The organism is Bradyrhizobium sp. CCGUVB23 (genome assembly GCF_024199885.1).
Classification (GTDB): domain Bacteria; phylum Pseudomonadota; class Alphaproteobacteria; order Rhizobiales; family Xanthobacteraceae; genus Bradyrhizobium.
Genome location: NZ_JANADQ010000001.1, coordinates 3,431,319 through 3,488,407 on the forward strand (window position 1 = coordinate 3,431,319; position 57,089 = coordinate 3,488,407).

Below are 57,089 nucleotides of genomic sequence, written 5' to 3' on the forward strand. Positions count from 1 at the left end.
TCAGCGTGCCCACCACCATCGCCGGCGGCGAGTTCAGCGCTATCGCGGGGGTCACCGACCGCAGCACCCATGTGAAGCAGATGCTGCGCCATCCGCTGATGGTGCCGCGCGCAACGATCCTTGATCCTGCGATCACCGTGCACACGCCGGAATGGCTGTTCCTCTCGACCGGCATCCGTGCTGTCGACCATTGCGTCGAGGCGATCTGCTCGGGCGAGACACATCCTTATGCCGACGCGCAATCGGTAAAGGGTCTTGCGATGCTCGCCGATGCGCTACCGCGGGTGAAGGCCAACCCTTCAGATCTCGACGCACGGATGAATGCGCAGCTCGGCACCTGGCTGTCGATGGGCGCGCTTGCGGCCGGCGTTCCCATGGGCGCGAGCCATGGCATCGGCTATGTGCTGGGCGCGGCCTTCGACGTGCCGCACGGCTATACCTCCTGCATCATGCTGCCGGCGGTGATGCGCTGGAACGAGCGTGAAAATGCCGACCGCCAGATGATCGTCGCGGCCGCGATGGGCTTCCCCGGCAAGGATGCCGCCGACGTGCTCGATGCCTTCATCCGCTCGCTCGGCATGCCGCGCAGTCTCGCTGAGATGCGCGTCTCGCCAGAGCATTTCGACGCCATCGCCGAGCAGGCGATGCGCACGCCCTGGGTGCCGCGCAACCCGCGCAAGATCGACGGCCCGGCGCAGGTGCGCGAAATCCTGCTTCTCGCCGCATAACGCAACCCGGAGGACCGATGTACACAGGTACGCATGCCCGTCTGCGCCCGCTGCAGCCCGCCTTCATCATGGCCGGCACGGGCGAGACCGTCACCTATCGCGAGCTCGATGCGCGCAGCAACCGGCTGGCGCATCTGTTTCGCAAGCAGGGCTTGAGGCGGCTCGACCACTATTCGATCTTCATGGAGAACAATTCGCGCTATCTCGAAGCCTGCGGCGCGGGCGAGCGGTCCGGGCTCTACTATACCTGCGTCAACTCGTTCCTCACGTCGGCCGAGCTCGCCTACATCCTGACCAACAGCCAGTCGCGTATCCTGATCACCTCGGTTGCAAAGCTCGACATCGCGCGCGAAGCGCTGAAGGAATGTCCGAAAGTCGAGCTCTGCGTCGTCGTCGATGGGACCGGTGAGAGCGACCGTATCGTTGGGCTGGAGCAGGCGACGACAGGCCTGCCGAAGACGCCGATCGCCGACGAATGGCTGGGCACGGCGATGCTCTATTCGTCAGGCACGACGGGACGGCCGAAGGGCATCTTGCGGCCGCTGTCGGAGCAGCCGCCGCGGCACAACATGCCGCTGTTCGATTTCCTCACGAAACTTTGGCACTACCGCGAGGGCATGGTCTATCTGTCGCCGGCGCCGCTCTATCACTCGGCTCCGCAGGCCGCGGTCAATCTGACGATCCGCATGGGCGGCACCGTGATCATCATGGAGAGCTTTGACCCCGAGCGTTACCTCCAGCTCGTGGAGCAATGGGGCATCACCCATACCCAGCTCGTGCCGACGATGTTCTCGCGCATGCTGAAGCTGCCGGAGGAGGTGCGCGCCCGCCACGACCTGTCCTCGCTCGAGATCGCGATCCATGCCGCCGCGCCCTGCCCGGCGCTGGTGAAGGACGACATCATCAAATGGTGGGGGCCGATCATCCACGAATATTACGGCGCGACCGAAGGGCTCGGCTTCACCGCCTGCAACACCGAGGAATGGCTCGCCCATCGCGGCACCGTCGGCAAGGTGCTTTTCGGCGACCTGCACATTCTCGACGAGAACATGAAGGAGTGCCCGATCGGCACTGCGGGCACGGTGTGGTTCAAGACCGCCTCGGCGTTCGAATATTTCAATGATCCGGAGAAGACAAAGGAAGCGCGCTCGGCCGATGGCAGCATGAGCACGGTCGGCGACGTCGGCTATGTCGACGCAGACCGCTTCCTCTATCTCACCGACCGCGCCACCTTCATGATCATCTCGGGCGGCGTGAACATCTATCCGCAGGAATGCGAGAATCTGCTGATCACGCATCCGAAGGTCGCCGATGCTGCGGTGTTCGGCGTGCCCAATACCGATCTCGGTGAAGAGGTGAAGGCGGTGGTGCAGCCGATGGCGGGCGTGGTGCCGGGGCCCGGGCTCGCCGAGGAGCTGATCGCGTTCTGCGGGGCGTCGCTGTCGCGGCAAAAGGTGCCGCGCTCGGTCGATTTCGAAAAGGAATTGCCGCGCCTGCCGACGGGGAAACTGTACAAGCGCCTGCTGCGGGACCGCTATTGGGGGAACAAGACGTCGCGGATTGTGTGACGGCTCTCGCGCCTACGCGAGTAGGTGAGATTGATGCAAGCGCGCGCCAACATCTCGGTGTCGTCCCGGCGAAGGCCGGGACCCATACCCCCAGGGAGAAGTTGTAGCGCGAGTTGGCAACCACGAGTCTTCGCCAGACTTGATCCTGTGGCTATGGGTCCCGGATCTGCGCTCGCTCTGCTCGCTTGTCCGGGACGACGGCGGGGTTTGGGGCGACCGGCAATCTCACCCCAACATCTGCGTATCGCCGCAGATCGAGATCGCCTGGCCGGAGACGGTGCGGCCGCGAGGGCTCGCCATGAACAAAATCTGGTCGGCGATCTGCTCCGGCGTCACGTAGTCCTTGATCGAGGTGTAGGAGAATGCGATGCGCTCCATCTCGGCGTAGGAGATGCCACGCTGCTGTGCCTTCGCTTCCAGCACGCGGCGCTGGCGTTCGCCGGCGACGAGACCGGGCAAAATGGCGTTGACGCGGATCTTGTCGGGGCCGAGCTCGATCGCCAGCGACTTGGTCAGGCCGATGACGCCCCATTTCGCCGCCGCATAAGGCGTGCGCATGGCGAAGCCAACCTTCCCCGCAGCGGACGAGATGTTGACGATCGAAGCGTTCTTGCTCTCGCGCAGCAGCGGCACCGCGAGCCGCGTGCAGTTGAACTGGCCGGTGAGGCAGACCTCGACGCAGCGGTCCCAGTCCTCCGGGTTCATCTCCTCGACCTTCGCGGTCGGGCCGGCGATGCCGGCGTTGTTGACGAGCACGTCCAGCCCGCCGAGCGCGCGGACCGCCTCGTCAAACATCGTCTTCACGGCGGTGCGATCAGAGACGTCGCATTGCGAGCGCGTGATGGCGGGATCGCTGTTCGCAAGCGCGGCAAGCGCCATCTCGTCGACATCGCAGACATGCACCTTTGCGCCCTCGGCAATGAAGCGGCGGGCGATTGCAAGCCCTATGCCGCCCGCTCCCGCGGTCACCAATACGCGCAACCCCTTGATGTCGAGATCCATGATGGCTCCGATCGTGCCTTGATGCTAAGCGTGACGGTAGATCACAGCCGCCTCGGAGTTGCAAACCCATGGTTAGCAAAGTATTGGCCCGCAAAGTCATCATCACCTGCGCCGTCACCGGCGCGATCCACACGCCGTCGATGTCCCCTGCCCTGCCGGTGACGCCGCAGGAGATCGCGGACGCGGCGGTGGAGGCCGCCGAAGCGGGCGCGGCGATCGTGCACCTGCACGCGCGCAACCCCGAAACCGGCCAGCCGGATCAATCGCCGGAGGCCTTTGCGCCGTTCCTCAAGATCATCAAGCAGCGTTCCAACGCCGTGATCAACCTCACCACGGGCGGCTCGCCGACCATGACGGTGGACGAGCGCGTGCGGCCGGCCGCGGTGTACAAGCCCGAGGTGGCCTCGCTGAACATGGGCTCGATGAATTTCGGCTTCTTCGGCATGCTCAACCGTTTCAGGACCTTCAAGCATGATTGGGAACGCAAGCATGTCGAGAACAAGGACATCGTGTTCCGCAACACCTTCCAGGACATCGAGTTCGTGCTGAAGACCCTGTCGGAGACCGGAACCCGCTTCGAGTTCGAATGCTACGACACAGCGCACCTTTATAATCTCCAGTACTTCCTCGATCAGGGCCTGGTGAAGCCGCCGCTGTTCGTGCAGACCGTGTTCGGCCTGCAAGGCGGCATCGGACCGCACCCCGAGGACGTGCTGCACATGAAACGCACCGCGGAGCGGCTATTCGGCGACAAGTTCATCTGGTCGGTGCTGGGCGCCGGGCGGCATCAGCTTCCGATCGCGGCGATGGCCGCCGCAATGGGCGGCAATATCCGCGTCGGCCTGGAAGACTCGCTCTGGGCCGCGCCGGGCCGCATGGCCTCGTCGAACGCCGAGCAGGTGCGTCTCGCCCGGAAGATCATCGAGGGCCTCGGCCTCGAGGTCGCCAGCTCCGACGAGGCGCGCGAGATGCTGCATCTGAAGGGCGGCGACACGCTGCAGGTGTAGTCCACCGCTCTCCGGATTTTGATTTCGCTAGGATGTCGTCGTCCGTCGTCCCCGCGACCGCGATCCTGTATGCTCAGCAGGCATTGACAGGAGCCCCCATGCTCGCCGCGTTTCTCTTCGTTGCCGGCCTTCTTGCCATCTTGATCCTCTGCGGGCGCTGCACTGCGAAATTCGCGGCGGAGAAGGGACGTTCGCGGAGTGTCTGGTTCGTCCTGGGCGCCCTGTTCTTTCCGTTGCCCTCGATCGTCCTGGCGCTGCTGCCACCCCGCGCGCAGGCGCAACGCTAAAGACGATCTGGTTCCAATCGAAATGATGACATCAGCTTCTCTCACATTGTGAGAGAGGGGCGTGCGGCTTTACGTCATCCGAATTGTCAAGGCCGCAACGGGCCTTGGCCGTTGCCTGGCCTCGCGCGCATGGCTATCGTCGTGATCAAACAGGCCGCACAAGGCCTTGAGGCTCGAGGGAGAGAAGCATGCGGAGCGTGAGGGCGCTCGCCGCGATGGCGGCGCTATCGGTGCTGACGGTCTCAACCACCACGCTCGCCGATGAGGGCAAGCAAGGCGGCATCTTGCGGATGTACCACCGCGACAGCCCCGCAAATGCTTCGATTCACGAAGGAGCGACCTATTCGGTCAACATTCCCTTCATGCCCGTCTTCAACAATCTCGTCATCTACAAGCAGGACGAGCCGCAGAACAGGATGGACGACATCGTCCCCGAGCTCGCCGAAAGCTGGGCCTGGGTCAATGACAACAAGACGCTGACCTTCAAGCTGCGCCAGGGCGTGAAATGGCACGACGGCAAGCCGTTCACCTCGGCCGACGTTAAATGCACCTTCGACATGCTGATGGGCAAGTCGCAGCAAAAGTTCCGGCAGAACCCGCGCAAGGCCTGGTACAATGAGGTCAATGACATCTCGACGAATGGCGATTTCGAGGTCTCGTTCAATCTGAAGCGGCCGCAGCCCTCGCTGCTGGCGCTTCTCGCCTCGGGCTATACGCCGGTTTATCCCTGCCACGTCTCGCCCGGCGACATGCGCACGCATCCAATCGGCACCGGTCCCTTCAAGTTCGTCGAGTTCAAGGCCAATGAATCGATCAAGCTGACCCGCAATCCCGACTACTGGAAGAAGAGCCGGCCCTATCTCGACGGCATCGAGTTCACCATCATTCCGAACCGCTCGACTGCGATCCTCGCCTTCGTCGCCGGAAAGTTCGACATGACGTTTCCGACCGAGGTGACGATCCCGCTGGTGAAGGACGTCAAGTCGCAGGCACCGAGCGCGATCTGCGAGATCGCGCCGACCAACGTCTCGACCAACATCATCGTCAATTCGTCGGCGCCGCCGTTCGACAATGTCGACATCCGCCGCGCCATGGCGCTGGCGCTCGACCGCAAGGCGTTCATCTCGATCATGTTCGAGGGCCAGGGTGACATCGGCGGCACCATGCTGCCGCCGCCGAACGGCCTGTGGGGGCTGCCCAAGGAGATGCTGGAGACCATTCCAGGCTACGGCCCGGACGTGAGCGCCAACCGCGAGGAGGCGAAGAAGCTGATGCAGAAGGCGGGCTATGGGCCGGATAAGCATCTCGCCGTGAAGGTCTCCACGCGCAACATTCCGGTCTATCGCGACCCCGCGGTGATCCTGATCGACCAGCTCAAGAGCATCTATATCGACGGCGAGCTCGATGTGGTGGAGACCGCGAACTGGTTCCCCAAGGTCGCGCGGAAGGACTACATGATCGGACTCAACCTCACCGGCAATGCGGTGGATGATCCCGACCAGTCCTTCTACGAGAACTATTCCTGCGGCTCGGAGCGCAACTACACCAACTATTGCAACAAGGAGATCGAAAAGCTGTTCGACGTGCAGTCGCAGGAGACCGACGCTGGCAAGCGCAAGAAGCTCGTCTGGGAGATCGACAAGAGGCTGCAGGAGGACGTCGCTCGCCCGATCATCTTCCACAGCCGGATGGGCACCTGCTGGCAGCCCTACGTCAAGGGCGTGACGATCATGACCAACTCCTCCTATAATGGCTATCGCTACGAGGATCTGTGGCTGGACAAGTAATGCGGCGGGCAGGCAGCTGAAGGCTCGGCAGGAGGCGTTGGGATGTTTGCCTATCTGGTGCGCCGCCTGTTCCTGATGCTCGTGACCCTGTTCGGGATCTCGGTCGTCATCTTCTTCCTGCTGCGCATCGTGCCCGGCAACATCGTCGACATCCTGTTCGCCGCGGCCGGTTATGTCGACCCCGCCGACAAGGCCAATCTGGAAAAGGAGCTCGGCATCGACCAGCCGCTGGTGATGCAATATCTGCACTGGATCGGCGGTCTTCTGCGCGGCGATTTTGGTTACTCCTATGTCTCGGAAAAGCCGGCGCTCCAGGAGATATTGCCACGGATCCCGATCACGGCGCGGCTTGCCGGGCTGGCGCTGCTGTTCTCCGCCTCGATCGGCATTCCCTTGGGCGTGATAAGCGCGGTGAAGCAGGGAACAAAGCTCGACTATGCACTACGTGTCGTCAGCCTCAGCGGCCTGTCGCTGCCCTCGTTCTGGCTCGGGCTCTTGATCCTGACCGCGTCGGTCGCGATGTTCGGCCAGATGCCGATCTTCAATCCCAATCCGCAGACTTGGCTGGAAGCGTTTGCGACCTATGCGGTGCCGGCTGCCGCGGTCGGCTTCCGCAGCGCCGCGCTCACCATGCGCATCACGCGCTCCTCGATGCTGGAGGTGTTGCGGCAGGACTACATCCGCACCGCGCGCGCCAAGGGTGCCTCCGACGCTGCCGTGAATTATCAGCATGCGCTGAAGAACGCGATGTTGCCCGTGATCACCGTGATCGGCATCGAGGCCGCGTTCCTGATCGGCGGCCTCATCGTCACCGAAACCGTATTCAACATCCCCGGCGTCGCGCGCTTCCTGGTCGAGGCGATCCGCTGGCGGGATTATCCGATCGTGCAGAACCTCGTGATGTTCATTGCGGTCGTGGTGGTGTTCGCGAACTTCACCGTCGACATGCTCTACGCCGTGTTCGACCCGCGCATCCGGTTTACGGACTAGGAGATTCGCTTGGCCGCGATCGACTATGATCTCGAACTAAGGCGCGCCGGCGCCGGCGCGACCGGGGGCTGGCGGCGCGTGCTGTTCCTGGCGCAGCGGCATGTGCTGGGCGCGGCCGGGTTGATCATCATGACGCTGTTCGTGTTCACGGCGATCTTCGCCAACGTCCTCGCGCGCTTCGATCCGCTCACGGTCGATGCCGCGCATGCGCTGGCGCGCCCGAGCGCGCTACACTGGATGGGCACGGACTCCTTCGGCCGCGACGTGTTCAGCCGCATCATCCATGGCGCGCGGATCTCGCTCGCGGTCGGGCTTGGCTCGACCGCGCTCGGCGCCTCCATTGGCGTCATCGTCGGCCTGACGTCGGGCTATCTCTCCGGCTGGGTTGATCTCGTGTTCCAGCGCGTCTCCGACATCCTCCAGGCGCTGCCGCTTCTGGTGCTCGCGCTGGTGATGACGGCCGCGCTCGGGCCGTCGCTGCCGAACGTCATCATTGCGATCGCCATTCCGCTGATCCCGACGGTCGCGCGCGTGATCCGCGCCAACACGCTGGCGCTGCGCGAGCAGCCGTTCGTCGAAGCCGCCAAATCGATCGGCATGAGCGAGGTGCGGATCGCGCTCCGTCACGTGCTGCCGAACACGCTGGCGCCGCTGATCGTGCTCGCCACCGCACAGCTCGGCTCGACCATCTTGACCGAGGCCTCGCTCTCCTTCCTCGGCCTCGGCATTCCCGAGCCCTACCCATCCTGGGGCCGCATGCTGTCGGAATCCGCGGCCGAATATGTCCGCACCGCACCGTGGCTCGTCGTCTTCCCAGGCATTGCGATCAGCCTTGCTGTGTTCGGCACCAATTTGTTCGGCGACGCGCTTCGCGACATTCTCGATCCGAGGCAGCGCGGCTGATGAGTGATGCGTCCGATCTCGTGCTCGATGTCAAGAACCTGAAAACGGTGTTCTTCACCAATTCGGGTCTCTTCAAGGCGGTCGACGACGTCTCGTTCAGCGTGAGGCGCGGCGAGACGCTGGCGATCGTGGGCGAATCCGGCTGCGGCAAGAGCGTCACCGCGCTCTCCTTGATGCGGCTGGTGCCGGATCCGCCCGGACGCATTGTCGGCGGTTCCGTCATGCTCGAAGGCACCGACCTGCTCGCACTCGATGAAGCCAGGATGCGCGCGATCCGGGGCAACCGCATCTCCATGATCTTCCAGGAGCCGATGACCTCGCTCAATCCGGTGATGCGGATCGGCGACCAGATCACGGAGGCGGTGCGGCTGCACAGGGACATCTCGACCAGGGAGGCCCACGACATCGCGGTCGAGATGCTGCGGCTGGTGCGTATTCCAGAACCGGCACGGCGGGCAAAGGAATATCCGCACCAGCTTTCCGGCGGCATGCGCCAGCGTGCAATGATCGCGATGGCGCTGGCCTGCCGGCCGGCGCTGCTGATCGCGGACGAGCCGACCACCGCGCTCGACGTCACCATCCAGGCGCAGATTTTGGCGCTGATCCTCGATCTCCAGAAGGAGCTTGGCACCGGGCTCGTGCTGATCACGCATGATCTCGGCGTCGTCGCGCAGACCGCGCAGCGCGTGATCGTGATGTATGCAGGGAAGAAGGTCGAGGAAGCGAGTGTCGAGGCGCTGTTCGCCGCGCCGAAACATCCCTATACGCGCGGGCTGATGGCCTCGATCCCGGCCGTGCCGGCCTCGGGTGTCGCGTCGCAGGCGCGGCTGAACGAAATTCCCGGCACCGTGCCGTCGCTGGTGCGGCTGCCAAAAGGCTGCGCCTTTGCGCCGCGCTGCAAGCTCGCCGTAAAACGCTGCGAGGAATACCCACCGCTGATGGACTGGGGCAGCGGTCACCTCGCCGCCTGCTGGCGCGCGGCCGAGGTTGAGGAGGAGGTGGCATGAGCGAGGCGCTGCTCGAGGTCACCGATCTGATGAAGCATTATCCGGTGCGGGCCGGCGTACTGCGGCGGCAGGTCGGGACCGTGCATGCGGTCGATGGTGTCAGCTTCTCGCTTGGCACGGGCGAAACGCTGGGCCTCGTCGGCGAATCCGGTTGCGGCAAGTCGACGGTGGCGCGCAGCGTGCTGCGGCTGATCGAGCCGACCTCGGGCCAGATTCGGCTCGACGGCGAGGACATCACGCATCTCTCCAAGACCGAGCTGCGGCCGCATCGCCGTTCGATGCAGATCGTGTTCCAGGACCCGTTTGCATCGCTCAATCCGCGCATGACCGCGGGCGACATCGTCGGCGAGCCGCTCGCGGTACATGGCCTCGCGAGCGGCAAGGCGCTGGAGACGCGCGTCGCACAACTGTTCGAGCAGGTGGGCCTGCGGCCGGACCAGATGCGCAACTTTCCGCACCAGTTCTCCGGCGGCCAGCGCCAGCGCATCTGCATCGCGCGGGCGCTCGCGCTTCAGCCACGGCTGATCGTCTGCGACGAGCCGGTCTCGGCGCTCGACGTCTCGATCCAGGCGCAGGTGATCAACCTCCTGATCGACCTGCAGCGGCAGCACGGCTTCTCCTATCTCTTCATCGCGCATGATCTGGCGGTGGTCGCCCATATCAGCCACCGCGTCGCGGTGATGTATCTCGGCCGCATCGTCGAGGTCGCGGGCAAGGACGAGCTATTCAGGAATCCGCGCCATCCCTACACGCAAGCCCTGCTCGCCTCGGTCCCGATCGCCAACCCGCACGCGAAGCGGCTCGCGCCGCTGGTCGACGGCGATGTGCCAAGCCCCGTCAATCCGCCATCAGGCTGCGCGTTCCACACCCGCTGCCGCTTTGCGATGGAGCGATGCAAGACGGAACGGCCGGCGCTGATGGAGGCCGGCGACGGGCATCAGGTGGCGTGCTTGCTGAATGAAGGGACGGGGCGGAGCCCTGTAGACTTGTAGAATGGGTTAGCGAAGCGTAACCCACCGCTTCTCTGTCAGCGCGGAAGGTAGAGAGGTGGGTTACGCCTTCGGCACCCTACGATTGCGGTACTTGCGGCACTATCTCGCCTCGATCTCCACCACGATCTTCCCCGTCGTCACCTGCTCGCCCTCCGCGACGTCGATCGCCGCGACCACGCCGTCGATGCCGGCCTTGTGGACGTGCTCCATCTTCATCGCTTCCAGTGTCATGACCGGCTGGCCGGTGGTGACGCGATCACCGGGCTTGACCAGCACCGCGACGACGCGGCCGTTCATGGCGGCGCGGACCTTGCCGTCGCCGCCATTGGTTGCGGCGGCCTTCGGCGGGGCGAGGGTGAGATCGGTGACCGCAAACGGGACGCCGCGGTGCTGGAGATAGAGCCGGTCGCCGTCGCGCAGGAATTTTGCGGCGTCCATGAGACCGTTGTGGCGGAAGCGAATGGCGTCGGGATCGAGCTGATCGATCTCGAACTTGTGGCTTTGGCTATCGAGCACCACCATGTACCCGCCATCGCGCTCGCGCGTGATTTCGAGCTCGTGCATGTGACCGTCCAACTCAATCTTCGCAGGGAGCGGAAACGTTGCCGCCAGACTCCGTCCGGCCCGCCATGGCGGGGCATGGGGGTTGGTGACGTAGAACAACAAGCCCGCCAGCGCCGTGTCGAACGCACCGTTCTTGCGCGGCGCCAGCAATTCGTGGCAATGGGCGCCGATGAACGCCGTCGTCGCCTCAGCCCCGGCAAAGCCGGGATGCCGCAGGCACGACATCAGGAACGCCTGGTTGGTGGTGACGCCGAAAGCGGTGAGCTGTTCCAGGCCGCAGATAAGGCGGCTGCGTGCTTCCTCGCGGCTCGCGCCGTGGCTGATGACCTTGGCGATCATGGAATCGTAGAACGGCGGGATCTCCGTGCCGGATTGCAACGCGTGCTCGACGCGCACGCCCTCCGGAACCTGCCAGCGCGCGATGCGGCCGGACTGCGGCATGAAATCGTGTGCAGCGTCCTCCGAGCACAGCCGCACCTCGATGGCGTGGCCGAAGAACCTGATGTCCTGCTGCTTCACCGGCAGCAGCTCGCCGCGAGCGACGCGCAGTTGCAACTCGACGAGGTCCAGGCCGGTGATCGCTTCGGTGACGGGATGCTCGACCTGGAGGCGCGTGTTCATCTCCATGAAGTAGAACGCGCCGCTTTCGTCGAGCAGGAACTCCAGCGTGCCGGCTCCCTCATAACGCAGCGCCTTCACCGCTGCGACGGCGACCTCGCCCATCTTCGCACGCAACTCCGGAGTTACGGCCGGCGATGGTGCCTCCTCGATCAGCTTCTGGTGGCGCCGCTGCACCGAGCAATCGCGCTCGCCGAGATGGATGGCGTTGCCATGGGCATCACCGAACACCTGGATCTCGATGTGCCGCGGGTTTTGGATCGCCCGTTCGAGGATGACAGTGGGATCGCCAAATGCCGCCTTGGCTTCGGACCGCGCGCTGCGCAGCGCATCCGGAAACGACACGGCATTAGTGACGAGCCGCATGCCGCGGCCGCCGCCACCGGCCACCGCCTTGATCATCACGGGAAAGCCGATCTTGTTGGCCTCCGCGAGCATCACCTCGTCGCTCTGGTCGACACCCTGATAGCCTGGCACGATAGGTACGCCGGCCTTCTTCATGATCTCCTTGGCGCCGGCCTTGTTACCCATCGCCTCGATTGCCTGCGGCGACGGGCCGATGAAGACGAGACCCGCATCCTTGCAAGCCTGCGCAAACGCCTCATTCTCGGCAAGGAAGCCATAGCCGGGATGCACAGCATCCGCGCCGCTCGCTTTCGCAGCTGCAATGATGGCTGGTATGTTCAGATAGGATTGCGCCGGCAAGGCTTCGCCGATCCGCACGGCCTGGTCGGCCTGCCGCACATGCAAGGCGTCGCGATCCGCATCCGAATAGACCGCGACGACGCCGAGGCCGAGCCGCCGCGCGCTCCGCATCACCCGCAGCGCGATCTCGCCGCGATTGGCGACCAACACCTTGAAGAACGGCCGGTGCTGCACTGATCCGTTCCTCATGGGCGGGCCACCGAGAATTGCATGCGCTGGGGAGTCCGTGCGTCGCCCTCGCGGCAGATCGCGAGAACCTCGGACAGAATTGCGCGGGTGTCGCGAGGATCGATCACGCCGTCGTCGAGCACGCGGGCGCTGGTCGAGAACACATCCATCTGGCCATCGAACACTCCGATGATCTGCGCTTTCATGGCCTCGAGCTTGTCCTGCTCGATCGGCTTGCCGCGTCGCGCAGCGGCAGCCTCCGTCACGATCGCCATGGTCTCGGCGGCCTGCTCGCCGCCCATCACAGCGGTCTTGGCATTGGGCCAGGAGAAGCAGAAGCGTGGGTGGAAGCCGCGGCCGCACATGCCGTAATTGCCTGCGCCGAAGGAGGCGCCACAATAGATCGTGATCTGCGGCACGGTCGCCGACGTCACCGCCTGGATCATCTTCGAGCCGTGCTTGATCATGCCGGCTTCCTCGTAGGCCTTGCCGACCATGTAGCCAGTGGTGTTGTTGAGATACAGCAACGGCGTGCGGGTCTGGCAGCAGGCCTGGATGAAGTGCGTCGCCTTGTTGGCGCCGGCCGGATCGAGCGGACCGTTGTTGGTGACAATGCCGATCGCCTGGCCCTCGATACGGGCATGGCCGCAGACCGTGGCGGGGCCATAGTTCGGCGCCATCTCGGTGAAATCGGAATCGTCGACGATGCGGGCGATCACCTGCTTCATGTCGACTGGGCGCTTATGGTCCATCGGCATGATGCCGAGCAACTCGTCCTGGTCGTAGCGCGGCGGCTTACATTGCGCGCTCGCCCGGCCCGGCCGTTCCCATTCCAGCGCCGCCATGATCTCACGTGCGATGCGCAGGGCATCGCGATCATCCTCGGCGAGATAGTCGCCGAGACCGGAGGTCTGCGTATGCATCTCGGCGCCGCCGAGCTCTTCTTCGGTCGCGATCTCGCCGGTTGCAGCCTTGAGCAGCGGCGGCCCCGCGAGGAATGCGCGCGTGCGGCCGCGCACCATGACGATATAATCGGACAGACCCGTCTGATAGGCCCCACCCGCGGTCGATGAGCCATGCGTCACGGTGACGACGGGAAGGCCCGCCGCCGAGAGCCGCGCGAGGTTGCGAAAGATGTTGCCGCCGCGAACGAAGTCCTCGACGCGATAGCGCAAGAGGTTGGCGCCGGCGCTTTCGACCAGCTGCACGTAGGGCAGCTTGTTCTCCAGCGCGAGCTCCTGCACGCGCAGCGTCTTGTCGAGGCCGTAAGGTTGCAGCGCGCCGGCATCGATGCCGGCGTCGCTGGCGCTGACCATGCATCGAATGCCCGAGACGAAGCCGATGCCTGCGATGACGCCGCCGCCGGGCACGCTCTTGTTGGCATCGGGAACATCGAACATGTAGCCGGCAAGCGTCGAGAGCTCGATGAAGGGCGCGCCGGGATCGAGCACCAGCGCGACGCGCTCGCGCGGCAAGAGCTGGCTGCGCTTGTGGAAGCGGTCCTTCGCAGCGGCGGACGCCGCGCGCGTGCGCTCTTCCAGCGCGCGCATCCGTTCGATCAGCGCGAGCATGCCGTCACGATTGGCGTGGTAGGTCGCGCTGCCGGGGGAGATGGTGTTTTCGATGATGGACATAGCTCTTTCCTACCCGTCATTGCGAGGAGCGAAGCGACGAAGCAATCCAGGCTGTTTCCGCGGATACATTCTGGATTGCCTCGCTTCGCTCGCAATGACGGTGGGGGGAATACCTACCGATTCGTCCCAAAAATCCTCCGCGCCTCGGCCGGGCTCGCGATCTCGCGGCCGGCACGCCGCGCGCAGGCCGCCACCGCTTCGATCAACTGACCGTTCGACGTCACCTTCCTGCCGTCGGCGAGATAGAAGGTATCTTCAAGACCAGTGCGGAGATGACCGCCGAGATCGGCGCAGCGCTGGTGCAGCGGCCAGATGTCTTCGCGGCCGATTGCCGTGACCTGCCAATGCGCCTCGGGACGCTTCAGCTTGAGCAGGATCGGCAGCAGCTCGGGATCGGCGGGCATGCCGGAGGCAACACCCATGACGAAATTGTATTCGAGCGGTCCCTTGTACATGCCGACTTGAGTGTACATGCCGACACAGCGGACGATGCCGACGTCGAAACATTCGAACTCGGGGATGGTGCCGACCGCATTCATGACGTCGAGATAGTCCTTCACCTTCTCGACCGCGTTGTCGAACATCATCGGCGGCCAGGCCCAGCTGTTGTCAGCCTTCACCTTCAGATAGTTCAGCGAGCCGGCGTTGCAGGCGGCGATCTCCGGCTTGGTCTCGCGGATGCAATCGAGCGCGCCGCTGTAGTTCGGCCCCGACACGCCCGAGGTGTGATTGATGATCACACCGGGGCAGGCTTCGCGGATCGCCTGCTGGATCTCGCGCGAAACGCTGACCTCCCAGGACGGCAAGTGCCCCTTGTTCGGCGCCTGCTGACGCAGATGAATGTGCATGATGCTGGCGCCGGCATCGAATGCTGCCTTGGCCTCACGCGCCATCTCTTCGGGCGTCACCGGCACGTTGTGCTGCCGGGGATCGGTGAGAACGCCATTCAGCGCGCAGGTGATGACGGCCTTGTCGCTCATGCCTTGGATGTCTCGCAGGTTGAGAATGCAACGCTTGCGATCATGTGACGAGGGGGCTGCGGCTTCTTGCGCGGAGAAGCTAGAGCAGCCGAAGCTACCGTAGGGTGGGCAAAGGCGCTCTTGCGCCGCGCCCACCATCTCTCCAGACTTCAGCTGAAGCGGTGGGCACGCTTCGCTTTGCCCATCCTACAAGGTCCCTCGGCTAGCTTGCTTCCGCAAGCTTCACCGTCTCGCCGCTGCGATAGATCGCAAGATCGCGCGAGCCGACGAAGATCGCGCGCGGCTTCAGGCCATAGAAGCGGCGGATCGAGTGGCTGAAATGCGTGCTGTCGGGATAGCCGATGTCCTGCGCGAGATGGGCGAGGTTGAGGTCCTGGTTGGCGAAATTTAGGAGATACCGCGCGCGCTTCCAGGCGCGGAAGGAGCGGAAGGAGATGCCGGTCTCTTCCTTGAACAGGTGCAGGAAGCGCGAAGCCGAGAGGCCCGCTTCCGCCGCGCATGCTTCCGCCGTCACCGGCTCGCCGGAGAAGCGTTCGATGCGCGCGATCGCCCGCGTCACGCGAGGATCGAGCACGCGGCGCGGCAGCGCTTCGCCAAAACACGTCCCGTCGAATTCGGCGGTGGTGACGTCGCCATAGCGGCGCTGGCGCAGCAACGCGTAAGCCGCGAGGATCTTTCGCGCATAGGCCGCCTTGTCGGGCCCGGTGAGCCGCTCGGCCAGTGCCTCGATCACGCCGTCCGGCATGCTCTCCGGCTCGAGCGTCACGCTGATGACGGTGCGATAGTCGCTCGCGATGGTGTGCCGCTGGTTCGGCAGGGTCACGACAAGGATATCGGTGGTATGGACATCGTCGATGGTCAGATGCAGGCTGCCCTTCACCGCGACATAGACGTGGCAGCAGCCGGCGGTCCGCCGGCGCGGCCGGCCGAGCAACCCCGCATAGAACACGCGCTCCGGCGTGATCAGCATCAAATGGTCGGATTCGCGACCCTTATCTTCCATTGGCGTCTTCCATCGGCGGTCCTCCTCGCGCGGCTCTTCGGGCCGCTGCGGACGGGGCCACCTTAGCGGAATTTTGGGCGGTGTCACGACGGGATAGCGCTGTCATAAAACACGCTGCGTCGTTCCGGGGCGGTCCGCAGGACCGAGTCCGGAACCTGGAAATTGCAGCGCGAGATTCCGGGGTCGATGCTTCGCATCGCCCCGCAATGACGGCTTCGTTACGCCCTCAGCCTCGGCGCGACCTTCTGCTCGATGCCGGCCTTCTGTTCCGCCGCCACCGCGCGTTTGAAACCCTCGCGCCGTTGCAGCCGCGCCCAATAGGCTGCGACATTTGGCCCGAAATCCCGCGAAAGGCCGATGCTTTCTGCAAGCCGCAGGGCATAGCCGATCACGATGTCGGCGGCGGTGAAACGGCCGGCGCACAAGGCCTCGGTATTGGCAGTCGCTGCCTCGACCGCGCGCAGGCGCCCGAGGAACCATTTTGCATAGTCGCCGGCGACCTGCGGATTGCGCCGTTCCTCCGGCTCGAGCTGGGCGTAACGGAGCACCAGCGTCTGTGGGAAGGTTAACGTCGCATCGCTGAAATACATCCAGTTCAGGAAGGCGCCGAAATCGGGATCATTGGCATCGACCATCAGCGGCGTCGGCCCGTATCGGGTGCCGAGATAGTGGCAGATGCCGGACGATTCCGTCATCCGCGTCTCGCCATCGATCAGATAGGGAATCGTGCCCAGCGGATTGATCGCGAGGTACTCCCTGGCAAAGACGCGCGGCGGGAACGGCAGCATCTTCAGCTCATAGGGCAGGCCCATCTCCTCCAGCATCCAGAGCGGGCGGAAGGAGCGCGCAGCGTCGCAGTGGTAGAGCGTGATCATCAGGCGTTTCCCCTAGAGCATGATCCGGAAAAGTGTGCAGCGGTTTTCCGAAAAGATCATGCTCAAACCTTAAAGCTGCCGGGCAGCGTTCCCATCATCTTGCACAAGACCATCAGCATGACCTCATCGGCGCCGCCGCCGATCGAGGTCAGGCGGCTGTCACGATAGGCGCGGCTGACCGGCGTCTCGTTGGTAAAGCCCATTCCGCCCCAATATTGCAGGCAGGCATCGGTGAGTTCACGTCCCAAGCGGCCGGCCTTCAGCTTGGCCATGGTTGCAAGCTTCGTCACGTCCTCGCCCGCCACCAGCGCCTCGCCCGCACGATAGACCAGCGCGCGCAACAGCTCGACCTCGGTCTGCATCTCCGCAAGCTTGAAGTGCACGATCTGGTTGTCAAGGATGCTCTGGCCGAAGGCCTTGCGGTTGCGGGTATATTCGATCGTCTCGTTGATGATGTATTCGTGCGCCTTTAGGCAGGCGGCCGCGCCCCACAGCCGCTCCTCCTGGAACTGGATCATCTGGTAGGTAAATCCCTTGCCCTCCTCGCCGATCCGGTTGCGCCTGGGCACTCGGACATTGTCGAAGAAGATCTGCGCGGTGTCGGAGGAGCGCATGCCCATCTTGTCGAGCTTACGGGCCACCGTGACGCCCCTGCTCTTCATGGGGACGCAGATCAGCGACTTGTTGCGGTGAACGGGCCCGTCGCCGGTGTTGGCGAGCAGGCAGATCCAATCGGCCTGGGCGCCGTTGGTGATCCACATCTTGCCGCCGTTGATGACATAGTCATCACCGTCCGAGCGCGCATTGGTCTTGATCGAGGCGACGTCAGAGCCTGCGCCGGGTTCGGAGACGCCGATGCAGGCGACATAGTCGCCAGCGATCGACGGCGCGAGGAACTCGCGCCGCACCTCGTCGGAGCCGAAGCGAGCCAGCGCCGGCGTCGCCATATCGGTCTGTACCCCGATCGCCATCGGCACCCCGCCGCAGGTGATGGCCCCCAGTTCCTCCGCCATCATCAGCGCGTAGGAGTAATCGAGGCCCGAGCCGCCGAACTCGACCGGCTTGTTCAGCCCGAGGAAGCCGAGGCTGCCCATCTTCTTGAACAACTCGTGCGCCGGGAAGATGTCGGCCTTCTCCCATTCATCGACATGAGGATTGATCTCGTTGGCGATGAATTTTTGCAAGGAGCGGCGGATGTCGTCGTGGTCGGCGGTGAACAGCATTTCTTTCCCTTCGTCATTCCGGGGCGCGCGAAGTGCGAACCCGGAATCCAGAGATGAGTCCAAAATATCGAGATTCCGGGTTCGACGCTTCGCGTCGCCCCGGAAGGACGGTGAAGATCACAACCCCATCTGCCGCGACGCCAGATCCTTCATGATCTCCTCAGTGCCGCCGCCGATGGCGTTGACCTTGACCTCGCGGTAGATGCGCTCGGCCTTGATGCCGCGCATGAAGCCGGCACCGCCAAAGATCTGCACTGCTTCCGAGGCGCAGAACGCCATGGTCTGCGTGGCCTGGTTCTTCATCATGCAGATTTCGGCCACCGGGCTCTCGCCCTGCTCGAGCCGCCAGGCCAGCATTTCCAGCATCGCCTGGCTGGCTGCGACCTTCTGCGCCATGTCGACGATCTTGTGGCGGATCACCTGGTGCTGGGCAAGCGGCTTGCCGAACGTCTTTCGTTCCTTCGCATAGGCGATCGCCTCATCGAGGCAGACGCGGGCAAAGGCCGTGCAGCCGGCCGCCATGCCCATGCGCTCGCTGTTGAAGTTTTGCATGATGATCTTGAAGCCCTGCCCTTCTTCGCCGATCAGGTTCTCGGCCGGCACGCGGCACTCGTCGAAATGCAGCGTCGCGGTGTCCGACGCCCACCAGCCCATCTTCTTCAGCTTGGTGCGCGACAGGCCGGGCGTATCGCCCTCAATCAGCAGCAGGCTGACGCCGCCGGCGCCCTCGCCGCCCGTGCGCACGGCAACGGTCAGATAGTCGGCGCGCATGCCTGAGGTGATGAACGTCTTCTCACCGCTCACGACGTAGTGATCGCCATCACGCCGCGCTCTGGTGCGGAGGTTCGCGACGTCGGAGCCGCCGCTCGGCTCGGTGATCCCGAGCGCGGAGATCTTTTCGCCGGCAAGGATCGGCGGCAGCACCCTGGCCTTGATCTCGGCACGGCCCGCGCGCGCAATCGGCGGCGCGCCGATAGTGTGGCTCATCAGCGACGCACTGATGCCGCCGGCACCGGCCCGCGCCAGCTCCTGGCTCGCCACGATCCTCATGAACTGGTCGGCGGGGACGCCGCCAAATTCCTCGGGGAACCCAAGCCCCAAGAGGCCGATCGCGGCGGCCTTGCGATACAGCGCGCGCGGGAATTCGCCGGCCTCGTCCCATTCATGGGCATGAGGCTCGATCTCCTTTTCAACGAAGCGGCGCATCACGGCGCGGAAGGCGTCGTGCTCAGCGGTATAGAACGGGCTCGTCATCGCGTGGTCGCTTTCGCTGGCGGCGATTCTTGTTGCCACCATGGCCGGAACACCACCCGCCCACTTGCGTCGAGTGGCTGGCTTGGGACACCCGACTTCGGTCGGGCCACGCTCCAGCAACTCAACGCAAGACAGTTTAGCCCCTCGCGGACCAACTCCGAACCAAAAAAGAAACTTGCACAAAACTCCGGCCGGCCCCTCGGGGCTGGCCTGGGCATGTTTCACGGCATGACGGGCAGGCAGCGCACGACCGCAAATGGAGGGACACTTGACCGTTCGCCATTACGACTGGATCGCCCATCATAGCCGCCGCGCGCCAGACAAGATCGCGGTCCACGACCTCGCAAGCGAGCGCCGCTTCAGCTACGCGCAATTCGATGCACGGATCTCGCGCCTCGCCACACATCTGCGCGACAGCCTGAAGGTCTCGCGCGGCGATCGCGTCACGGTGCTGGCGCAGAACACGACCGACACGCTGGAAGTGCAGTTCGCCTGCTTCCGGCTCGGCGCGGTGTTCGTGCCGCTGAACACCCGCCTCACCGTTCCCGAATTGCAATTCATCGTCGCCGATTGCGCGCCGAAGGTGATGGTTCATGACCGCGATCTCGCCGAGACCGCCCTTGCGGTGACAAAACTCTGCGGCGTCGGCACGACGCTGCTGCTTGGCCCAGGAGCCTCGTACGAAGCCGGCATCGCGACGGCAAAGCCGCTCGACAGGGTCGAGCAGGTGACGCTCGATGATATCTCGACCATCATGTACACCTCGGGCACCACGGGCCATCCCAAGGGCGCGACCATCACCCATGGCATGACGTTCTGGAATTGCGTCAATCTCGGTGGCCCTGCCGGCATCGGGCCGTCCACGGTGCTGCTCACTGTGCTGCCGCTGTTCCACACCGGCGGGCTCAACTGCTACACCAACCCCGCGCTGCATGCCGGCGGCACCGTGCTGATCATGCGCGCCTTCGATCCCGCCCTCGCGCTGCAGCTGCTCGGCGATCCCGCGCAAGGCATCAACGTCTTCTTCGGCGTGCCCGCGATCTACCAGTTCATGGCGCAGCATCCGGCCTTCGCGACCACCGATCTGAGCCGGCTGGCCACCTGCGGCGTCGGCGGCGCGCCGATGCCGGTGCCGCTCTTGAAGGTCTGGGAGGCGCGCGGCGTCGCGCTTCAGCAGGGCTATGGCATGACCGAGACCTCGCCGGCCGTGCTGGTGCTCGATCGCGAGGACGCGGCGCGCAAAGCCGGTTCCGCCGGCAAGCCGGTGCTGCACACGGAGGTGCGGATCGTGCGGCCGGACGGCCGCGATGCGGATGTCGGCGAGCTTGGCGAGCTCTGGGTGAAGGGACCGAACATCACGCCCGGCTACTGGAACCGGCCGGAGGCCAACAAATCCTCCTTCACCGACGGCTGGCTGCATACGGGCGATGCGACGCGCGTCGACCAGGAGGGCTTTTACTACATCGTCGATCGCTGGAAGGACATGTACATTTCCGGCGGCGAGAACGTCTATCCGGCCGAGGTCGAGAACGTCCTGCATCAGCTCAGCGCGATTGCCGAAGCAGCCGTGATCGGCATTCCCGATGCGCAATGGGGCGAGGTTGGCCTTGCCATCGTTGCGGTCAAGCCGGGACAACGCTTGAGCGAAGCGGACATCTTCGCGCACTGCGCTGCCAATCTCGCGCGCTTCAAATGCCCGCGCCAGGTCCGCTTCGTCGACGCGCTGCCGCGCAACGCCACCGGCAAGATCCACAAGCCGACGCTGCGAAAGGAATTTTCGGCGGCTTCGGAAGTCGACAAGGCCGCGACCGCCTGAGCGTCAAGCCTCGCGCGGCTGCACGTCGCTCGCCACTTCGATCGCCACCACCGGCAGGCCGAGGCGGCGCGAATCGCCTACGGCCGCAAAGCGCGGGCAGGTCCATGCCAGCGTGGCCTCACCGGGCGATGGCAGCTCAAGGCGCAGTTCGAAGCCATCCTCATCGATCGCGATCGATCGCTCCGCGATACGTTCGCCGTCGAGATAGAAGCGAAGCCCGATTCGATTAAAGGGTTCGCGGACATTGAGGCATTGAACACGAACCACGTTGCGGCCGGGCCGCGCGCTGATCCGGACCGCGGCTTCGGGCTCACTCCAGCGGAAGGCGCGGCCCTGCCAGGTCTCCACCGCATTGAAGCCGGCCTGCGCGAGCACAGGATCGCCCAACCGCTGCAAGGGACCACCTCCAGCCTCGCGAACGCGGCGGATGCAATCGAGACGCTGAAAATCGATCAGGGCCGCAATGTAACGCTTCATCCAGCGCGCGATGCTCTCGCGCGAGCCGACACGCGCCAGCGCGGTCAGGACGCAGCGGGCATAGGCCGCAGCGAGCCGCGCCGCACCGCGCGCGGAGAGGTTGCCAAACAACGCAGGTCCGACCCAGCGCCGGAAGCCGCGCCATGTCTCGTGAGGCCGCCTCGACCATGCACGGCCATCAAGCACCAAGGCGCGAAGCGCGCTTCGCGCAAGTGCGGGATCGAAATCGTCCTGACTGCTCCATTCGACCGGAATGTCCAGAAGCTCGCTGCCGGGTTCACGTCGTCCTTCGCTGAGGTAGCGGATCTCGCCTTCCACGAAATCGAGCGTGAACGTCTTCAGGTCGGACAGCCGTCCGATGTAGTAATGATGGAAGCGCGCCTCCTCGAGATAACCGATGACGTGGCCGCGCGCATGGTAGGCGGCTGCGAGCACCCATTCGGCGAAATGGCCGAGCTCCTCGCGCAGGCCGCCACATTCCTCATAGGCCTCGCGGCGCGTCACGAAGCATTGGTCCAGCACCTTGCGCCAGGGATGTACCTTCATGCCGAAATCGATGTCGGCCTGGTACATCGCGGCCTCCGCCTCCGACAGGCGGTTGCGGCAGACCGGAATCGACTTGCAGGAAAAGCCCGACCACTCGGGATGCTCCTCGAAGGCGCGGACACACAGCGCGAGCACATCGGGCTCCGGCCAGCAGTGCGATTCCGTGAAGAACAGATATTTCCCGCGCGCCCTCGCCGCGCCGATCGCGCAAAGGCCGATGTCATGAGCCGAATCGGAGAATTCGAGCCGCGCCTCACCGCCAGCAAGCGCGGACAGATTTTCACGCGGCGAAAAGTCCGGCGGCACGACCAGGATGATCTCGTAAAGCTGGCGCGCGATGGTCTGCGACATCCAGCCCTGCCATGACTGCTCCCACTGCCCGCGGTGAAATTCAAGCGGAATGATAACGGAGAACAGCGGACGCTCGGCGTCGGGCGCGGCTTGCGGACTGGGCATGAATGACACTGGCAAATAGATTCAATAAAAAGGCAATGCCGGGACGAAAGAGCCGCTAGACCGGAAGGAACAGCGCGAATGACTCGTCCACCGTGCGGCGCAGATGGTCACGGTACAGCGCGTAGTTGATATTGTCGGGAGCAATCCGTCCCAAGGTCGGCGTCTTGACGTTTCGCGCGGGCACGAGCGCGATCGGCGCCGCGATCGGCGTCAGCTGCGAGCCGGGGCCGGCACGCAGCGTCGAGATGATGCCATACATCTCGCCGGCCACCGTCGGCCGCGACACCGTGATCACGCGATGCTGACCGTGCCGGTTGATGACGAGATATATGAAGCCGGACTGATGGGGAACGGCGACCTCGCCGGTGTGCTCATAGGCGGCGTCGGTGCGCTCACCCTCGCGGAAGACCAGCGACGAAACTTTCGGCTCCCAGACGATCTCGGTGCGATAGGCAAAGAGCGCATCCTTATCGCCGAATGACGGCCGCAGCGTGATGTAGACGTCCTCGAGCCAGGTCACCGCGCGGTGCGAATAGGAGCCGAGACTGTCGGGCGCGACATCGTTGCCTGCGGCAGGCGCCGGCGGCGCGGCGTGATTTTTCCGCAAGGCGACCCCCAGGGCCTGCTCCAGCCGCACCGTGGTCGCCAGCGTGAACGGGCGCCGGCCGCCCAGCACCTTCTCCAGCGTCGACAGGCTGAGCTTGGCCTGCTCGGCCAGCGCCTGCCGGGAGATGCGCCGCTTGGCGAGCTCCTCGCGGATTTTCTCAGCGACCTCGCGGCTTTGCTCGTCGGTAAGCTGCTTGTCCGGCGTCTGCATCGTCATTCCCTGCTCCAGACGGACATTCTAGCAGGCCGGACAAATCAGCACAAAACCGCACAGGGCCGTCTCCACGACGGCCGGCCCGGGTGGCCGGCGGCCGAACATTGCCGATCATTCTGCTCGCGAAATCAGGGCTCCGAGGCCGAAATAGAGGCCAGCCAAACGTGCTTCGGGAGCAGATGAGATGAGCATTTATGACGAGACCGACAGTGACGAGCACCCCTTGCTGCGAAATCTGATCAATCTGGGGCTGTTTCTGCTGGCGCAGGGCGTTGCCGTGATCCTGATCGCCTTCGTGGCCCTGCTCGTGAGCTTCGTGCCGAGCTGGTCGGCCACGTCAGAGCAGGCAAGCCTGCTGCAGCCCGGCGAGACCCGCTCGGGGACGCTGTTTCTGAAGGACGACGGCGCCACCACGGAGGCCGTCCGACTCGGCATCGACGTCGACATCACCGTCTCCGGCCCGACGCTGCGCGCCCGCGTCACGCAGGTGTTCAGGAATCCCTCGAAGAACTGGGTCGAGGCAACCTACGTGTATCCGATGGCCACCAACGGCGCGGTCGACACTCTGAAGATGGTAGTCGGCGACCGCGTCATCGTCGGCGACATCAAGGAACGGCAGCAGGCGCGCGTGATCTACGAGCAGGCGCGCCGGGACGGCCAGAAGGCCGCACTCACCGAACAGGAACGGCCGAACATCTTCACCAACTCGGTTGCCAATATCGGCCCGGGTGAAACCGTGCTGGTGCAGATCGAATATCAGGAGCCGGTGCACCAGTCCGGCAACGAATATTCGCTGCGCGTACCGCTCGTGGTCGGGCCGCGGTACAATCCGGCGCCGATCGTGCAGAGCGTCGATTTCCGTCCCGACGGCTCTGGCTGGGGCGCGAGCAAGACCGACCCGGTGCCGGATCGTGACCGTGTCTTGCCGCCCGTGCTGGATCCCGCCAGGAATCCGCCGGTCAATCCGACCAGCATCACGGTTCGGCTCCAGGGCGGCTTCGCGCTCGGCGAGGTCAAGAGCCATCACCACGCCGTCAAGATCGAGAGCCCCGACAATGCAACGCGGATCGTTCGTCTTGCCGACGGGACCGTGCCCGCGGACCGCGATTTCGAGCTGTCCTGGAAGCCCGCAGCCGAGAAAGCGCCCTCGGTCGGCCTGTTCCGCGAGTATGTCGGCGACGCCGATTACCTGCTTGCCTTCGTGACCCCGCCGTCGGTCGAGCAAGCGACGCAAAAACCGTTGCCGCGCGAAGTCGTGTTCGTGATCGACAATTCCGGCTCCATGGGCGGCACGTCGATCATCCAGGCCAAGGCGAGCCTCAACTACGCGCTCTCACGCCTCCAGCCGAATGATCGTTTCAACGTCATCCGCTTCGACGACACCATGGACGTGCTGTTCACGACGTCGGTGCCCGCCGATGCCGAGCATGTGCGGCAGGCAACCGCTTTCGTGGACGCGCTTCAGGCGCGTGGCGGCACCGAGATGGTGCCGGCGATGCGCGCCGCACTGACCGACAGTCTCGGCGACACCAGCATGGTCCGCCAGGTCGTATTCCTGACGGACGGCGCGATCGGCAACGAGCAGCAATTGTTCGAAACGATCACGGCGATGCGTGGCCGCTCGCGCGTCTTCATGGTGGGCATCGGCTCTGCGCCCAACACCTATCTGATGACCCGCGCCTCCGAGCTTGGACGCGGCGCCTTCACCCATATCGGCTCGGTCGAGCAGGTCGAGGAGCGCATGCGCGGCCTGTTCGCCAAGCTGGAAAATCCGGCCGTGACCGGCCTCTCCGCCAAGTTCTCGGATGCCTCGGCCGATATCACGCCGGCAATCATTCCCGACGTCTATCGCGACGAGCCGCTGGTGCTCGCGGCAAAGCTCGACAAGCTTGCGGGCTCGCTCGAGATCAAGGGGCGCGTCGGTGACCGGCCATGGTCGGTGACGCTGCCTCTGCAGAACGCCGCCGAGGGCAAGGGTCTGTCAAAGCTCTGGGCCAATCGCAAGATCGGTGACGCAGAGGTCGCGCGCACCATGCGCGAGATGAGCCCCGACGATGCCGACAAGACCATCTTGCGACTGGCGCTGGAGCACCAGATCGTCACCCGGCTGACCAGCCTCGTCGCCATCGACAAGACGCCGAGCCGCCCCGAAGGCGAACCGCTCAAGCTCAGTGAGCTGCCGATCAACCTGCCGGCCGGCTGGGACTTCGAAAAGGTGTTCGGCGAACGGCCGCAGCAAGTGCCGACGCAGCTGAAGGAGCGTCATGCGGATGCGAGCACCCAGCCGACCGCGCGGCGCCCGACGCCTGCGGCCGCCGACACGATCCGCCTGCCGAAGACGGCCACCTCGGCCGAGTTGAAGATGACCGCAGGACTGATCGTGTTGTTGCTCAGCCTGGTCCTGTTCCTGTTCAACCGGCGTCAGCCCTTGCTCACTGACGCCGGGTGAAAGAGGAGGTCTCAGCCACCTTCTCTCCTTCAGCGCGCGCGGCTGCCCGTCACCCGCCCCAAACAGCCGCGCGCGCCTTTTTTCTCAGCACCGTCATTGCGAGGAGCGGAGCGACGAAGCAATCCAGACTGCCGCCGCGGATGCAGTCTGGATTGCTTCGCTCCGCTCGCAATGACGAGAGAGTGAAACATCATGCGCCGCATCATCTCCCCCGTCACCCTGGCCCTCGTCGGCGTCATCCTGTTCGGCGACGGCGCCTATATCCACGCCAAGGCATGGCTGGCGCAGGTGCTGCTGGAGCGCGCGTTCACCAAGAGCATCGCAAGCGGTCAACCGACCAAGCCGTGGTCATGGGCGGATACGTGGCCGGTGGCACGGATCGAGGTGAAGCGGATCGGCGCCAGCGCCATCGTGCTCGCCGGCAGCAGCGGCCAGGCGCTTGCCTTCGGTCCCGGACATGTCGAACAGACCGCAGATGCCGGCGAGCGCGGCGTCGCCGTCTACGCGGCGCATCGCGACACGCATTTCCGTTTCCTGCAAGATGTTGTCGTTGGTGACGAGATCGAGCTCACGCGCAGCGACGGCAAGCGCTTCCACTACCGGGCCGACGCCTCGGCCGTGGTGCGCTTCGACGCTTCGGGTATCGATCCCAATACACAAGGCTACGAGCTCGTGCTGTCGACCTGCTGGCCGTTCGACGCGCTCACCTCAGGCCCGGACCGCTACATCCTGCACGCGACGCTGATTGGAACCGGCAGCTAGGTTTGTCATCGCCGCCGTCCCGTGAGATGCTGGCAGCAGGCATACTACTTCCAGATCCAGCCGTGTGACCATGCATTCACAAGTTCAGTACCTGCCGATCACACCGGGCCTGTTTTCTATCCTGGTACTGCTGTTCGCGGGGCTAATCATCCTGATCCAGCTCCGCATCCTGCGCTATGCCTATATGAAGCTTGGCGTCGGCCCGGGAGTTGCGCTGCTGCTGTTGTTCGGCTCGCTGGTCGGCAGCTATTTCAACATCCCGATCACGGTGCTGCCGGGAAAGGCGGTGCGCTCGGGCGAGATCGTCGATTTCTTCGGCATGCGCTATGTGGTGCCGCTGGTGACGCAATGGCCGGGCACGGTGCTTGCGGTGAATGTCGGCGGCGCCGTGATCCCGACATTGATGTCGAGCTATCTCGTGCTCCGCTACCAGCTCTGGCTGAAGGCTGCGATCGCGGTGATCGCGATCGCCTTCGTCATCCACATGATGGCGACGCCGGTGCAGGGTGTCGGCATCGCGGTTCCTGTCTTCGCGCCGGTCGTAGCCACGGCGATCCTGGCCTTCCTGCTGTCGCGCGAATATGCCGCGCCGCTCGCCTATATCGGCGGCTCGATGGGCACCCTGATCGGCGCCGATCTGCTCAACCTCGACAAGATCGGCAGTCTCGGCGCCCCCGTCGCTTCGATCGGCGGTGCCGGCACGTTCGACGGCATCTTCCTGACCGGCATCCTGGCCGTGCTGCTGGCCGGCATCGCCTCGCCCTCAAGACCCAGGGAGGTCTGGTGAGAGCCTCATGTTGCGCACAATTAACGATGGCTTCTAACCATGGCTTCCGGCACTCCGTTTTGAGCGAGGAACTGAACTGGCGTCTCCGGCAGTAGACCTATAGAGAACGACTTGTGGCGAGCGGCTTCGCCGGGGCGATTTTTGATACTGCATTCCTGTTGCGGAACTTTATTGATGGACGACGAATTCAAGCAGAAGGTCTTGCAACAGCTCGATCAGATCGAAGGCCGTATCGCACTTCTGGAGAGAAACCAGCATCTCATCGCCGCGGGACAACGACGGGAGTCGTTGCGCAGTCTCTGGCGACGACCGCCGATGTGGACGTTCGAGCAATATCCGCCGCGCCTGCTCAACGCGAACGGCTTTCAGCCCGCGCCATCGGCGCCCGCGAACGCACCGCGCATCGCGATGGTGACGCCGAGCTACAATCACGTGCACTATCTCGACGCCACCATCGACAGCATCCTCAACCAGAACTATCCGAACCTGCACTATCACGTGCAGGATGGCGCCTCGATCGACGGAACGGCTGAGCTGCTGAGCAGGCGCGGCAACGGCCTGAGCTGGTGCAGCGAGCCCGACAAGGGCCAGTCCAACGCCATCAATATCGCCTTTTCCGGCGTCGACTGCGAGATCATGGCCTACCTCAACAGCGACGACATGCTGCTGCCCGGCACGCTCGCCTATGTCGCCAACTATTTCATGTCGCATCCGGACGTCGACATCGTCTATGGGCATCGCGTGTTCGTCGATCGCGACGGGCTGGAGGTCGGCCGGGCCGTGCTGCCGCCCTATCACGGCAAGACGCTCAGATATGCCGACTACATTCCGCAGGAGACCATGTTCTGGCGCAAGCGGGTGTGGGACAAGGTCGGGCCGATCGACGAAAGTTTCCATTTTGCGCTGGACTGGGACTTCATCCTTCGCGCGCAGGCGGCGGGCTTCAAATTCGTTCGTCTGCCGCGCTTCTTATCGTGCTTCCGCATCCACGATGCGCAGAAGACCGCCGCCACTTATGCGGTGGGCGTCAAGGAGATGGGAATTCTGCGGCGGCGCGTGCTGGGCTTCGATCCGACGCAGGCCGAGATCCGCCGTGTCATCGCCCCCTATCTCGCGCTCCAGATCGCCTATCACTACGGCTACAAGCTCGGTCTCCTGAAATACTGATTGAGGCAGGCCTATTCCGCGCGACGGCATTCGCGCCGCGCGGTTGCCACTCGTTCGAACTCACCCTACAAAAGCGGACGTGCCAACAAGAACGCACGCCAAGAAGAACAAGGTGAGGAACCATGGAAGCAAAGGTAACCGCTGCAACCGCCCTGCCATGGTCTCCAGCTCCCGATGCCAGCGACGTCGTGAAGGGTATCCACGCGATGCTGCATCCGCGCAACATCGTGCTGGTCGGCGCCACCGACAAGCCCGGCAACTACGCCGAGCGCATCTGGAACAACCTGATCAAGTACAGATTCGCAGGCTCGCTGTTTCCGATCAACGCGAAGCGCGAAACGATCTGGGGCGTGACCTGCTACAAGGATTTTGCAAGCCTTCCCGAGCGGCCCGATCACGTGCTGGTTCTGGTGCCGGCGCGCTTCGCCGTGCAGGTGATCCGCGACGCGGCCGCAGCCGGCGCACGCTCGGCCACCATCGTTACCTCGGGCTTCAGCGAGTTGCAGGATGAGGAGAGCCAGAAACTCGCTAGCGAATTGCAGCAGGCGATACGCGAGACCGGGCTCGCCGTCACCGGGCCGAACTGCCTCGGCAACTTGAGCGCCGGCGAAAACCTCTTCACCAATATCGACGATCGCGTCGTCACCATGGACCAGGGCGCGGTGGCGATCGCCGGACAATCCGGGGCCATCGTGATGGCGATCCGCCAGGCGCTGGAGGATCGCGGCGTCGGCGTCGGCTACATGGTGACAACGGGCAACGAGGCCGGACTCGAGACACCGGACCTCATGCGCTATTTCGCCGAGGATCCGAGCATCCGCGTGATCGTCGTCTATCTCGAGGGCGTGCGCAACACCAAGGCGTTTCGCGATGCCTGCAAGGCGGCGCGTGCCGCCAGCAAACCGGTGATCGCGCTCAAGCTCGGCGCCTCCGAAGGCGGCCGGGCGGCGGCAATGGCGCATACCGGCGCGCTTGCGGGCTCCATCGAAACCTTCGACGCCGTCGCAACGCGGGAGGGCGTGATCCGGGTGCGCGGCCTCGACGAGCTGATCGAGACCACGGAATGCTTCGTGCACAGCACTGTGCCGAAAGGCAATCGCCTTGCGGCGGTGACGCTCTCGGGCGGCAAGCGCGGGCTCCTGATCGATGCCTTCTACGCGGCCGGGCTCGACTTTGCGCCGCTGAGCCCGCATGTCAGCGGCGAGCTCGCAAAGATGCTGGGTCCCGGCTCGATCGTCGGCAATCCGCTCGACGCCGGCTTTGCCGCAGTGGTCGATCCCTCCGTCTACATGAGATCGATCAAGCTGATGATCGATGATCCCGACATCGACATCGTCATCATCGACGCCGAGCTGCCGAAGGCGCCGCATGAGCAGCGCGAGCGTAACCTGCGCATCGTCAACGAGATGGCGAGCTGGGATGCAAAGCCGGTAATCTACATCAGCGCGATGTCGATCGGCTTCACCGATTTTACAAAAGCCTTGCGCAAATCGCTGCCGCATATCGCAGTGATGCAGGGCCTCGACCGCGCGGTGACCGCGATCAAGTCGCTGCTCGACTACGCAAAGCTCGCCAAGGAAGTGCCCGATGTCGTCGCAAGCTCGAAGCGCGCGGCGCGCACCTTGCTGGAGAAGACGCTGAAGGCGGCGAACGGCGCCGCGCTCGATGAGGTCGCATCGAAGAAGCTGTTGAAGGCCTACGGCATCCCGATTTCCAAGGAAGGGATCGCGCAGACGCCGGCCGAGGCCGTGAAGATCGCCAAGCAGATCGGTTTCCCCGTGGTCGCCAAGGTCGTGAGCGCCGAGATCCTGCACAAGTCCGACATCGGCGGCGTCGTGCTCAATCTCAACAGCGCGAACGAGGTGAAGCAGGCGTTCAACGACATCACCGCGCGGGTCAAGAAGCTGAAGGGAAAGCCCAGGCTCGACGGCATCCTGATCGCTCAGCAGGTCAAGGCCGATCTCGAGCTCGTGGTCGGCGCCTCGCTCGACGCCGAGATGGGACCGGTGGTGCTGTTCGGCACCGGCGGCGTCGACATCGAGCTGATGAAGGACGTCGCGTTGGCCGGCGCGCCGCTCAATGCGGCGGAGGCACGGCAGTTGATCGGCCGCACCAAGGCTGGCGTCAAGATGCGCGGCTATCGCGGCAAGCCGAAGCTGGACGAGGCCTCCGTCGTGAAGGCCCTGGTCGGCCTCTCCAACCTGATCGCGGACGCCGGCGACCGGATCGCCTCGATCGACGTTAACCCCTTCCTGATCAATGCCAGGACCGGTGTCGCCGTAGACGCATTGATCGTCCTGAACAACGCGGCCGCCCGGCGCGCGGCCGGGCATTGATCGGCTTCCACTGGCCGCGCTTTGCCCATAAAATCGGCGCGCGGCTCCGCTTTCCTCGGCGGCGGGGCGCGGGTCGGAACGGATAATGGCGCGCAGACGTAATTTGATGATCGGAACCGTGACGCTGCTGGCGATCGCCGTGGCGTTCGGCGGGCTGCTTGGCGTGCAGAAATATCGCGCGGCCCAGAGCCGCAGCCAGCTGCGCGTGGTGTTCGAGGGCGGCTCGGCCAGCGGCCTACGCCGGGGCGGCCCGGTGAATTTCGACGGCGTGCCGGCCGGCCAGATCCTCTCGATCAAGCTCGACAATCCGCGCAAGATCGTCGCGCTCGTCATGCTCGATAACGCAGCGCCGATCCGCAAGGACACCGTGGCGGGCATCGAGTTCCAGGGCCTGACCGGCATCGCCGCGATCTCGCTGATCGGCGGCGCGCCCTCGGCACCGCCCGTGCCGCTGGATGAAGACGGCATTCCTGTGCTGACGGCCGATCTCAGCGACGCCGAGTCGATCGTCGAGACCCTGCACAATGTCGACCGCATGATCGTGAGCAACTCGGGCGCGATCAAGGACGGCCTGCGCACATTCGAAGACTATACCGCCGACCTCAAGGGCAAGGGCGAAGAGATCGACGCCGTGATGGGCAAGATCGACAAGGGCTTCGCGAGTTTCGACAATGCGGTCACGAAGATCGAAAACGTCGTACCCGGCTTCGCCGACGGCAAGGCCGACGAGCTGTTCGAGAAAGTGAAGGGACTGCGCGAGCTAGCCGACACCATGAAGAAGAAGTCGGCGAGCTTCATCGAGGACGGGCGCCGCACCCTCCTCGAGATCAGCGAAGCCGCCAACAAGATGGCCGGCACGCCGGTAGCCCCTCGCCCGCCGCGCAAGCCGCAGCAGCAGAAGCAGTGACGCTACGCGTCGCCCCGGACAAGCGAGCAGAGCAAGCGCAGATCAACCCCAGGGCATGGTTTGGCGAAGACTCGCGGTTATTGGCACACGCCACGACTCTTCCCTGGGGTTGGGTCCAGGCCTTCGCCGGGACGACGGCAGAGTGTGGGGCTAGACGCACCTACCTCACCCGTAGACAAACGCCTTGTCGTCCAGATCCGTCCTCGGGATCTCGTCCTTCTCGGTCCAGTAATCCTGGCTGTGCTGCCATTCCGGCTTGTCGCCGCGCTTCGGCAGCAGGTCCATGTTGCGCATCATGTAGCCGGGGTTGAAGTTTTCCGGATCGATCCAGGGCAGGATCGGCATGTTGTGGTCTTCGGGGCGCAGCTTGACCTCGATCTTCTTGGCGCCCTTGTCCTTCATATGGCCGAGCAGCCGGCAGACGAAGTCGGCGACGAGATCGACGCGCAGCGTCCAGCTGGCGCGGAAATAGCCGAAGACCCAGACCATGTTCGGCACGCCCGTGAACATCATGCCGCGATAGGTGACCGTGCCGCCGAAGGCGAGCGGCTTGCCGTCGATTTCGAAGGCGATGTCGCCGAGCGCGGCGAGATTGAAGCCGGTCGCGGTGACGATGACGTCCGCCTCGAGCAGCTTGCCGGATTTGAGCTGGATGCCGTCCTCGACGAAGCATTCGATCTCGTCGGTGACGACCGAGGCCTTGCCGCTGGCGATGCCCTTGAACAGATCGGCATCGGGCACGAAGGCGATGCGCTGCCGCCACGGCCGATATGTCGGCGTAAAATGCGTCTCGACATCGTAGTCCGGACCGAGGATCGCGGAGATCTGCCCGATAAGCTCCTTCTTCACCTGGTCAGGCTTGGCGACACAGAGCTTTGTGAACGCGTCCTGCTCGAACAGGATTTTCCGCCGGACGATCTCGTGGATCCATTCCTCATCCACCTGAAGCTTGCGCAATTCCTCTGCGATCTCGATGGCGTTGCGGCCGATACGGAAATAGGTCGGAGAGCGCTGCAGCATGGTGGCGTGCGCGCATTTGTCGGCGATATTCGGCAGCAGCGTCGCAGCGGTTGCACCCGAACCAACCACCACGACCTTCTTGTCGGTGAGATCGAGATCATCCGGCCAGTTCTGTGGATGGACGATGCTGCCCTTGAACCGGTCCATGCCCTTCCATTCCGGCGTATAACCTTCGGAATGGCGATAATAGCCCTGACACATCCAGAGGAAATTCGCGGTGAAGGTCTTGGCCTCGCCGGTATCGGTCGTTATCGCTTCGATGGTCCAGCGATTGGTTTCGCTCGACCAGCGTGCCGAATTGATCTTGTGCTTGTAGCGGATGTGCTTGCCGAGATCGTTCTCTTCGATCACGTCGTTCATATAGGCGAGGATCTCCTCGGCAGTCGCAATCGGCGGTCCGACCCAGGGCTTGAAGCGATAGCCGAAGGTGTGGAGATCGCTGTCGGACCGGATGCCGGGATAGCGGTGCGTGATCCAGGTGCCGCCGAAGCTGTCCTTGGTTTCCAGGATGACGAAGCTCGTGCCAGGAAGCTGCTTTGTCAGGTGATAGGCGCTGCCGATGCCGGAAATGCCGGCGCCGACGATCAGGACATCGAAATGTTCAGTGACTTGCTGCGTGGTGGGCTGAGTACGGACGGCGACATTCATTGTTGATTCTTTGCCTTTTGAGGCCGCCCTTGATCAGGCGACGCGTTTCCTCCGCGAGGGGTTCATGGTCGCCCGCCGCGCTTCCGCTTCAAAATGGCATAGATCAAATCGCAATCAAATCACAGCGCCGCACCCCAGCTCCGCGCTGTCTGCAGAATCCAGTCGCGGTAGAGCGTGAGCGGCGTGACGCCGGTCAAGCCGCCGCAGCCCGCGCTGCCATTCGGCCCCGTCGACCAGCTGATGACGCCGACGACGACGGGACCGTTCGGCTTGTCCTCGAACGCGGGACCGCCGGAATCGCCGGTGCAGGCGCCGATTCCGGCGCGAACGCCGTTGGTTACGGGGTCCACGAGCCTCATTTGCAGCGTACCGGGCTGGCCCGCCACGACGAGGCCCGCAACGCGCGTCATGCCGCCGCTCTTGCCGTCGCCAGGCACCGTGACGCCGACGCCTGCGATGGTGAAGCGGCCACCGACCACAATCGGAATTTGCGGCGCACCGATCTGCGATGTTGATTTTCCTTTGAGTGGAATTTCGAGTTGCAACAGCGCCACATCGGCGGTCGCGCGATGCGACTGCATGGCCTGCATGTTGAAGCTCGGATGGATCGCGACCGCACGCACGTTCTGCAATTGCGGTTTGCGGTCGGCGGCATAGTCGAGGATCTTGTACTCCGCACCGGGCTGCACGCAGTGTGCTGCGGTGAGCACCAGCCTCGCTGCGATCAGGCTGCCGGTGCAGAAATTGCCGCGCGATCCGACGATCGTGACGATGGAACGCGCGACGCCTTCGGATTGCGGCGTGCCGCCGCCGACGATGGCCTGGGCGGGTGCGGTGAAGAGCAGCGCCGCCGCTGCGAGCAGGATGGACGTCTTGTTCATGGGCTAGTGTGGTAGCCGCTGGGACGCCGTTAGCCAAGAGACGCTTAGAAGAGAGCCTTGAAAGACATCCTTCGTGCTGGCCGTTGCGGCGGCAGCGTGCTAGCGGTTTTCACCTGATATCGACGAGGGCAGGACGGTGGCGATCGGGGCTGTGATCTTTGACTTTGGCGGCGTGTTGACGAGCTCACCCTTCGAGGCCTTCACGCGCTTTGAGCAGGAGCGCGGCCTGCCCGCCGACATCATCCGCCGCACCAATGCCGCCAATCATCTCGAAAACGCCTGGGCGAAGTTCGAGCGCGCCGAGGTCGACATCGAGACATTTGACCGGCTGTTCGCAGCGGAATCGCTTGCGCTGGGAGCGGAGGTGCGTGGTCGCGACGTGTTGCCGCTGTTGCAAGGCAATCTGCGGCCTGAGATGGTCGAGGCGTTGAAGCGGATCAAGGCGCGTTTCAAGACCGGCTGCATCACCAATAATCTTCCCGCCAACGCCATCGGCAGCATGACCGGCCGCACACTCTATGTCGCCGAGGTGATGGCGTTGTTCGATCACGTCATCGAGTCCGCCAAGATCGGCCTGCGCAAGCCGGATCCACGGATCTACAGCATGATGGTCGAGGCGCTGCAGGTCGATCCGAACGCTTGCGTCTATCTTGACGATCTCGGCGTCAATTTGAAGCCGGCGCGCGAGATGGGGATGACGACGATCAGGGTCGTAAGCGGCGCGCAGGCGATCGCGGAACTCGAGGCAGCCACGGGATTGAAGCTCGGCTAGTTCAACTCGTCATTGCGAGGAGCGGAGCGACGAAGCAATCCAGACTGTCTTCGCGGAGGGATTCTGGATTGCTTCGCTGCGCTCGCAATGACGAGATTGCGGCGGCCTCCTTCGTCAAGCGCTTTACTCCGCCGCAGTCGCAATCCGCTCCGGGAAGGCGGCGGCGAGCGAGGCGCGATCTGGTTTCAGCACGCCACGCTCCGTGATCAAGCCCGTCACCAGCCGCGCCGGCGTCACGTCGAAGCCATAGTTGGCGACCGGCGAACCCTCGGGCACGATCCGCACCGTCTCGAGCCGCCCGTCGGCGGTGCGGCCGGTCATGTCGGTGACCTCGATGGCGCTGCGCTGCTCGATCGGGATGTCGCGGATGCCGTCCTTGACCGCGAAATCGATCGTCGGCGACGGCAGCGCGACGTAGAACGGCACATTGTTGTCGTGCGCGGCGAGTGCCTTCAGGTAAGTGCCGATCTTGTTGCAGACGTCGCCATTGGCCGCGACGCGATCGGTGCCGACGATGGCAAGGTCGACCATGCCGTGCTGCATCAAGTGACCGCCGGTGTTATCGGGGATCACCGTGTGCGGCACGCCGTGGTGCCCGAGCTCCCAGGCGGTGAGCGAGGCGCCCTGGTTGCGCGGACGGGTCTCGTCGACCCAGACATGGATCTTGATGCCGCGATCATGCGCCAGATAGATCGGCGCCGTCGCGGTGCCCCAGTCGACGGTAGCAAGCCAGCCGGCATTGCAATGGGTCAGCACGTTGATGGTGTCGCCTGGTTTCTTTCTCGCGGCAATGGCCTCGATCAGTTCGAGACCATTGCGGGCAATGCCCCGATTGATCTCGACATCTTGCTCCAGAATTTCGTCGGCGCGCGCGTAAGCCGCTTCGGCGCGCTCCGGGGGATCGATCGGCGCGAGCGTGGCGCGCATCTCGTCGAGCGCCCATTTGAGATTGATGGCTGTGGGGCGCGCCACCACCAGCGTCTCGTAGGCGCGCATCAACCCTGCATCCGAACTATCCTCGCGCATGGCGAGCGCCATGCCGAATGCAGCCGTGGCGCCGATCAGCGGAGCACCACGCACCAGCATGGTGCGGATAGCGTCGGCCGCTTCCTCGCTCGTGGTGAGACGGGCGATGACGAATTCGTGCGGCAGCCGGCGCTGGTCGATGGCACCGACCGACCAGCCGTCGCGCTCGCGCCAGATGCTGCGATAATGCTTGCCGTCGACCTTCATGGCGTTCTGCCTTTCGTCCTATGCGCGGAGCACGCGTCCCGCCACGGCATCGAGCTTCCTGAGAAGTTCCGGATCACGCGCCTCGGGCGCGGTGATCAGCGCCGTGTCAAGCGCGCGGTCCGAGCCGATCGGGCACGGCTCATGCTCGCGCGGAAAATCCTTTGCCAGCCGCGCCACCAGGGCCTTGGCCTTGTCCGCGTTCGACGTCAGAACACGGATGATATCCTGAACGGTGACGGCGTCGTGATCGGGATGCCAGCAATCGAAGTCCGTCACCATGGCAACGGTGGCGTAGCAGATCTCCGCCTCGCGGGCGAGCTTGGCCTCGGGCATGTTGGTCATGCCGATCACGGAATAACCCAGCGTCTTGTAGGTCATGCTTTCCGCAAGCGTCGAGAATTGCGGCCCCTCCATGCAGACATAGGTGCCGCCGCGCGCAATTGCGATGCCTTCGGCTTCGGCCGCGGCCGCGAGATGGATACGCAGCCGCGGCGAGACCGGATGCGCCATCGACACATGCGCGACGCACCCCTTGCCGAAGAACGAACTCTCGCGCTTGTGAGCGCGGTCGACGAACTGATCGATGAGCACGAAGGTGCCGGGCGGCAGTTCCTCCTTGAAGGAACCGCAGGCCGACAGCGAAACCAGGTCGGTAACACCGGCGCGCTTCAGGACGTCGATATTGGCGCGATAGTTGATGTCGGAGGGCGACAGGCGGTGGCCCTTGTCATGCCGCGGCAGGAACACGATCGGCAGACCGGCGATGGTGCCGCGCCTGACTGGCGCCGACGGCTCGCCCCAGGGGCTTTCGATCACCTCTTCGTGCGCACTCTCGAGTCCCGGCAGGTCGTAGATGCCGGAGCCGCCGATGATGCCCAATACCGCCTGCGTCATGCCTGCTTCACCCCGTCCGCGATGTGCAACGTGGTTAAGCTATGCCAGTTTTCGGACCGATTTGGAACGGGGAGGCCGCCCGTTGAGGGCGTCATTCCGGGGCATCGCCTTACCGACGAACCCGGAATCTCGAGATTCTCAGGTGCGCAATTGCGCACCATAGTTCGATGCTGCGCATCGCCCCGGAATGACGGGGTCTTCGGCTACGCCGCCGTCGCCGGCTGCAACTGGCTCGCCACCATCCGATGCAGCGTATCGACCGACTGGAAATTCTCCGGCGTGATTTCGGATTGCGGGATGGTGAAGTCGAACTCGGCTTCGACGCCGAGCATCAGGTTGACCATGTCCATCGAGGTGAGGCCGATGTCGACGAGGCGCGCACCCGGCTTCACATCCGCGGCGAGCGAATTCTGTTCGAGGATGCCCTTCACCAGCTTGATGATGCGATCCCGCACATCGGTATCGAACGCCTGCATCTGCAATATCCCATCCTCTGATAAGGTCCGGAGCGCCGTCTACGATGGGCATGACGGGCCGATCCCGCAATGGGCGCGACTCTTAACTCGCGTTTCTTAGTAAACGATGACTCAGATTGACTAAAACTCGTGGCTTCCTTGCATTGTTAACGCGATCTCGGAAAGTCCGGTGGCGCAAAAAACCAGGTCTTAACTGCTCGTTCCGAATTAGGCCTTGTTTACCTTCAATTTCGTCGACGAATTTGAATTAAATCCGTAAGCCTCCAGGCCAAGCAAACATGGTCGGATGATCGTCACGGCGTGACCGATCTCGAACGACGAACCGGAGGCGAACCAGCATGAACGTGCGTGAAGCGGCCCTTCAACCTGTCGACGACGCTCAGGCAAGCTTTCTCGATCACAGCCCTTCTCTGGTGGAGCGCGCCGCGCGCATGGCGACGGTGGCCGCCGGCGAAGCCGAGAGCGTCGATCGCGACGGCCGCTTTCCCAACAAGGCATTCGACGCCGCGCGCGAACAAAAACTGCTCGGCGTGATGATCCCCGTCGAATTCGGCGGCTTCGGTGCCTCGATCTACGACGTCACCGACATCTGCTACACGCTCGGGCGCGCCTGCGCTTCGACCGCAATGATCTATGCGATGCATACGACGAAGGTCGCCTGCGTTATCAGACACGGCCACGGCATTCCCTGGATGGAAACCATGATGCGCCGGGTCGGCCGCGACCAGTGGCTGCTCGCCTCCTCCACCACCGAAGGCCAGAACGGCGGCAATATCCGCGCGAGCGCGGCCGCGGTCGATCATGAAGGTGACATGATCGCGTTGACGCGCGATGCCACCGTGATCTCCTACGGCGCGGAGGCCGACGGCCTCGTCACCATCGCGCGCCGCGCGGGTGATGCAGTCGCCTCCGACCAGGTGCTGCTGGCGCTCGCCAGGGACGATTATTCGCTGAAGCGGACGCTGGGCTGGGAAACGCTCGGCATGCGCGGCACCTGCTCGACCGGCTTCGAGCTGAGGGTCGACTGCCCCGCCGACCGCGTCTTCCCGGAATCCTATGACAAGATCCACGCACAGACGATGACGCCGTTCGCGCATCTGTGCTGGTCGTCGGCCTGGGCCGGCGTTGCGGCTGCCGCCGTGACGCGCGCGCAGGCATTCGTCCGCAAGGCGGCACGTGCCTCCGGCGGGCAGATGCCGCCGGCAGCGGCCCATTTCACCGCCGCGAAGATGTCGCTGGCAAAGCTCCGCGCGCTGATCGCCTCCAATATCGACGCCTTCGCCCATCACGAGCATGACGAGCGCGCGCTCGGCTCGCTCGATTTCCAGTCTTCGATCACGCTCCTCAAGGTGCAGGCCTCCGAGCTTGCGGTCGAGACCGTGATGCACGCGATGCGCACGACCGGCCTTGCCGGCTACCGCAACGACGGCGACTTCACCATGGGCCGCCACTTACGTGACGTGCTGTCCGCACCGATCATGATCAGCAATGACCGCATCCTTGCCAACGCCGCGACCTCGACCTTGATGAGCGGCGTGCCGGCAAGCCTTCGCGACTGACAAGCCTTCGAGACCGACGAGCCTACGCGACCAACAAGAAGAATTGCAGATAACAGGAAGTTTTGGCCATGAACGTTGCCGTTCTCCCGACCTCGCCCGACACTGCGCCGCAAGCCATCGATCCGCTCGACCATCTCACCGACGTGCTGTTCCACCGCATGGGTTCGGACGGCGTCTACGCCCGCACCGCGCTCTATGAGGATGTCGTGGAGCGGCTCGCCGCGCTGATCACGCGGCACCGTGAGGCCGGCACCGAGGTGATGCGCTTTCCGCCGGTCATGAGCCGGGCGCAGCTGGAGAAATCCGGTTATCTCAAAAGCTTCCCGAACCTGCTCGGCTGCGTCTGCGGCCTGCATGGAACCGAGCGCGAGATCAACGCCGCCGTGAGCCGTTTCGACGCCGGCGGCGACTGGACCACATCGCTCTCGCCCGCCGATCTCGTGCTGTCACCGGCGGCCTGCTATCCCGTCTATCCGATCGCCGCGAGCCGCGGGCAGCTGCCGAAGGGCGGCCTGCGCTTCGACGTCGCCGCCGACTGCTTCCGCCGCGAGCCGTCGCGTCATCTCGACCGGTTGCAATCGTTCCGGATGCGCGAATATGTCTGCATCGGCAGCCCCGATGACGTTGCCGATTTCCGCGAGCGCTGGATGGTGCGCGCGCAGGCAATCGCACGTGATCTCGGTCTCACCTTCCGCGTCGACTATGCCAGCGATCCCTTCTTCGGCCGCGTCGGCCAGATGAAGGCGGTGAGCCAGAAGCAGCAGCAGCTCAAGTTCGAGCTGCTCATCCCGCTGCGCTCGGAAGAGCAGCCGACGGCCTGCATGAGCTTCAACTATCATCGCGAGCACTTCGGCACGACCTGGGGCATCCAGGACGCCAATGGCGAGCCCGCCCACACGGGCTGCGTCGCCTTCGGCATGGACCGCCTCGCCGTTGCGATGTTCCACACCCACGGCACCGATCTTTCCGCCTGGCCCGCCAAGGTGCGGGATATCCTGGGCCTGTCGCCGCATGTGGCGACTGACGCCCATGTCGAAGGCTGGCGCTAAGCGACGAGGCCGATCATTTCCACGGGCATTACGAGCGTGATCCACACCAAGGTCCGATGCCGCGAGATCACGGAGTCCGATGTCGATGCCATCGCGGACCTCTTGACGCGCGGCTTCGTCGGCCGCTCGCGCGACTACTGGATCCAGGGCCTGCGCAGGCAGGCCTTCCGGCCCGTGCCCGAGGGCTATCCGCGCTTCGGCTACATGCTCGACAATGAAGGCCTGCCGGTCGGCGTGCTGCTTCTGATCTACACGGCGCGCAAGGACGGCGAGGCCATCGCCATCCATTGCAACCTGTCGAGCTGGTATGTCGAGCCGGCGTTCCGCAACTACGCGCCGCTGTTGACCAAGATCGCGCAGCGTCACAAGGACGTGACCTATCTCAACATCAGCCCGGCGGTGTGGACCTGGCCGATCATCGAGACCCAGGGATTCAAAGCCTATTGCCGCGGCCTGTACTTCTCGGTGCCGGTGCTGTCGCGCGTGCCGCGCTGGACCAAGATCGAGGTGATCGCGCCGCACGCCAAGCGAATCGAGGGCCTCGGTGAGGCCGAAACCGAGCTTTTGACGCGGCATGCGCGCTACAATTGCCTGAGCCTTGTGGTCCGCACGCCGAAGGGCGTGTTCCCCTTCATCCTGCAACCGGTGCGCATCCGCCGCGGCTGGATCGCGCCGCCGGCGATGCAACTGATCTATTGCCGCAGCGTCGCCGAATTCGTCACCTGCGCCGGCCGCATCGGCCGCCTGCTGCTGCGGCTCGGCAAGATCTCTGTCATCGTCGTTTCCAACGGTCCCATCCCCGGCCTCACCGGCGTCTACACCGAGCGGCGCGGCCGCAAATATTTCAAGGGCCCACACCGGCCGCAGCTGGCCGATCTCACAGACACGGAGCTCGTGCTGTACGGGCCGTAGCGGTCAGCGGGCGGCAAGAGATCGCAAGTCTGCCCCCTCTCCACCGTCATGCCCCGGCTTGACCGGGGCATCCAGTACGCCGCGGCCTGTCCGTATCCCATCACTGTCTCTGGAATACTGGGCGGTTTCAACCGGTCAAGCCGGGCGATGACGGCTGGGTGTGTGGCGAGCTCGCGCCTTTCACGGCCAATGACACGGCCGACGTGGTAAGCTCTAGCGATTACGGGGAGCCAACCCATGTCCGAACGCAGCACACATTGGGAAAAGGTCTACGCGACCAAGGGCGAAAACGAGGTGAGCTGGTTCCAGGAGAGCCCAGCCATCTCGCTTCAGATGATCCACGCAGCCAATCCAGGACGAGACGCCGCCATCATCGACATCGGCGGCGGCGCGTCGCGCCTCGTCGATGCGCTATTGCGGGAGGGCTATCGTTCCATTGCGGTGCTCGATCTTTCCGCCCATGCGCTGGACACTGCAAAGGCGCGCATCGGCCCTGCCGCGGCGCACGTCGACTGGATCGTTGCCGACGTCACGACATGGCGGCCGTCACGCACATACGACATCTGGCACGACCGCGCCGCGTTTCATTTCCTGACCGAGCCTTCCGATCGGGAGGCGTATATCGATCGCCTGCGGTCGGCGGTCCGCGAGGGCGGTCACCTCATCATCGGCACCTTCGCGCTCGACGGACCCGAGAAATGCAGCGGCCTTCCGGTGCAACGCTATGACGGCAACAGTCTCGCCACAGAGCTCGGCCCGGATTTCGAGCTGCTGGAGACACGTCACGACATCCACCGCACGCCCTGGGATTCGACGCAGGCGTTTCAGTTCAGCCGTTTTCGCAGGCTCAGGTAAGCAGTCCTACGCCGCGAGCTTCACGGCATGCGCAAAATCCCAATAGAGCTTGCGCGCCTTGGTGTAGAACGGACCCGGCTTCAACTCGAGCTCGTCGATACGGATGACGGGGGCGACCTTGGCGAAGTTGCCGCTCGAGAAGATCTCGTCGGCGGCGAGGAAATCGGCATAGCGCAAGGTCTTCTCGACCACTGTGACGCCGTCGGCACGCAGCAGGCCGATCACGCGCTGGCGCGTGATGCCGTTCAGGAACGTGCCGTTCGGCGCCGGCGTGTAGACCACGCCGTCTTTTGCCATGAACACGTTGGAATTGCCGAACTCCGCGACATTGCCGAGCATGTCGAGCATCAGGGCGTTCTGGAAGCCGCGGGAGGCGGCTTCGGCGAGCGCGCGCGAATTGTTCGGATAGAGGCAGGCCGCCTTCGCCTCGACCGGCGCGCATTCCGCCGTCGGCCGGCGGAACGGCGACAGCGTGATCGCGTTGCCGACCGGCTTTGGCATCGGCGCCTCGTAGATACACAGGCACCAGTTGGTGGTTTCGGGATCGAACAGCACGCCGCCGCCCGCGCCGTTCTGCGCCCAGTACATCGGACGGATGTAGAGCTCGGCGTTCGGCGCAAAGCGCGCAATGCCGTCGCGCGCGAGCGTCATCCAGCTGTCGGTGTCGACCACCGGCTTGAGGCCAAAATTGATCGCGGATTGATTGGCACGGGCGACGTGGCGATCGAGATCGGGCGCAACGCCTTCGAACGCACGGGCACCGTCGAACACGACCGAGCCCAGCCAGGCGCCATGCGTGCGCGGTCCCATGATCGGCACGTTGCCTTCGTGCCACTTGCCTTCGAAAAAGGTCCAGCTCGGCGAGTATTCGATGGGTTTTGTGCTCTCGGCCATTAGCGGGCCTCCCCTGATTGTGATGCCGCAATATGCGTCACTATTAGCCCAATTCCTAAAGGATTTCCTGCGTGAAACTACCATTAACCTGCGTGCGCGCGCGTTCAGATTTGCAGTAATATCCGGCCATCATTTGTCGTTCACTGGTGCCCCATGCCGCTCGATCCACTTGCAAAGCGCTTGTTGACCATGATGGCCGCGGCAGGTCCCGCGGCGCGCGCCCGCCCCAGCGTCGAGGCGCGACGGCAATCGCTGGCGAAGCTGATGCAGTTTGCGCGCGCGGAGGCTCCCGGCGTTGCAACATCGGACGGCACGCTGCCCGGCCCCGGCGGCGAGCTGGCTTACCGTCTCTATGCGCCGGAAAACGCCGCACCGCGGGCGCCGGGCTTCGTGTTCTTCCACGGCGGTGGGCTCGTCGCCGGCAGCATCCAGACCCATGACCGCATCGCCGCCGGCATCGCGCACGTGACCGATTGCCGCCTGGTGTCGGTCGACTACCGGCTCGCGCCCGAGCACAAATTCCCCGCCGCGATCGACGATGCGATCGCTGCGACCGAATGGGTGGCGCGGAACGCTTCTCTCCTCGGCATCGACGCCGAGCGGCTGGTGATCGGCGGCGATTCCGCCGGCGCAACGCTTGCCGCCGTCGTGTGCCAGGAGGCAACGCAGAACGCCGGCCTTTCCATCGTCGCGCAATGCCTTATCTGCCCGGTGCTTGATTTCGAGGAGACCTCGCCCTCGCGCGAGGCCTTTGCCGAAAATTACCTGATCGATCGTGTCACGATCGACGCCGATCTCGCCGATTATCTACCCGACGGCATCGACGCCGCCGATCCCCGCATCTCGCCGCTCCGCGCGTCGCGGTTGACGGGCTTGCCACCGGCGATCATCCACACGGCCGAGTTCGACCCGATGCGCGACGAAGGCAACGCCTATGCACGCAAGCTGCTGGCGGCCGGCGTTGTCGTCGAGCATGTCTGCCACGACGGCATGGTTCACAATTTCCATGCCATGGGTGCGATCCTGCCGCAGGCGCAGCTCGTGCTGTCGCAGATCGGCGAACAGGTGCGGCGGGCCGTGGGCGCGTGAGCCCTCCCGCAATTTGGTTCAAATTTTAGCTAATTCGACAACGATCGTTAGGGTTACTTCGTCGATCTCTAGACGAATTATTGCCCGCTTTACCACCCGCCTCTAACACGAGGACGGCGGATAACGCACATCCATTGACGTGCCAATAAGTGCGACCCGCCGGACGCGGAGGTGGACGATGCGCAACGAAACGATCGCTATTCACGCCGGCTACGAACCAGAAGCGACCACGCATGCGGTCGCCGTGCCGATCTACCAGACCGCGGCCTATGCGTTCGATAGCGCCGATCATGGCGCAGCTCTCTTCAATCTCGAAGCGGAAGGCTATCGCTACAGCCGCATCGCCAATCCGACCACCGCGGTACTCGAGAAGCGCATCAGCGAGCTCGAAGGCGGCGTCGGCGCTCTTGCGGTCGCAACCGGACAGGCGGCGCTGCATTTCGCCTTCGTCAACGTCGCCGATCACGGCGGCAACATCGTTTCCGTGCCGCAGCTCTACGGCACCACGCACACCCTGCTCTCCCACATCCTGCCGCGCCAGGGCATCACGGGCCGCTTCGCCGAGAGCGACAAGCCCGATGCACTCGCGCGCCTGATCGACGAGAACACCCGCGCGGTGTTCGCCGAGACCATCGGCAACCCGGCCGGCAATGTCTGCGACATCGAGGCGCTGGCGAAGATCGCCCATGCCCATGGCGTGCCGCTGATCGTCGACAACACGGTGGCGACGCCGATCCTGCTCAAGCCGTTCGACTACGGCGCCGACATTTCCGTGCATTCGCTGACGAAGTTTCTGGGCGGCCACGGCACCACGCTCGGTGGGGCCATCGTCGACTCCGGGCGTTTTCCCTGGGCGCAGCACGCCGCGCGCTTCCCGGCCTTCAACACGCCCGACGCGTCCTATCACGGCCTCGTCTATGCCGAGCGCTTCGGCAAGACCGCCTTCATCGAGCGCGTGCGCAGTATCTATCAGCGCACCATGGGCTCGGTGCTATCGCCTTTCAACGCCTTCCTGTTGCTGCAGGGTATCGAGACCGTGGCACTGCGCATGGAGCGCCATGTCGAGAACGCACGCATGGTCGCCGAATTCTTGCGCGCGGATCCGCGCGTGGCCTGGGTCAATTATGCAGGCTTCCCGGACAGCCCGTATTATCCGCTGGTGCAGAAATATCTCGCGGGCAACGGCTCGTCCCTGTTTACCTTCGGCATCAAGGGCGGCATGGAAGCCGGCAAGGCATTCTACGACGCGCTGAAGCTGATCACGCGGCTCGTCAACATCGGCGACGCAAAATCGCTTGCCTGTCATCCGGCCTCGACCACGCACCGCCAGATGTCGGCCGAGCAGCAGCGTGCCGCCGGCGTGCTGCCGGAGACGATCCGCCTCTCGATCGGCATCGAGCATATCGCCGACATCATCGAAGACATCGACCAGGCGCTGGCAAAGGCCCGCCCGTCGGAACGGCTTCAGGCTGCGGAGTAGACGGCAGCGCCGATGACCATCTTGATCGACAAGGATCAAGGTATCTTGAGCCCGGCCCTGGTGCCGGCGCTGGACGACGCACGGGGCGATGGTCGCGAGATCACGATCGGGCTGATCAACAACATGCCGGATCCGGCACTGAAGGCGACCGAGCGACAGTTCATGAAGCTGTTGCAAGCCGCCGGCCGCGGACGCCGCATCCGCTTCCAGTGTTTCTCGCTGCCCTCGGTCAAGCGCTCACCGGAGGCGCGCTGGCATGTCGAGAGCGAATATTCCGATCTCTCCGATCTGAAGCGGCAAAGGTTCGACGGCTTGATCGTGACGGGCGCCGAGCCGGTCGCGCCCGATCTCGACCAGGAGCCCTACTGGCGCGATCTCACCGACATCATCGATTGGGCGAGGACCAATACGCGCTCGACGATCTGGTCCTGCCTTGCCGCGCATGCAGCGGTGCGGCATCTCGACCGGATCACGCGGCGGCCGCTTGCCGCCAAATGCCATGGCATTTTCGACTGCGAGACGATCGGCAGCGACCCGCTGACGCGCGCCGCGCCGGCAACTCTCAAAGTCTCGCATTCAAGGCTGAACGAGGTCGCAGAGGCCGACCTCACCGAGCATGGCTATCAGGTGCTGACGCGCTCGGCGAAGGCCGGCGTTGACGTTTTCGTCCGGCAATATGCCAGCCGTTTCGTGTTCTTCCAGGGCCATCCCGAATATGACGCACTGTCGCTGCAGCGTGAATATCTGCGCGATATCGGTCGCTTCCTCGCGCGCGAGCGCGAGGCCTATCCAGCGCTGCCCATGAGCTATTTTGACGCGGCGACCGAGGAGAAGCTCATCCGCTTCGAAAAGCGCGCCAGGCATCAGCGTCATCCCGCAATGGCGAGCGAGCTGCCTGCACTGAACTTGCGCAGCGATATCGCCGCAGGAAGTGCCGCGGCCGTGCTCTTCAGGAACTGGCTCGATTTTCTCGCCGAGGATGCGGCCGCGCCGTTGTCTCTGCGCTGAGGAACCGAGCGGGTTCTCCGTTAGGCATAACGAATCGTTAAGCTTGCGTCAGGCCGAGGGCGGATGGTTCATTGCTGCCGCCCCATTTGGAAATACAGGGAAACAACCCCCGTGTGGTCGGCGATCAACGGACGTGTAAGCAATCGGCTGGCCCGGCATTTCGCGGTCTCGCCGCATCGGCTGTCAGCTCATGCGCCAATGGTCAGCTTCACCTTCGATGACGCTCCCGACAGCGCCGCGAACCTTGGCGCCCCCATGCTGGAAGAGCATGGCGGCCGCGCCACGTTCTATCTGGCCGGCAGCCAGATCGGGCAGTGGTCGGGTCACTGGCTCGGGTTGTCCAACGACGCTATCCTGAGGCTCCATCATCGTGGCCATGAGATCGCTTGCCACACGTTCTCGCATCGCCGCGCGGCAGATCTCGATCAGGCCGGGCTCGCGCACGAGATCGAGCAGAACCGCAACTATTTTCACGCGCTCGACCCGACGATCAGGCTCGAAAATTTCGCCTATCCGTATGGTCTCGCCTCGATCTGGCGCAAGCCGCAGCTCACCAGGAAGTTCCGCTCGGCACGCGGCATCCTTCCCGGCGTCAATCGCGACGTCATCGACCTGCAGCTCCTGCGTTCCACGCCCTTGATCGATAAGGATATCGATGCCGGCGGCATCGATCGCTATTTCGACGAGACCGCTGCGAGTGGCGGCTGGCTGATCTTCTATGGCCACGATGTCGTCAACCAGCCGAGCCCCTATGGCTGCTCGCCGTCGTTGTTGCACCACGCATTGAAGGCGGCGCAAAAGCGCGATGTTCCGATCGTGACGGTCGCCGAAGCCCTGCGGCGAATCGGGGCTTAGCGCTCTTTCCTCCTTCTCCCCTTGTTGTGGGAGAAGGTGGCGCGCGCAGCGCGCCGGATGAGGGGTTGCTTCAGCGAATTCGAACGCCAAAGTTTCACTTGTGGAGAGAACCCCTCACCCGCCGAGCTTCGCTCGGCACCCTCTCCCACAAGGGGAGAGGGTAAGCACCGTCCGTTCCGCGCAAACACTCTTGCCACAACCGTGCCGGCATGCGACTGCCGTTCAGCTCTTCTCACGGCCCGGTTCGACACGCCCATGTCCGTCCCCTCCACTGCCCCGCTGCCGGCGCCGGCCGATGGCCGCGACCCGTTGTCGGTGCTGCATTCGGTATTCGGGCTCTCCGGTTTCCGTGGCGCGCAAGGCGAGATCGTCAGGCACGTGACGTCGGGCGGCAATTGCCTGGTGCTGATGCCGACCGGCGGCGGCAAGTCACTCTGCTACCAGCTGCCATCGCTCTTGCGCGAGGGCTGCGGCATCGTGGTGTCGCCGCTGATCGCGCTGATGCGCGACCAGGTCGCAGGGCTGATTGAATCCGGCGTCAACGCCGCCGCGCTGAATTCTTCGCTGACGCCGCAGGAGGCTTCCGAAGTCGAGCGACGCCTGATCGCGGGCGATCTCGACCTGCTCTATGTCGCGCCCGAGCGGCTGGTCACGCCGCGCTGCCTGTCGATGCTGGCGCAGGCCAGGGTCGCGCTGTTTGCGATCGACGAGGCGCACTGCGTCTCGCAATGGGGGCACGATTTTCGTCCTGAATATGTCGCGCTCTCGGTCATCGCCGAGCGCTTTCCCGACGTGCCGCGGATCGCGCTCACCGCCACCGCCGACGAACTGACGCGGAAGGAGATTGTCGAACGGCTGCAACTCTCAGGCGCGCCCCAATTCGTCTCCAGCTTCGACCGGCCGAACATCCGCTACGAGATCGTCGACAAGCGCAATTCCGTGGCGCAATTGAAGGAGTTCCTCCGGGAGCGCCATGCCGGCGACGCCGGCATCGTCTATTGCCTGTCACGCAACCGGGTCGAGGAGGTCGCGGCTGCCTTGAGCGATGCCGGCATTCCGGCGCTGCCCTATCATGCCGGCCTCGACGGCAGTGTGCGCTCGCGCAACCAGGATCGCTTCCTGAACGAAGACGGCATCGTCATCGTCGCGACCATCGCCTTCGGCATGGGCATCGACAAGCCCGACGTACGCTTCGTCGCGCATCTCGACCTGCCCAAGAGCATCGAGGCCTATTACCAGGAGACAGGGCGCGCCGGCCGCGACGGCAATCCGTCCGCAGCCTGGATGGCTTATGGCCTCTCCGACATCGTGCAGCAGCGCCGGATGATCGACGAGTCCGGCGCCTCCGACGAGTTCAAGCGGGCGTCGATCGGCAAGCTCGAGGCGCTGGTGGGGCTTGCCGAGACCGCGCATTGCCGGCGCAGGCGGCTGCTCGCCTATTTCGGCGAGACGGTTACGGCGGAGAATTGCGGCAATTGCGACAACTGCCTGACGCCGCCGCAGATGCGCGACGGCAAGGTGCTGGCGCAGAAGCTGCTCTCCTGCGTCTACCGCACCGGACAGCGCTTCGGCGCCATGCACCTGATCGACGTGCTGGTAGGGCGCCTGACCGAGAAGGTGACGCAGTTCGGCCACGACAAGCTGACGGTGTTCGGTATCGGCCGCGAGCTCAACGAGAAGCAGTGGCGCACGGTGCTCAGGCAATTGGTGGCGATGGGGCACTTGCAGAGCGACAGCGAGGCTTTTGGCGCGCTGAAGCTGACGGAGTCCTCGCGCGGCGTCTTGCGCGGCGAGACGGAAGTCTGGCTGCGCGAGGAAACTCCTGGCACCCACCTTCGCGCCAGCCGCGCGAAATCTCGTCGCGGCGATCTTGCGCCGGCATCGAATGCGCCACAGGGCGACGTCGATCCCGAATTGCGCGCGCGCCTGCGCGCCTGGCGCTCCGAGGTCGCCCGTGAGCGCGGGGTGCCCGCCTATGTCGTGCTGCATGATGCAACGATCGACGGCATCGTGCGCGCCTGGCCGACGACGCTGGATGAACTGCGCAATGTGCCAGGGATCGGCGACAAGAAGCTCGAGCACTACGGCGAGGAGCTGCTGCGGCTGGTGCGAACGAAATGAAATCGCGCGCCAATCACTCAGCTGTCATCCCCGGACAAGTGAGCGTAGCGAGCGCAGATCCGGGATCCATAGCCACAGGCAGATGTCGTTAGCGCAAGCTGGTAACCACGAGTCTTCGCCAAACCACATCCTGTGGTTATGGGTCCCGGGCTCGCGACTTGGTCGCGCCCCGGGACGATAGCCTTGATGGGGCTACAGTGTGCGCCTCAGCCGTTGCGGAACGCGTAGGCGTAGCCGTTGAGCGCGGGTGCACCGCCGAGATGCGCATAGAGAATCTTCGCGCCCTTCTCGAAATAGCCCTTCTTGGTGAGGTCGATCAGGCCCTGCATCGACTTGCCCTCGTAGACGGGGTCGGTGATCATGCCTTCGAGACGCGCGGTGAGGCGGATGGCTTCCTTGGTCTCTTCCGACGGCACGCCGTAGGTCGGATAGGCGTAGTCCTCGACCAGCACGACGTCGTCTTCGACGATCTCCTTGCCGAGTTCGACGAGTTTTGCGGTGTTCTGCGCGATCGAAAGAACTTGTGCCTTGGTCTGCGCCGGCGTGAAGGATGCATCGATGCCGATCACTTTTCGCGCACGGCCGTCCGCGGCGAAGCCGACCAGCATGCCGGCATGGGTCGAGCCGGTGACGGTGCAGACGACGATATAGTCGAACTTGAAGCCGAGATCCTTCTCCTGCTTGCGCACTTCTTCCGCGAAGCCGACATAGCCGAGGCCGCCATATTTATGCACGGAGGCGCCGGCCGGAATCGCGTAAGGCTTGCCGCCCGCGGCCTTCACTTCCTCGAGCGCCTGCTCCCAGCTCTTGCGGATGCCGATGTCAAAACCGTCCTCGACGAGACGGACATCGGCGCCCATCACGCGCGACAGCAGGATGTTGCCGACGCGGTCGTACACGGCGTCCTCGTGCGGCACCCAGGCTTCCTGCACCAGGCGGCACTTCATGCCGATCTTGGCTGCAACCGCGGCGACCATGCGGGTGTGGTTGGACTGCACGCCGCCGATCGACACCAGCGTGTCGGCGTTCGAGGCGATCGCGTCGGGAACGATGTATTCGAGCTTGCGCAGCTTGTTGCCGCCATAGGCGAGACCGGAATTACAGTCCTCACGCTTGGCATAGATCTCGACATTGCCGCCGAGGTGCTTGGACAGACGGTTCAGCTTCTCGATGGGGGGCGGCCCGAAGGTCAGCGGGTAGCGTTCGAATTTTTCCAGCTTCATTGCGAAATCATCCCGATTTGCCGTTGAACTGAAGGGAGGAACTATCACCCCCTAGATGAAATGTGCTCTCGAATATTGCGAGGATTTTGCGGGAGATATTGCGACGTTGGCGCAATTGAATAACATCTCTTCCGAAATTTTGCACTTTGACGGAATTTTCTTCCATGTCCGGCAGGTTAGACCGCACCGACCTTAAGATATTGCGATTGCTGCAGAATAACGGCCGGCTGAGCAACGCGGAGCTGGCGGAAACCGTGGCGATCAGCCCGGCAACCTGCCACCGGCGCACCCAGCGGCTGCTCGAAGAGGGTTTTATCACGGGCGTCCGCGCCATGGTGGCGCCGCGCAAAGTCGCCAAGGGCACGCTGGTGATGGTCGGCGTCGTGCTCGACCGCTCGACGCCGGAGAGCTTTGCGCTCTTCGAGCAGGCGGTAGCGAAGCTGAAATGCGTGCTCGACTGCCACCTCGTCGCCGGCGACTTCGATTATTTCCTCAAGATCCGGGTCGGCGACATGGAGGACTTCAACCGCATCCATGGCGAGCAGCTCATCGCGCTGCCCGGCGCGCGCCAGACCCGCACCTTCTTCGTGATGAAGGAGGTCGTCGACAACGCACCGCTGGAGTTTTGAGCGGCCGGCGCCGTGGCAGGCCACGTTGCTCGCGTCAATCCGGACCGGGATCGCTAGCCGCCCACCGCCCCTTCCGCCGACTCCTCGCGTCCGTCCCTCGCCTTGCCGCGTAGCGCGATCTTGTCGCCGTCGAAGGTGAGCGTCCATGTCCAGGCGTCGCCGCCTCCGACATATTGGAGGTCGATGACAAAGGTTCGCTCGTTCTGCCACGTGCCCTTGGCGGCGCGAACACCGAGAATGCCTGGCGGACTTTTGCGGTACAGGCCATCGAGACCGATCGGCCCGTCGAGGCGGCGCCGCGCGGGATCGCCCGCGCTCGTCTCCACGACGTAACGCGGGTTCTCATCGGCCAGGAACAGCGTCAGTGTTTTGATGCCCGAGGCGTTGTCGGACAATTTGTAGGTCTTGCCCGAGATCGCAGAGGCGGTTGCGGGCGTGGCGCCGACCGATGTCGGCTTCTCCATGGACACGTCCGCGACCAGCTTTGCTAGCTCTTCTGCCGCGGCTGCATCGGCCGGCAAAGCAGACTCGGATTTGACGGCGGCAGAGATCTCGTCGGCCAGCTTGCGGAATGGACAGAAATTGGTCGCCGTCATCACGGCGACGATGTCCTGCTCCCGCAGCACCATGATCACCTGGCAGTGATATCCGACGGTCATGAAGACGGGCTTGTCGGGAATGGCCCAGAACTGGTTGGCGTAGCGCAGCCCGGGTTCAAATCGCGCATTCATGTTGACGGTGGCATGATTGACGGCAACGAGGAAATCCGCCGGTAGCAATTGCTTGCCGGCCCACTCGCCGTTGCGCAGATAGAGATAGCCGATCTTCGCCATGTCCCGCGGTCGCATCGCAAGGCCGAAGCCGCCGATCGGGAGCTTTTGCGGATCGCGACGCCAGAACGGCTGAGCGATCCCGAGTGGCCCGAACAGCTTCTCCTGCGCATAGTCAGCGGTGCTCTTGCCGGTGATCCTTGCCACGATCGCGGATAGCAGATGCGAACCGCCGCTGTCGTAGTAGAACACTTCGCCCGGCGCATGCGCCATCGGGCGATCGAGGATGAATTGGACCCAATTGGAGCTCGCGCCCATGTCGCGAAGCGACTGCTCCCGGCCGCCGACATACCCCTCGTCCCACTCGAGGCCGGATGTCATGTTGAGCAACTGCTGGACCGTAATGGCCTTCTTGCGCTCGTCGAGATTGGCGACGTCGCGATCGGAAAAGAAATCCAGCATCGGACGATCGAGACGATCCAGCAGGCCATCCTTGTAGGCCATCGCCAGCAGCGTCGCGACCACCGCCTTGGTGGAGGAGTTGATCACGTGCGGCATATCAGCCGTATAAGGTGCGTAATAGGCATCGAGCACGATGCGGCCGTGGCGCGTCACCAGCAGGCTGTCGAAGCTGCGCGGGATGCCGGACGCGACCAGTTTGGCCAACGCAGCCGAATCCATGCCCTGCTCTTCCGGCGTAGAGGTCTGCCATTGAGCGGTCGGCCAGATCGGCTCAGTGCCCTGTGCACTTGCGGTGCCGGAGTAGACTGACGTGAGGAGGACGAGCGTGCCAAGCAGGGCCTTGCTTCGTGATGAAAGCCTGACGACGAAATCAGCCACCTGCATGCTCTACCCTGCCTGTGATCGTTGCGCAGAGGCATATACCACAGGCGGCATCTGCTCAATGATACAATCTTCTGATTTGCACGACCTCCGCCACCTCGTCGCCGGCGACTTCGATTATTTCCTGAAAATCCGGGTCGGCGGCATGGAGGATTTCAACCGCATCAATGGCGAGCAGCAGACCCGCACCTTCTTCGTGATGAAGGAGGTCGGCGCCGCTGGAGTTTTGAGCGGCCCGCGCCGTCACGAGACCTGTTCGGCGACGCGCTCCGCCGCGACCACGCCGCGCTCGCTGTCCTCGGGCCGCATCGCGATCACCGAGATCAGGCCGAGACCGACGCCGATCATGACGTAGAAGATCGGCGCGAGCGGGGAACCCGTCAGCGTGATCAGCCAGGTCACGAAGAACTGGGCGAAGCCGCCGAAGATCAGTACCGCGACGTTGTTGACGATCGCAAGCGCGGTCGAGCGGACGCGGATCGGGAACAGCTCGACCAGCGTGGTGCAGTAGACGCCGAGGAAGAACGCGCTGAAGAAGCCGATCACGACCTGGGCGACCAGGAGCTTTGCGATCGACGGTTCGGAAATCACCCAGGTATAGAGCGGATAGAGCGAGACGAAATAGCCGGTGAGCGATGCGAGCAGCAGCGGCTTGCGCGGATAGCGGTCGGAGAAGGCGCCGGCGATGGGGACAACGACGACCATCACGATCGCCGCGATCATCTGCACCAGAAAGCTCTGCATCAGCGGCAGCTTCAGCACTTCCTTGGCGTAGGTCACGGTATAGCCGAAAGTGACGTAGAACGAGACCGCGCTCGCGACCACCATGCCCATCCCGATCAGGAAGTTGCGGCCGGGGTGCTTCAGCGCGGCGATGAAGCGCTCCTTGTGCACGGCCGCCATGTTGCGCTGGGACGCTTCGGGCTCGACGACTTTGGCGCGCATGTAGAGCAGGATCGGAACGATCACGAGGCCGACGAAGAACGGGATGCGCCAGGCGCCGGCCGCGAGCTGCTCCTGCGTGAACGTGAGCGTGAGGACGGCACCGAGCACCGCGCCCAGAACATTCGCCATGAGCTGGCCAGCGATCTGCCAGGAGCCGTAGAAGCCGGTGCGGCCGGCAGGCGCCGCCTCGATCAGGTAGGCCGTCGAGGTGCCGAACTCGCCGCCGACGGAGAAGCCCTGAAGCAGCCGTGCCAGCAGCACGATCAACGGCGCGGCGATACCGGCCGTCGCATAGGTCGGCGTCAACGCGAGCAGTGCGACCGAGAGCGCCATGATACCCATGCCAAGCGTCATCGCCGCCTTCCGCCCCTTGCGGTCGCCGAAATAGCCGAGCACGAGACCGCCGACCGGCCGCATGAAGAAGCCGGTGCCGAACAGCGCGGTGGTGAGCAGCAGCGCGTTGATCTCGCTGCCCGGGACCTTCGGGTCGACGGGGAAGAACAGGTTCTTGATGACCGGCGTCATCAGCGCGAACACCGTGAAGTCGTACCACTCCATCGCGTTGCCTGCGATCGCCGCCACGATGGCTTTTCTGTTCGTCTGCATCTCGCGCTTGCCTGTCCGGTTGGTGGGTTACTCGGCGGGTTGATGAATGGCGTCGGCGTCGATCCATTCGTCGCCGAGGATCTCGGGCGTGGCGAACGCCTTGAGATTGGCAAAATGGATCTCGCGATCCTCGACGAAGAGGCGGCGGACGATGCCGCGGGCGAGCCGGTCGGCGCCTTCGCTGATCGCGGGGATATCGCCGGAGAGCTTTCCATGGCTCAGCGTGGCCGGATAGTTGAAGCCGTAGAGCCGCGACAGCATGGGACAGGCGCCGGTTACCCTCTCCTGGAACTGGAAGATGTCGCCGAGATCGGGCGAGCCTTCGAGCTCGGCATTATCCATGCCGACAGGCGTCGGGAAGCGATCGCGCCAGAAGCGGATATGGGGCGCGAACTCCTTCAGCTCGGGCCGCAACGCGAGATCGACCTTGAAGCCGGTGCCGAAGATGATGAAGTCGGTCTCATAACGACCCTTCGGCGTCGTCACGACGAGATGATCGCCTTCGACGACGAGATCATCGATCGGGCTTGCGAGATGGAAATGCGCGTGCGGATAGGCGGAGACGCGCAGCAAGCTCTGCCGCGGCGGCGGCGTCTGCGCTTTCAGCGTGTGGTCGAGGAAGCGCCATTTCCACTGGTCTGTGAGGCCGGCAAAGCCGTGCACGACGCCCTGGCTGCCGATGCCCGTGAATTTGTTGATGCGCGGAATGTCCGCGCGCCGAATGAAGAGATCGAGCCGCGCGGCGCCGCTCTCCAGCGCCACCGCCGCATTGTCCATCGCCGATGCGCCCGCGCCGATCACGGCGACGCGCCTGCCGCGCAGCTTTTCGAAGTCGATCGCATCGGACGAATGCGCCCAGAAGCGCCGGTCGATGCCATCGGCCAGCGGCGGCACGTAAGCGCCGCCAAGGCCGTCGCGCCCGGTCGCCAGCACGACATGGCGCGCCAGGATCTTTCGCGGCGCGCCGCGCTCGCTGACATCGAGCTCGAACAGCTCGTCGGCACGCGCGTGGATGCGCTCGACCGTCACCTCGTTGCGGACCGGCAGGTTGAGCACCTTGCGATACCAGACGAGATAATCCATCCACATCGTGCGCGGTGCGCGGTCGAGCGCCTTCCAGGCGTCGCGGCCGTATTGCGCTTCATAGAACGCGCGAAAGGTCAGCGCCGGCATGCCCATCGCGGGGCCGGTCAACTCCTTCGGCGAACGCAGCGTGCGCATCCGCGCGAAGGTGACCCATGGCCCCTCTTCGCCGGCGCGCGCACGATCGAACACCAAATGGTTGTCGACGCCGAGCCGCTTCAAGACGGCGGAGGCAACGAGGCCCGCCATGCCGGCCCCGACGATCACGACGTCGACGACGGCTTCGCCATCCACGACACGACGCGGCACCCAGGATTTGGCCGGCAGTTCCAGCCAAGACAAATCCTGCTTGAGTCGCTCTTCGATCGCCGCGAGGCCGGCTGCGTTTGGCGTCATCGTCGTCATGAGTTGGCTTTCTCGAGTTCGTCGGCTGCCTCATTGGGCTCGAGGCCTGCGGCCGCGCCGCTGTGCAGCTTTGCGCCGGGCATCAGCGCCACCGCCGCGCGTAACGCGTGGTTGAGTGCCGCAACCGTCGGCGTCAGCTCGCGCCCGGTTGGCGAGAGGGCAGCAAACAGGAAAGGAATGGAGACATCGAGACGCCGGGTGACGACGCCTTCCACCGGCAGGCTCGACGTCAGCACCGGCTCGACGATGGCGATGCCGAGCGACTGCTTGGCCATCGCGATCGCGGTCATCGAGGAATTGGTGTCGATGACCTCTGCGGGCATCACGGCCTCGCGGTCCAACGCTTCGTCTACCCGACGGCGCAGCCGGTAGGGATTGGCCATCGTCAGAAGACGGCCGCCGCCGAGATCTTTCAGCCGGATCACTTTCTTCTTCGCGAGCGGATGATCAATCGCGAGGCAAGCGACGCACGGCACCTCGCAGACCCATTGCACGTCGAGGCCGGGATGCTGGACCGGCAGGCTGGCGAGCCCGAGATCCACCGATTGCGACAACACCGACTGCACGACGTTCTCGGCCGAAAGCGCCTGCACATGCACTTGGCCCGGCAGCAGCTCGCGCTCCAGCGCGGCAAGCGCGGCCGGGATGAAGCCCGCTGCGAGCGCCGGGATCGCGGCGAGGCTCAGCACCGGAAGCGCACCGGCGCCGATCGCGTTGGCGCGCTGGCGGATGTGCTTCAGGCCCATCAACAGCCGTTCGACCTCGGCATGAAACAGCACGCCCTTCGCCGTCGGGCTGATGCGCGGACCATTGCGGGTGAACAGGAGGTAGCCGACATCGGCCTCGAGGTCCTGGATCTGCCGCGTCACCACCGGCTGCGAACGGCCGAGCAGCCGCGCCGCGCCGGTGATGCTGCCGGCCGACATCACCGCCGCGAAGGCCTCCAAGAGCCGGATGTCGATAATTTCATTGTTCATGGGCGCGCCGCTTGGATTATTCGAATACAGCATGAATGATATTT

The 57,089-nt window shown here is 64.2% G+C and carries 48 protein-coding genes and 1 pseudogene (1 of these 49 only partly in view); 28 read left to right on the forward strand and 21 right to left on the reverse strand.

Features of this window, described 5'->3' with window-relative positions:
- Together NLN62_RS15670 and NLN62_RS15675 are read left to right on the forward strand one after the other, a co-directional pair.
- Positions 1 to 728, forward strand: partial view of an iron-containing alcohol dehydrogenase gene (locus NLN62_RS15670; RefSeq protein ID WP_254109323.1) — the 3' portion only. 427 nt of this gene lie to the left of the window's left edge; 728 of the gene's 1,155 nt are visible here — the last part of the coding sequence; its start codon lies off the left edge, out of view; its stop codon occupies positions 726 to 728.
- Positions 729 to 745: 17 nt separating this feature from the next.
- On the forward strand, positions 746 to 2,296 hold the full coding sequence (locus tag NLN62_RS15675; RefSeq protein WP_027521619.1) for an AMP-binding protein: 1,551 nt from the start codon (positions 746 to 748) through the stop codon (positions 2,294 to 2,296).
- 225 nt (positions 2,297 to 2,521) lie between these two features.
- Here the strand turns inward: NLN62_RS15675 and NLN62_RS15680 are convergent, their stop codons facing one another.
- Positions 2,522 to 3,298, reverse strand: a complete 777-nt coding sequence (locus tag NLN62_RS15680; RefSeq protein ID WP_027521620.1) for an SDR family oxidoreductase — start codon at positions 3,296 to 3,298, stop codon at positions 2,522 to 2,524.
- Positions 3,299 to 3,366: 68 nt separating this feature from the next.
- Between NLN62_RS15680 and NLN62_RS15685 the strand changes: the two genes are divergently transcribed.
- The 7 genes from NLN62_RS15685 to NLN62_RS15715 all read left to right on the forward strand — a co-directional run bounded on the left by NLN62_RS15685 (position 3,367) and on the right by NLN62_RS15715 (position 10,271).
- Positions 3,367 to 4,305, forward strand: coding sequence for a 3-keto-5-aminohexanoate cleavage protein (locus tag NLN62_RS15685; RefSeq protein ID WP_035661345.1), 939 nt, complete (start codon positions 3,367 to 3,369; stop codon positions 4,303 to 4,305).
- A 98-nt stretch (positions 4,306 to 4,403) separates the two neighbouring features.
- Positions 4,404 to 4,592: a hypothetical protein gene (locus NLN62_RS15690; protein WP_156944120.1), complete on the forward strand. Its 189-nt coding sequence runs from the start codon at positions 4,404 to 4,406 to the stop codon at positions 4,590 to 4,592.
- A gap of 188 nt (positions 4,593 to 4,780) precedes the next feature.
- A complete protein-coding gene (locus NLN62_RS15695) occupies positions 4,781 to 6,379 on the forward strand; it encodes an ABC transporter substrate-binding protein (protein ID WP_254109324.1) in 1,599 nt (532 codons plus the stop codon).
- 42 nt (positions 6,380 to 6,421) lie between these two features.
- Positions 6,422 to 7,369 carry an ABC transporter permease gene (locus NLN62_RS15700; protein ID WP_027521624.1) on the forward strand — a complete coding sequence of 316 codons (948 nt, stop codon included), beginning with the start codon at positions 6,422 to 6,424 and terminating at the stop codon, positions 7,367 to 7,369.
- Between the two features lie 9 nt (positions 7,370 to 7,378).
- On the forward strand, positions 7,379 to 8,272 hold the full coding sequence (locus tag NLN62_RS15705) for an ABC transporter permease (RefSeq protein WP_254109325.1): 894 nt from the start codon (positions 7,379 to 7,381) through the stop codon (positions 8,270 to 8,272).
- A complete protein-coding gene (locus NLN62_RS15710; RefSeq protein WP_254109326.1) occupies positions 8,272 to 9,279 on the forward strand; it encodes an ABC transporter ATP-binding protein in 1,008 nt (335 codons plus the stop codon). The genes NLN62_RS15705 and NLN62_RS15710 overlap by 1 nt, the downstream gene beginning before the upstream one ends.
- The gene (locus tag NLN62_RS15715) at positions 9,276 to 10,271 is read left to right on the forward strand and encodes an ABC transporter ATP-binding protein (RefSeq protein ID WP_027521627.1); all 996 of its coding nucleotides are present in this window, start codon (positions 9,276 to 9,278) and stop codon (positions 10,269 to 10,271) included. The genes NLN62_RS15710 and NLN62_RS15715 overlap by 4 nt, the downstream gene beginning before the upstream one ends.
- A 99-nt stretch (positions 10,272 to 10,370) precedes the next feature.
- Here NLN62_RS15715 and NLN62_RS15720 read toward each other — a convergent pair whose 3' ends face one another.
- The 7 genes from NLN62_RS15720 to NLN62_RS15750 form a co-directional block, all read right to left on the reverse strand.
- Positions 10,371 to 12,347 (reverse strand): acetyl-CoA carboxylase biotin carboxylase subunit, encoded by a 1,977-nt coding sequence (locus NLN62_RS15720; protein ID WP_254109327.1) that lies wholly within the window; start codon positions 12,345 to 12,347, stop codon positions 10,371 to 10,373.
- On the reverse strand, positions 12,344 to 13,960 hold the full coding sequence (locus tag NLN62_RS15725; protein WP_027521629.1) for an acyl-CoA carboxylase subunit beta: 1,617 nt from the start codon (positions 13,958 to 13,960) through the stop codon (positions 12,344 to 12,346). Before NLN62_RS15725 ends, NLN62_RS15720 begins: the two co-directional genes overlap by 4 nt.
- Positions 13,961 to 14,073: 113 nt before the next feature.
- The gene (locus NLN62_RS15730; protein ID WP_027521630.1) at positions 14,074 to 14,940 is read right to left on the reverse strand and encodes a 3-keto-5-aminohexanoate cleavage protein; all 867 of its coding nucleotides are present in this window, start codon (positions 14,938 to 14,940) and stop codon (positions 14,074 to 14,076) included.
- 202 nt (positions 14,941 to 15,142) lie between these two features.
- Positions 15,143 to 15,943, reverse strand: a complete 801-nt coding sequence (locus NLN62_RS15735; protein WP_027521631.1) for an AraC family transcriptional regulator — start codon at positions 15,941 to 15,943, stop codon at positions 15,143 to 15,145.
- 218 nt (positions 15,944 to 16,161) lie between these two features.
- Complete coding sequence (locus NLN62_RS15740; RefSeq protein ID WP_254109328.1) at positions 16,162 to 16,818, reverse strand: glutathione S-transferase family protein; 657 nt, start codon at positions 16,816 to 16,818, stop codon at positions 16,162 to 16,164.
- A 62-nt stretch (positions 16,819 to 16,880) separates the two neighbouring features.
- Positions 16,881 to 18,041: an acyl-CoA dehydrogenase family protein gene (locus NLN62_RS15745; protein ID WP_027521633.1), complete on the reverse strand. Its 1,161-nt coding sequence runs from the start codon at positions 18,039 to 18,041 to the stop codon at positions 16,881 to 16,883.
- Between the two features lie 117 nt (positions 18,042 to 18,158).
- Positions 18,159 to 19,295, reverse strand: coding sequence for an acyl-CoA dehydrogenase family protein (locus NLN62_RS15750; protein ID WP_254113515.1), 1,137 nt, complete (start codon positions 19,293 to 19,295; stop codon positions 18,159 to 18,161).
- Between the two features lie 268 nt (positions 19,296 to 19,563).
- Here NLN62_RS15750 and NLN62_RS15755 point away from each other — a divergent pair, with 268 nt between their 5' ends.
- On the forward strand, positions 19,564 to 21,111 hold the full coding sequence (locus NLN62_RS15755; RefSeq protein WP_254109329.1) for a long-chain fatty acid--CoA ligase: 1,548 nt from the start codon (positions 19,564 to 19,566) through the stop codon (positions 21,109 to 21,111).
- Positions 21,112 to 21,114: 3 nt separating this feature from the next.
- Here NLN62_RS15755 and NLN62_RS15760 read toward each other — a convergent pair whose 3' ends face one another.
- The gene (locus tag NLN62_RS15760) at positions 21,115 to 22,590 is read right to left on the reverse strand and encodes a glycosyltransferase family 2 protein (protein ID WP_254109330.1); all 1,476 of its coding nucleotides are present in this window, start codon (positions 22,588 to 22,590) and stop codon (positions 21,115 to 21,117) included.
- Between the two features lie 55 nt (positions 22,591 to 22,645).
- A complete protein-coding gene (locus NLN62_RS15765; protein WP_156944122.1) occupies positions 22,646 to 23,413 on the reverse strand; it encodes a helix-turn-helix transcriptional regulator in 768 nt (255 codons plus the stop codon).
- A gap of 181 nt (positions 23,414 to 23,594) precedes the next feature.
- Between NLN62_RS15765 and NLN62_RS15770 the strand changes: the two genes are divergently transcribed.
- The 6 genes from NLN62_RS15770 (at position 23,595) to NLN62_RS15795 (ending at position 31,818) form a co-directional block, all read left to right on the forward strand.
- On the forward strand, positions 23,595 to 25,859 hold the full coding sequence (locus NLN62_RS15770; RefSeq protein WP_254109331.1) for a marine proteobacterial sortase target protein: 2,265 nt from the start codon (positions 23,595 to 23,597) through the stop codon (positions 25,857 to 25,859).
- 192 nt (positions 25,860 to 26,051) lie between these two features.
- Entirely contained in the window at positions 26,052 to 26,621 is a 570-nt protein-coding gene (locus tag NLN62_RS15775; protein ID WP_027521639.1) for a class GN sortase, read from the forward strand.
- Between the two features lie 70 nt (positions 26,622 to 26,691).
- Complete coding sequence (locus NLN62_RS15780) at positions 26,692 to 27,408, forward strand: DUF1614 domain-containing protein (protein ID WP_027521640.1); 717 nt, start codon at positions 26,692 to 26,694, stop codon at positions 27,406 to 27,408.
- Positions 27,409 to 27,582: 174 nt separating this feature from the next.
- A complete protein-coding gene (locus NLN62_RS15785) occupies positions 27,583 to 28,575 on the forward strand; it encodes a glycosyltransferase family 2 protein (protein WP_027521641.1) in 993 nt (330 codons plus the stop codon).
- 122 nt (positions 28,576 to 28,697) lie between these two features.
- A complete protein-coding gene (locus NLN62_RS15790; protein WP_254109332.1) occupies positions 28,698 to 30,911 on the forward strand; it encodes an acetate--CoA ligase family protein in 2,214 nt (737 codons plus the stop codon).
- 85 nt (positions 30,912 to 30,996) lie between these two features.
- Positions 30,997 to 31,818 carry an MlaD family protein gene (locus NLN62_RS15795; RefSeq protein WP_254109333.1) on the forward strand — a complete coding sequence of 274 codons (822 nt, stop codon included), beginning with the start codon at positions 30,997 to 30,999 and terminating at the stop codon, positions 31,816 to 31,818.
- A gap of 165 nt (positions 31,819 to 31,983) precedes the next feature.
- Here the strand turns inward: NLN62_RS15795 and NLN62_RS15800 are convergent, their stop codons facing one another.
- Complete coding sequence (locus NLN62_RS15800; protein ID WP_254109334.1) at positions 31,984 to 33,486, reverse strand: NAD(P)/FAD-dependent oxidoreductase; 1,503 nt, start codon at positions 33,484 to 33,486, stop codon at positions 31,984 to 31,986.
- A gap of 119 nt (positions 33,487 to 33,605) precedes the next feature.
- Positions 33,606 to 34,367, reverse strand: coding sequence for a trypsin-like serine protease (locus NLN62_RS15805; protein WP_027521645.1), 762 nt, complete (start codon positions 34,365 to 34,367; stop codon positions 33,606 to 33,608).
- A gap of 136 nt (positions 34,368 to 34,503) precedes the next feature.
- Here NLN62_RS15805 and NLN62_RS15810 point away from each other — a divergent pair, with 136 nt between their 5' ends.
- Entirely contained in the window at positions 34,504 to 35,139 is a 636-nt protein-coding gene (locus tag NLN62_RS15810; protein ID WP_254109335.1) for an HAD-IA family hydrolase, read from the forward strand.
- A gap of 123 nt (positions 35,140 to 35,262) precedes the next feature.
- On the opposite strand, the gene mtnA is transcribed toward NLN62_RS15810, so the two are convergent.
- The 3 genes from mtnA to NLN62_RS15825 form a co-directional block, all read right to left on the reverse strand.
- Positions 35,263 to 36,372, reverse strand: a complete 1,110-nt coding sequence (mtnA, locus tag NLN62_RS15815; RefSeq protein ID WP_254109336.1) for an S-methyl-5-thioribose-1-phosphate isomerase — start codon at positions 36,370 to 36,372, stop codon at positions 35,263 to 35,265.
- Positions 36,373 to 36,390: 18 nt separating this feature from the next.
- The gene (locus tag NLN62_RS15820) at positions 36,391 to 37,266 is read right to left on the reverse strand and encodes an S-methyl-5'-thioadenosine phosphorylase (protein ID WP_254109337.1); all 876 of its coding nucleotides are present in this window, start codon (positions 37,264 to 37,266) and stop codon (positions 36,391 to 36,393) included.
- Positions 37,267 to 37,469: 203 nt separating this feature from the next.
- Positions 37,470 to 37,742 (reverse strand): phosphopantetheine-binding protein, encoded by a 273-nt coding sequence (locus NLN62_RS15825; protein ID WP_027521649.1) that lies wholly within the window; start codon positions 37,740 to 37,742, stop codon positions 37,470 to 37,472.
- Between the two features lie 338 nt (positions 37,743 to 38,080).
- On the opposite strand from NLN62_RS15825, the gene NLN62_RS15830 reads away from it, so the two are divergent.
- The 4 genes from NLN62_RS15830 to NLN62_RS15845 all read left to right on the forward strand — a co-directional run bounded on the left by NLN62_RS15830 (position 38,081) and on the right by NLN62_RS15845 (position 42,117).
- Positions 38,081 to 39,301 carry an acyl-CoA dehydrogenase family protein gene (locus tag NLN62_RS15830; RefSeq protein WP_254109338.1) on the forward strand — a complete coding sequence of 407 codons (1,221 nt, stop codon included), beginning with the start codon at positions 38,081 to 38,083 and terminating at the stop codon, positions 39,299 to 39,301.
- 68 nt (positions 39,302 to 39,369) lie between these two features.
- Positions 39,370 to 40,350, forward strand: a complete 981-nt coding sequence (locus NLN62_RS15835) for an amino acid--[acyl-carrier-protein] ligase (RefSeq protein WP_027521651.1) — start codon at positions 39,370 to 39,372, stop codon at positions 40,348 to 40,350.
- A gap of 36 nt (positions 40,351 to 40,386) precedes the next feature.
- Entirely contained in the window at positions 40,387 to 41,262 is an 876-nt protein-coding gene (locus tag NLN62_RS15840) for an acyl-CoA acyltransferase (RefSeq protein WP_254109339.1), read from the forward strand.
- A 237-nt stretch (positions 41,263 to 41,499) separates the two neighbouring features.
- Positions 41,500 to 42,117 carry a trans-aconitate 2-methyltransferase gene (locus NLN62_RS15845; RefSeq protein WP_254109340.1) on the forward strand — a complete coding sequence of 206 codons (618 nt, stop codon included), beginning with the start codon at positions 41,500 to 41,502 and terminating at the stop codon, positions 42,115 to 42,117.
- Between the two features lie 6 nt (positions 42,118 to 42,123).
- Here the strand turns inward: NLN62_RS15845 and NLN62_RS15850 are convergent, their stop codons facing one another.
- Entirely contained in the window at positions 42,124 to 43,011 is an 888-nt protein-coding gene (locus tag NLN62_RS15850; RefSeq protein ID WP_254109341.1) for a branched-chain amino acid aminotransferase, read from the reverse strand.
- Positions 43,012 to 43,164: 153 nt separating this feature from the next.
- Between NLN62_RS15850 and NLN62_RS15855 the strand changes: the two genes are divergently transcribed.
- From NLN62_RS15855 to recQ, 5 genes are all read left to right on the forward strand, one after another.
- Positions 43,165 to 44,100, forward strand: a complete 936-nt coding sequence (locus tag NLN62_RS15855; RefSeq protein ID WP_027521655.1) for an alpha/beta hydrolase — start codon at positions 43,165 to 43,167, stop codon at positions 44,098 to 44,100.
- Between the two features lie 178 nt (positions 44,101 to 44,278).
- Positions 44,279 to 45,580 carry an O-acetylhomoserine aminocarboxypropyltransferase/cysteine synthase family protein gene (locus NLN62_RS15860; protein ID WP_027521656.1) on the forward strand — a complete coding sequence of 434 codons (1,302 nt, stop codon included), beginning with the start codon at positions 44,279 to 44,281 and terminating at the stop codon, positions 45,578 to 45,580.
- Positions 45,581 to 45,592: 12 nt separating this feature from the next.
- The gene (locus tag NLN62_RS15865; protein ID WP_254109342.1) at positions 45,593 to 46,588 is read left to right on the forward strand and encodes a homoserine O-succinyltransferase; all 996 of its coding nucleotides are present in this window, start codon (positions 45,593 to 45,595) and stop codon (positions 46,586 to 46,588) included.
- A gap of 111 nt (positions 46,589 to 46,699) precedes the next feature.
- Positions 46,700 to 47,443, forward strand: coding sequence for a polysaccharide deacetylase family protein (locus tag NLN62_RS15870; protein WP_254109343.1), 744 nt, complete (start codon positions 46,700 to 46,702; stop codon positions 47,441 to 47,443).
- A 255-nt stretch (positions 47,444 to 47,698) separates the two neighbouring features.
- Positions 47,699 to 49,564, forward strand: coding sequence for a DNA helicase RecQ (gene recQ / locus NLN62_RS15875; RefSeq protein ID WP_254109344.1), 1,866 nt, complete (start codon positions 47,699 to 47,701; stop codon positions 49,562 to 49,564).
- Between the two features lie 206 nt (positions 49,565 to 49,770).
- Here the strand turns inward: recQ and NLN62_RS15880 are convergent, their stop codons facing one another.
- Complete coding sequence (locus NLN62_RS15880; protein WP_254109345.1) at positions 49,771 to 50,787, reverse strand: 1-aminocyclopropane-1-carboxylate deaminase; 1,017 nt, start codon at positions 50,785 to 50,787, stop codon at positions 49,771 to 49,773.
- Between the two features lie 164 nt (positions 50,788 to 50,951).
- Between NLN62_RS15880 and NLN62_RS15885 the strand changes: the two genes are divergently transcribed.
- On the forward strand, positions 50,952 to 51,416 hold the full coding sequence (locus NLN62_RS15885) for an Lrp/AsnC family transcriptional regulator (RefSeq protein WP_027527028.1): 465 nt from the start codon (positions 50,952 to 50,954) through the stop codon (positions 51,414 to 51,416).
- 53 nt (positions 51,417 to 51,469) lie between these two features.
- On the opposite strand, the gene NLN62_RS15890 is transcribed toward NLN62_RS15885, so the two are convergent.
- Positions 51,470 to 53,032, reverse strand: a complete 1,563-nt coding sequence (locus NLN62_RS15890; RefSeq protein ID WP_254109346.1) for a serine hydrolase — start codon at positions 53,030 to 53,032, stop codon at positions 51,470 to 51,472.
- Between the two features lie 91 nt (positions 53,033 to 53,123).
- Here NLN62_RS15890 and NLN62_RS15895 point away from each other — a divergent pair.
- Positions 53,124 to 53,240: pseudogene (locus NLN62_RS15895) on the forward strand (Lrp/AsnC ligand binding domain-containing protein); the annotation flags it as partial.
- Between the two features lie 32 nt (positions 53,241 to 53,272).
- Here NLN62_RS15895 and NLN62_RS15900 read toward each other — a convergent pair.
- The 3 genes from NLN62_RS15900 to NLN62_RS15910 are packed head-to-tail and all read right to left on the reverse strand — an operon-like array spanning position 53,273 to position 57,045.
- Complete coding sequence (locus NLN62_RS15900; RefSeq protein WP_254109347.1) at positions 53,273 to 54,580, reverse strand: citrate-proton symporter; 1,308 nt, start codon at positions 54,578 to 54,580, stop codon at positions 53,273 to 53,275.
- Positions 54,581 to 54,607: 27 nt separating this feature from the next.
- Positions 54,608 to 56,068 (reverse strand): NAD(P)-binding domain-containing protein, encoded by a 1,461-nt coding sequence (locus NLN62_RS15905; RefSeq protein ID WP_254109348.1) that lies wholly within the window; start codon positions 56,066 to 56,068, stop codon positions 54,608 to 54,610.
- On the reverse strand, positions 56,065 to 57,045 hold the full coding sequence (locus NLN62_RS15910) for a LysR family transcriptional regulator (RefSeq protein WP_254109349.1): 981 nt from the start codon (positions 57,043 to 57,045) through the stop codon (positions 56,065 to 56,067). Before NLN62_RS15910 ends, NLN62_RS15905 begins: the two co-directional genes overlap by 4 nt.
- Between the last annotated feature and the right edge of the window lie 44 nt (positions 57,046 to 57,089).

What these genes read in the sequence shown, in the direction of transcription:
- NLN62_RS15675 (WP_027521619.1), top strand. Translation starts at nt 746, where the DNA reads ATGTACACAGGTACGCATGCCCGTCTGCGCCCGCTGCAGCCCGCCTTC.
- NLN62_RS15795 (WP_254109333.1), top strand. Translation starts at nt 30,997, where the DNA reads ATGGCGCGCAGACGTAATTTGATGATCGGAACCGTGACGCTGCTGGCG.
- NLN62_RS15710 (WP_254109326.1), top strand. Translation starts at nt 8,272, where the DNA reads ATGAGTGATGCGTCCGATCTCGTGCTCGATGTCAAGAACCTGAAAACG.
- NLN62_RS15900 (WP_254109347.1), bottom strand. Translation starts at nt 54,580, where the DNA reads ATGCAGACGAACAGAAAAGCCATCGTGGCGGCGATCGCAGGCAACGCG.
- NLN62_RS15805 (WP_027521645.1), bottom strand. Translation starts at nt 34,367, where the DNA reads ATGAACAAGACGTCCATCCTGCTCGCAGCGGCGGCGCTGCTCTTCACC.
- NLN62_RS15845 (WP_254109340.1), top strand. Translation starts at nt 41,500, where the DNA reads ATGTCCGAACGCAGCACACATTGGGAAAAGGTCTACGCGACCAAGGGC.
- recQ (WP_254109344.1), top strand. Translation starts at nt 47,699, where the DNA reads ATGTCCGTCCCCTCCACTGCCCCGCTGCCGGCGCCGGCCGATGGCCGC.
- NLN62_RS15735 (WP_027521631.1), bottom strand. Translation starts at nt 15,943, where the DNA reads ATGGAAGATAAGGGTCGCGAATCCGACCATTTGATGCTGATCACGCCG.
- NLN62_RS15830 (WP_254109338.1), top strand. Translation starts at nt 38,081, where the DNA reads ATGAACGTGCGTGAAGCGGCCCTTCAACCTGTCGACGACGCTCAGGCA.
- NLN62_RS15885 (WP_027527028.1), top strand. Translation starts at nt 50,952, where the DNA reads ATGTCCGGCAGGTTAGACCGCACCGACCTTAAGATATTGCGATTGCTG.
- NLN62_RS15790 (WP_254109332.1), top strand. Translation starts at nt 28,698, where the DNA reads ATGGAAGCAAAGGTAACCGCTGCAACCGCCCTGCCATGGTCTCCAGCT.
- NLN62_RS15725 (WP_027521629.1), bottom strand. Translation starts at nt 13,960, where the DNA reads ATGTCCATCATCGAAAACACCATCTCCCCCGGCAGCGCGACCTACCAC.
- NLN62_RS15820 (WP_254109337.1), bottom strand. Translation starts at nt 37,266, where the DNA reads ATGACGCAGGCGGTATTGGGCATCATCGGCGGCTCCGGCATCTACGAC.
- NLN62_RS15730 (WP_027521630.1), bottom strand. Translation starts at nt 14,940, where the DNA reads ATGAGCGACAAGGCCGTCATCACCTGCGCGCTGAATGGCGTTCTCACC.
- NLN62_RS15785 (WP_027521641.1), top strand. Translation starts at nt 27,583, where the DNA reads ATGGACGACGAATTCAAGCAGAAGGTCTTGCAACAGCTCGATCAGATC.
- NLN62_RS15760 (WP_254109330.1), bottom strand. Translation starts at nt 22,590, where the DNA reads ATGCCCAGTCCGCAAGCCGCGCCCGACGCCGAGCGTCCGCTGTTCTCC.
- NLN62_RS15770 (WP_254109331.1), top strand. Translation starts at nt 23,595, where the DNA reads ATGAGCATTTATGACGAGACCGACAGTGACGAGCACCCCTTGCTGCGA.
- NLN62_RS15720 (WP_254109327.1), bottom strand. Translation starts at nt 12,347, where the DNA reads ATGAGGAACGGATCAGTGCAGCACCGGCCGTTCTTCAAGGTGTTGGTC.
- NLN62_RS15850 (WP_254109341.1), bottom strand. Translation starts at nt 43,011, where the DNA reads ATGGCCGAGAGCACAAAACCCATCGAATACTCGCCGAGCTGGACCTTT.
- NLN62_RS15835 (WP_027521651.1), top strand. Translation starts at nt 39,370, where the DNA reads ATGAACGTTGCCGTTCTCCCGACCTCGCCCGACACTGCGCCGCAAGCC.
- NLN62_RS15690 (WP_156944120.1), top strand. Translation starts at nt 4,404, where the DNA reads ATGCTCGCCGCGTTTCTCTTCGTTGCCGGCCTTCTTGCCATCTTGATC.
- NLN62_RS15695 (WP_254109324.1), top strand. Translation starts at nt 4,781, where the DNA reads ATGCGGAGCGTGAGGGCGCTCGCCGCGATGGCGGCGCTATCGGTGCTG.
- NLN62_RS15855 (WP_027521655.1), top strand. Translation starts at nt 43,165, where the DNA reads ATGCCGCTCGATCCACTTGCAAAGCGCTTGTTGACCATGATGGCCGCG.
- NLN62_RS15775 (WP_027521639.1), top strand. Translation starts at nt 26,052, where the DNA reads ATGCGCCGCATCATCTCCCCCGTCACCCTGGCCCTCGTCGGCGTCATC.
- NLN62_RS15745 (WP_027521633.1), bottom strand. Translation starts at nt 18,041, where the DNA reads ATGCTGTTCACCGCCGACCACGACGACATCCGCCGCTCCTTGCAAAAA.
- NLN62_RS15800 (WP_254109334.1), bottom strand. Translation starts at nt 33,486, where the DNA reads ATGAATGTCGCCGTCCGTACTCAGCCCACCACGCAGCAAGTCACTGAA.
- NLN62_RS15910 (WP_254109349.1), bottom strand. Translation starts at nt 57,045, where the DNA reads ATGAACAATGAAATTATCGACATCCGGCTCTTGGAGGCCTTCGCGGCG.
- NLN62_RS15765 (WP_156944122.1), bottom strand. Translation starts at nt 23,413, where the DNA reads ATGACGATGCAGACGCCGGACAAGCAGCTTACCGACGAGCAAAGCCGC.
- NLN62_RS15685 (WP_035661345.1), top strand. Translation starts at nt 3,367, where the DNA reads ATGGTTAGCAAAGTATTGGCCCGCAAAGTCATCATCACCTGCGCCGTC.
- mtnA (WP_254109336.1), bottom strand. Translation starts at nt 36,372, where the DNA reads ATGAAGGTCGACGGCAAGCATTATCGCAGCATCTGGCGCGAGCGCGAC.
- NLN62_RS15700 (WP_027521624.1), top strand. Translation starts at nt 6,422, where the DNA reads ATGTTTGCCTATCTGGTGCGCCGCCTGTTCCTGATGCTCGTGACCCTG.
- NLN62_RS15680 (WP_027521620.1), bottom strand. Translation starts at nt 3,298, where the DNA reads ATGGATCTCGACATCAAGGGGTTGCGCGTATTGGTGACCGCGGGAGCG.
- NLN62_RS15750 (WP_254113515.1), bottom strand. Translation starts at nt 19,295, where the DNA reads ATGACGAGCCCGTTCTATACCGCTGAGCACGACGCCTTCCGCGCCGTG.
- NLN62_RS15780 (WP_027521640.1), top strand. Translation starts at nt 26,692, where the DNA reads ATGCATTCACAAGTTCAGTACCTGCCGATCACACCGGGCCTGTTTTCT.
- NLN62_RS15865 (WP_254109342.1), top strand. Translation starts at nt 45,593, where the DNA reads ATGACCATCTTGATCGACAAGGATCAAGGTATCTTGAGCCCGGCCCTG.
- NLN62_RS15740 (WP_254109328.1), bottom strand. Translation starts at nt 16,818, where the DNA reads ATGATCACGCTCTACCACTGCGACGCTGCGCGCTCCTTCCGCCCGCTC.
- NLN62_RS15715 (WP_027521627.1), top strand. Translation starts at nt 9,276, where the DNA reads ATGAGCGAGGCGCTGCTCGAGGTCACCGATCTGATGAAGCATTATCCG.
- NLN62_RS15890 (WP_254109346.1), bottom strand. Translation starts at nt 53,032, where the DNA reads ATGCAGGTGGCTGATTTCGTCGTCAGGCTTTCATCACGAAGCAAGGCC.
- NLN62_RS15825 (WP_027521649.1), bottom strand. Translation starts at nt 37,742, where the DNA reads ATGCAGGCGTTCGATACCGATGTGCGGGATCGCATCATCAAGCTGGTG.
- NLN62_RS15860 (WP_027521656.1), top strand. Translation starts at nt 44,279, where the DNA reads ATGCGCAACGAAACGATCGCTATTCACGCCGGCTACGAACCAGAAGCG.
- NLN62_RS15905 (WP_254109348.1), bottom strand. Translation starts at nt 56,068, where the DNA reads ATGACGACGATGACGCCAAACGCAGCCGGCCTCGCGGCGATCGAAGAG.
- NLN62_RS15880 (WP_254109345.1), bottom strand. Translation starts at nt 50,787, where the DNA reads ATGAAGCTGGAAAAATTCGAACGCTACCCGCTGACCTTCGGGCCGCCC.